This is a genomic window from Pseudodesulfovibrio sp. S3, from assembly GCF_004025585.1.
Classification (GTDB): Bacteria; Desulfobacterota; Desulfovibrionia; order Desulfovibrionales; family Desulfovibrionaceae; genus Pseudodesulfovibrio.
Genome location: NZ_QTZO01000016.1, coordinates 1 through 57,671, shown reverse-complemented (window position 1 = coordinate 57,671; position 57,671 = coordinate 1). Strand labels below are relative to the sequence as shown.

53 protein-coding genes, 1 pseudogene and 1 riboswitch (1 of these 55 running past the window's edge) are annotated in these 57,671 nt (G+C 57.8%); of the genes and pseudogenes, 20 read left to right on the top strand and 34 right to left on the bottom strand.

What is annotated here, in order from left to right; translation table 11 throughout:
- From DWB63_RS14280 to DWB63_RS14260, 5 genes are all read left to right on the top strand, one after another.
- Positions 1-555 carry the 3' portion of an adenosylcobinamide-GDP ribazoletransferase gene (locus DWB63_RS14280; RefSeq protein WP_128329525.1) on the top strand. 177 nt of this gene lie to the left of the window's left edge, so only the last 555 of its 732 coding nucleotides appear in the window; the start codon falls outside the window, past its left edge; its stop codon occupies positions 553-555.
- A gap of 50 nt (positions 556-605) precedes the next feature.
- Positions 606-1,559 (top strand): PhzF family isomerase, encoded by a 954-nt coding sequence (locus DWB63_RS14275; RefSeq protein ID WP_128329524.1) that lies wholly within the window; start codon positions 606-608, stop codon positions 1,557-1,559.
- Between the two features lie 252 nt (positions 1,560-1,811).
- A complete protein-coding gene (locus DWB63_RS14270) occupies positions 1,812-2,327 on the top strand; it encodes an EF-hand domain-containing protein (protein ID WP_164879902.1) in 516 nt (171 codons plus the stop codon).
- 231 nt (positions 2,328-2,558) lie between these two features.
- Complete coding sequence (gene sppA, locus DWB63_RS14265) at positions 2,559-3,536, top strand: signal peptide peptidase SppA (RefSeq protein WP_128329522.1); 978 nt, start codon at positions 2,559-2,561, stop codon at positions 3,534-3,536.
- 166 nt (positions 3,537-3,702) lie between these two features.
- Entirely contained in the window at positions 3,703-4,893 is a 1,191-nt protein-coding gene (locus DWB63_RS14260) for a pyridoxal phosphate-dependent aminotransferase (RefSeq protein WP_128329521.1), read from the top strand.
- Positions 4,894-4,987: 94 nt separating this feature from the next.
- Here DWB63_RS14260 and DWB63_RS14255 read toward each other — a convergent pair whose 3' ends face one another.
- Positions 4,988-6,883: a methyl-accepting chemotaxis protein gene (locus DWB63_RS14255; protein ID WP_128329520.1), complete on the bottom strand. Its 1,896-nt coding sequence runs from the start codon at positions 6,881-6,883 to the stop codon at positions 4,988-4,990.
- Positions 6,884-7,384: 501 nt separating this feature from the next.
- On the opposite strand from DWB63_RS14255, the gene DWB63_RS14250 reads away from it, so the two are divergent.
- Positions 7,385-8,137 carry an ABC transporter substrate-binding protein gene (locus DWB63_RS14250; RefSeq protein WP_164879901.1) on the top strand — a complete coding sequence of 251 codons (753 nt, stop codon included), beginning with the start codon at positions 7,385-7,387 and terminating at the stop codon, positions 8,135-8,137.
- Between the two features lie 76 nt (positions 8,138-8,213).
- Here the strand turns inward: DWB63_RS14250 and ilvD are convergent, their stop codons facing one another.
- Together ilvD and ribB are read right to left on the bottom strand one after the other, a co-directional pair.
- Complete coding sequence (gene ilvD, locus DWB63_RS14245; protein ID WP_128329518.1) at positions 8,214-9,875, bottom strand: dihydroxy-acid dehydratase; 1,662 nt, start codon at positions 9,873-9,875, stop codon at positions 8,214-8,216.
- Positions 9,876-10,088: 213 nt separating this feature from the next.
- On the bottom strand, positions 10,089-10,838 hold the full coding sequence (ribB, locus tag DWB63_RS14240; protein ID WP_128329534.1) for a 3,4-dihydroxy-2-butanone-4-phosphate synthase: 750 nt from the start codon (positions 10,836-10,838) through the stop codon (positions 10,089-10,091).
- 126 nt (positions 10,839-10,964) lie between these two features.
- Positions 10,965-11,112: riboswitch (FMN riboswitch) on the bottom strand.
- Positions 11,113-11,390: 278 nt separating this feature from the next.
- Here ribB and DWB63_RS14235 point away from each other — a divergent pair.
- The 7 genes from DWB63_RS14235 (at position 11,391) to DWB63_RS14205 (ending at position 16,700) form a co-directional block, all read left to right on the top strand.
- Entirely contained in the window at positions 11,391-11,747 is a 357-nt protein-coding gene (locus DWB63_RS14235; protein WP_241648862.1) for a hydrogenase maturation nickel metallochaperone HypA, read from the top strand.
- 16 nt (positions 11,748-11,763) lie between these two features.
- Positions 11,764-12,423 carry a hydrogenase nickel incorporation protein HypB gene (gene hypB / locus DWB63_RS14230; RefSeq protein ID WP_128329516.1) on the top strand — a complete coding sequence of 220 codons (660 nt, stop codon included), beginning with the start codon at positions 11,764-11,766 and terminating at the stop codon, positions 12,421-12,423.
- Between the two features lie 417 nt (positions 12,424-12,840).
- Positions 12,841-13,215 (top strand): hypothetical protein, encoded by a 375-nt coding sequence (locus tag DWB63_RS14225; protein ID WP_164879900.1) that lies wholly within the window; start codon positions 12,841-12,843, stop codon positions 13,213-13,215.
- A gap of 78 nt (positions 13,216-13,293) precedes the next feature.
- Positions 13,294-13,686 (top strand): hypothetical protein, encoded by a 393-nt coding sequence (locus tag DWB63_RS14220; protein ID WP_128329514.1) that lies wholly within the window; start codon positions 13,294-13,296, stop codon positions 13,684-13,686.
- Positions 13,687-13,880: 194 nt separating this feature from the next.
- Complete coding sequence (locus tag DWB63_RS14215) at positions 13,881-15,212, top strand: sigma 54-interacting transcriptional regulator (RefSeq protein WP_128329513.1); 1,332 nt, start codon at positions 13,881-13,883, stop codon at positions 15,210-15,212.
- Between the two features lie 306 nt (positions 15,213-15,518).
- On the top strand, positions 15,519-15,716 hold the full coding sequence (locus DWB63_RS17505; RefSeq protein WP_241648861.1) for a hypothetical protein: 198 nt from the start codon (positions 15,519-15,521) through the stop codon (positions 15,714-15,716).
- 111 nt (positions 15,717-15,827) lie between these two features.
- Positions 15,828-16,700, top strand: coding sequence for an Mrp/NBP35 family ATP-binding protein (locus tag DWB63_RS14205; protein ID WP_128329512.1), 873 nt, complete (start codon positions 15,828-15,830; stop codon positions 16,698-16,700).
- 100 nt (positions 16,701-16,800) lie between these two features.
- On the opposite strand, the gene DWB63_RS14200 is transcribed toward DWB63_RS14205, so the two are convergent.
- Positions 16,801-17,409 (bottom strand): HD-GYP domain-containing protein, encoded by a 609-nt coding sequence (locus DWB63_RS14200; RefSeq protein WP_347231977.1) that lies wholly within the window; start codon positions 17,407-17,409, stop codon positions 16,801-16,803.
- Between the two features lie 79 nt (positions 17,410-17,488).
- Positions 17,489-17,812, bottom strand: coding sequence for a tetratricopeptide repeat protein (locus DWB63_RS14195; protein WP_128329510.1), 324 nt, complete (start codon positions 17,810-17,812; stop codon positions 17,489-17,491).
- Positions 17,813-18,107: 295 nt separating this feature from the next.
- Here DWB63_RS14195 and DWB63_RS14190 point away from each other — a divergent pair, with 295 nt between their 5' ends.
- Complete coding sequence (locus tag DWB63_RS14190; protein ID WP_128329509.1) at positions 18,108-18,533, top strand: YbaY family lipoprotein; 426 nt, start codon at positions 18,108-18,110, stop codon at positions 18,531-18,533.
- Positions 18,534-18,760: 227 nt separating this feature from the next.
- Here the strand turns inward: DWB63_RS14190 and DWB63_RS14185 are convergent, their stop codons facing one another.
- From DWB63_RS14185 to rfaD, 8 genes are all read right to left on the bottom strand, one after another.
- Positions 18,761-19,435, bottom strand: coding sequence for a DUF47 family protein (locus DWB63_RS14185; protein WP_128329508.1), 675 nt, complete (start codon positions 19,433-19,435; stop codon positions 18,761-18,763).
- Between the two features lie 43 nt (positions 19,436-19,478).
- On the bottom strand, positions 19,479-20,717 hold the full coding sequence (locus DWB63_RS14180) for an inorganic phosphate transporter (protein ID WP_128329507.1): 1,239 nt from the start codon (positions 20,715-20,717) through the stop codon (positions 19,479-19,481).
- Between the two features lie 39 nt (positions 20,718-20,756).
- Positions 20,757-22,550 (bottom strand): ATP-binding protein, encoded by a 1,794-nt coding sequence (locus DWB63_RS14175; RefSeq protein WP_128329506.1) that lies wholly within the window; start codon positions 22,548-22,550, stop codon positions 20,757-20,759.
- A 369-nt stretch (positions 22,551-22,919) separates the two neighbouring features.
- Entirely contained in the window at positions 22,920-23,141 is a 222-nt protein-coding gene (locus tag DWB63_RS14170; protein WP_128329505.1) for a hypothetical protein, read from the bottom strand.
- Positions 23,142-23,152: 11 nt separating this feature from the next.
- On the bottom strand, positions 23,153-24,280 hold the full coding sequence (alr, locus tag DWB63_RS14165) for an alanine racemase (RefSeq protein ID WP_128329504.1): 1,128 nt from the start codon (positions 24,278-24,280) through the stop codon (positions 23,153-23,155).
- Entirely contained in the window at positions 24,280-26,094 is a 1,815-nt protein-coding gene (gene mutL, locus DWB63_RS14160) for a DNA mismatch repair endonuclease MutL (protein WP_128329503.1), read from the bottom strand. Before mutL ends, alr begins: the two co-directional genes overlap by 1 nt.
- A gap of 84 nt (positions 26,095-26,178) precedes the next feature.
- Positions 26,179-28,569: an LPS assembly protein LptD gene (gene lptD / locus DWB63_RS14155; RefSeq protein ID WP_128329502.1), complete on the bottom strand. Its 2,391-nt coding sequence runs from the start codon at positions 28,567-28,569 to the stop codon at positions 26,179-26,181.
- Positions 28,570-28,581: 12 nt separating this feature from the next.
- Positions 28,582-29,562, bottom strand: coding sequence for an ADP-glyceromanno-heptose 6-epimerase (rfaD, locus tag DWB63_RS14150; RefSeq protein WP_128329501.1), 981 nt, complete (start codon positions 29,560-29,562; stop codon positions 28,582-28,584).
- Between the two features lie 229 nt (positions 29,563-29,791).
- On the opposite strand from rfaD, the gene DWB63_RS14145 reads away from it, so the two are divergent.
- From DWB63_RS14145 to DWB63_RS14130, 4 genes are all read left to right on the top strand, one after another.
- Positions 29,792-30,850 carry an OmpA family protein gene (locus tag DWB63_RS14145; RefSeq protein WP_128329500.1) on the top strand — a complete coding sequence of 353 codons (1,059 nt, stop codon included), beginning with the start codon at positions 29,792-29,794 and terminating at the stop codon, positions 30,848-30,850.
- Between the two features lie 70 nt (positions 30,851-30,920).
- A complete protein-coding gene (locus DWB63_RS14140) occupies positions 30,921-31,439 on the top strand; it encodes a hypothetical protein (protein WP_128329499.1) in 519 nt (172 codons plus the stop codon).
- Positions 31,440-31,541: 102 nt separating this feature from the next.
- Positions 31,542-31,739 carry a YwbE family protein gene (locus DWB63_RS14135; RefSeq protein ID WP_128329498.1) on the top strand — a complete coding sequence of 66 codons (198 nt, stop codon included), beginning with the start codon at positions 31,542-31,544 and terminating at the stop codon, positions 31,737-31,739.
- 16 nt (positions 31,740-31,755) lie between these two features.
- Positions 31,756-32,220 (top strand): YaiI/YqxD family protein, encoded by a 465-nt coding sequence (locus tag DWB63_RS14130; RefSeq protein WP_128329532.1) that lies wholly within the window; start codon positions 31,756-31,758, stop codon positions 32,218-32,220.
- A 40-nt stretch (positions 32,221-32,260) separates the two neighbouring features.
- On the opposite strand, the gene DWB63_RS14125 is transcribed toward DWB63_RS14130, so the two are convergent.
- From DWB63_RS14125 to DWB63_RS14075, 12 genes and pseudogenes are all read right to left on the bottom strand, one after another.
- On the bottom strand, positions 32,261-33,460 hold the full coding sequence (locus DWB63_RS14125; RefSeq protein WP_128329497.1) for a flavodoxin domain-containing protein: 1,200 nt from the start codon (positions 33,458-33,460) through the stop codon (positions 32,261-32,263).
- Between the two features lie 95 nt (positions 33,461-33,555).
- Positions 33,556-33,717, bottom strand: coding sequence for a rubredoxin (gene rd, locus DWB63_RS17500; RefSeq protein ID WP_241648863.1), 162 nt, complete (start codon positions 33,715-33,717; stop codon positions 33,556-33,558).
- Between the two features lie 72 nt (positions 33,718-33,789).
- Positions 33,790-34,005 (bottom strand): annotated as a pseudogene (locus DWB63_RS17535) (rubredoxin); the annotation flags it as partial.
- 77 nt (positions 34,006-34,082) lie between these two features.
- Complete coding sequence (locus DWB63_RS14115; protein ID WP_128329495.1) at positions 34,083-34,469, bottom strand: desulfoferrodoxin; 387 nt, start codon at positions 34,467-34,469, stop codon at positions 34,083-34,085.
- Between the two features lie 27 nt (positions 34,470-34,496).
- Complete coding sequence (gene rbr, locus DWB63_RS14110) at positions 34,497-35,069, bottom strand: rubrerythrin (RefSeq protein WP_128329531.1); 573 nt, start codon at positions 35,067-35,069, stop codon at positions 34,497-34,499.
- Positions 35,070-35,336: 267 nt separating this feature from the next.
- Positions 35,337-35,735 (bottom strand): transcriptional repressor, encoded by a 399-nt coding sequence (locus tag DWB63_RS14105; protein WP_128329494.1) that lies wholly within the window; start codon positions 35,733-35,735, stop codon positions 35,337-35,339.
- A 241-nt stretch (positions 35,736-35,976) separates the two neighbouring features.
- On the bottom strand, positions 35,977-37,995 hold the full coding sequence (locus DWB63_RS14100) for a methyl-accepting chemotaxis protein (RefSeq protein ID WP_128329493.1): 2,019 nt from the start codon (positions 37,993-37,995) through the stop codon (positions 35,977-35,979).
- A gap of 9 nt (positions 37,996-38,004) precedes the next feature.
- Positions 38,005-38,490 carry a cytochrome c family protein gene (locus tag DWB63_RS14095; RefSeq protein WP_128329492.1) on the bottom strand — a complete coding sequence of 162 codons (486 nt, stop codon included), beginning with the start codon at positions 38,488-38,490 and terminating at the stop codon, positions 38,005-38,007.
- Between the two features lie 148 nt (positions 38,491-38,638).
- Positions 38,639-41,635: an AIR synthase-related protein gene (locus DWB63_RS14090; protein WP_128329491.1), complete on the bottom strand. Its 2,997-nt coding sequence runs from the start codon at positions 41,633-41,635 to the stop codon at positions 38,639-38,641.
- A gap of 68 nt (positions 41,636-41,703) precedes the next feature.
- On the bottom strand, positions 41,704-42,672 hold the full coding sequence (locus tag DWB63_RS14085; protein WP_128329490.1) for a polyprenyl synthetase family protein: 969 nt from the start codon (positions 42,670-42,672) through the stop codon (positions 41,704-41,706).
- Positions 42,673-42,718: 46 nt separating this feature from the next.
- Positions 42,719-43,408 (bottom strand): futalosine hydrolase, encoded by a 690-nt coding sequence (mqnB, locus tag DWB63_RS14080; protein WP_128329489.1) that lies wholly within the window; start codon positions 43,406-43,408, stop codon positions 42,719-42,721.
- Between the two features lie 9 nt (positions 43,409-43,417).
- A complete protein-coding gene (locus DWB63_RS14075) occupies positions 43,418-44,740 on the bottom strand; it encodes a nucleotide sugar dehydrogenase (protein WP_128329488.1) in 1,323 nt (440 codons plus the stop codon).
- A 63-nt stretch (positions 44,741-44,803) separates the two neighbouring features.
- Here DWB63_RS14075 and DWB63_RS14070 point away from each other — a divergent pair, with 63 nt between their 5' ends.
- Positions 44,804-45,010, top strand: coding sequence for a DUF2065 domain-containing protein (locus DWB63_RS14070; protein WP_128329487.1), 207 nt, complete (start codon positions 44,804-44,806; stop codon positions 45,008-45,010).
- Between the two features lie 111 nt (positions 45,011-45,121).
- Here DWB63_RS14070 and DWB63_RS14065 read toward each other — a convergent pair whose 3' ends face one another.
- The 3 genes from DWB63_RS14065 to DWB63_RS14055 form a co-directional block, all read right to left on the bottom strand.
- Positions 45,122-46,024, bottom strand: a complete 903-nt coding sequence (locus tag DWB63_RS14065) for a ubiquinone/menaquinone biosynthesis methyltransferase (protein WP_128329486.1) — start codon at positions 46,022-46,024, stop codon at positions 45,122-45,124.
- Positions 46,024-46,218 carry a hypothetical protein gene (locus DWB63_RS14060; RefSeq protein ID WP_128329485.1) on the bottom strand — a complete coding sequence of 65 codons (195 nt, stop codon included), beginning with the start codon at positions 46,216-46,218 and terminating at the stop codon, positions 46,024-46,026. Before DWB63_RS14060 ends, DWB63_RS14065 begins: the two co-directional genes overlap by 1 nt.
- A gap of 231 nt (positions 46,219-46,449) precedes the next feature.
- Complete coding sequence (locus DWB63_RS14055; protein ID WP_241648860.1) at positions 46,450-47,955, bottom strand: diguanylate cyclase; 1,506 nt, start codon at positions 47,953-47,955, stop codon at positions 46,450-46,452.
- 139 nt (positions 47,956-48,094) lie between these two features.
- Here DWB63_RS14055 and DWB63_RS14050 point away from each other — a divergent pair, with 139 nt between their 5' ends.
- The gene (locus tag DWB63_RS14050) at positions 48,095-48,541 is read left to right on the top strand and encodes a CreA family protein (RefSeq protein WP_347231978.1); all 447 of its coding nucleotides are present in this window, start codon (positions 48,095-48,097) and stop codon (positions 48,539-48,541) included.
- A gap of 69 nt (positions 48,542-48,610) precedes the next feature.
- Here the strand turns inward: DWB63_RS14050 and DWB63_RS14045 are convergent, their stop codons facing one another.
- From DWB63_RS14045 to DWB63_RS14020, 6 genes are all read right to left on the bottom strand, one after another.
- Positions 48,611-49,543: a hypothetical protein gene (locus DWB63_RS14045; protein WP_128329484.1), complete on the bottom strand. Its 933-nt coding sequence runs from the start codon at positions 49,541-49,543 to the stop codon at positions 48,611-48,613.
- A 133-nt stretch (positions 49,544-49,676) separates the two neighbouring features.
- Complete coding sequence (gene secA, locus DWB63_RS14040; protein WP_128329483.1) at positions 49,677-52,220, bottom strand: preprotein translocase subunit SecA; 2,544 nt, start codon at positions 52,218-52,220, stop codon at positions 49,677-49,679.
- Between the two features lie 196 nt (positions 52,221-52,416).
- Positions 52,417-53,265 (bottom strand): hypothetical protein, encoded by an 849-nt coding sequence (locus tag DWB63_RS14035; RefSeq protein WP_128329482.1) that lies wholly within the window; start codon positions 53,263-53,265, stop codon positions 52,417-52,419.
- Between the two features lie 11 nt (positions 53,266-53,276).
- Positions 53,277-54,080, bottom strand: coding sequence for a hypothetical protein (locus DWB63_RS14030; protein WP_128329481.1), 804 nt, complete (start codon positions 54,078-54,080; stop codon positions 53,277-53,279).
- Between the two features lie 6 nt (positions 54,081-54,086).
- A complete protein-coding gene (locus DWB63_RS14025; protein ID WP_128329480.1) occupies positions 54,087-55,211 on the bottom strand; it encodes a (Fe-S)-binding protein in 1,125 nt (374 codons plus the stop codon).
- Positions 55,212-55,295: 84 nt separating this feature from the next.
- Positions 55,296-56,681: an FAD-linked oxidase C-terminal domain-containing protein gene (locus tag DWB63_RS14020; protein WP_128329479.1), complete on the bottom strand. Its 1,386-nt coding sequence runs from the start codon at positions 56,679-56,681 to the stop codon at positions 55,296-55,298.
- Between the last annotated feature and the right edge of the window lie 990 nt (positions 56,682-57,671).

Below are 57,671 nucleotides of genomic sequence, written 5' to 3'. Positions count from 1 at the left end.
CAGGCATGGCTCATGGTCGCGATCAGCATTTTCATCACGCGAGGCCTGCACATGGACGGCCTGTCCGACGTCTGCGACGCGGTCACCACCCACACGGACCCGGAGCGGTTCTGGCAGGTCATCAAGGACAGCCGGTCCGGCGCGTTCGGCGTCCTGGGATTGATCATGGCCCTGACCGGACAGATCATTCTCTTCCATGAAATGGCCGACCAAAAGGCCTTCACCGCCATTGCCTGGGCCTTCATCCTGGGCAGGGCCGCCGCGGTCTGGCTCGGCTACCACGTCCGCCACCTGACACGGCCCGGACTGGGCAAGCTCTACATCGACGGCGCCTCCCTGGGCGTGGCCCTGGCCTCCACCCTGTTTACCTTCGTGGCCGGGTTGTTCATGGCGGGCGTCTTCCCCACCATCGCGGCCACGGCCATTGTCACCCTGACGCTGCTCGCCCTCTACCGGCTGGCCGCCAAGGTGCAGGGCGCCAACGGCGACTTCCTCGGCTGCGCCATCATCCTCGGGGAACTGGCCGCAGGTCTGGGATACGTCCTGTTTCAATAACGGAAGAGGTGCTTCTCACCCCTTGCATTGTAAGGATTGCCTTCGCGAACATGACAAAACAGATCACCGTTGCGCTGGTTGATGCGTTCACGACCATTCCGGGCAAGGGCAACAGGGCCGGAGTGGTGCTTGATGCCACAGGACTGTCCGCCGCCGAGATGCAGGCCATCGCCAAACTCGTCAATGTCTCGGAAACCGCGTTCATGATCCCCGCCCCGGAAAGCGAAGACCATGAACTGCATGTCCGGTATTTCACCCCGGCCACGGAAGTACCCATTTGCGGACACGCGACCATCGGAGCTCACTATGCCCGCGCCGTGTCCCTGGGACTGGGCGAAACCACGGTCGTCGCCAGAATAGGCACAGGCACACTGCCGGTGGACATCACCTCCGAAGACGGACGGCTGAAGATCGTCATGACCCAGGGCGACGTCATCTTCACGCCCCCCTACGACCAAGAAACCTCGGGCCGCATCCTGTCCGCCCTGGGCCTGTCCCCATTGGACACCGTGCCCGGCCTCCCGTTGCAGGAGGTGTCCACCGGGCATTCCAAGGTGATGGTCCCCATCGATTCGGTCGAAAAGCTGGACACCCTTTCCCCGGACATGACCGCCCTTGCCGCCATGAGCCAGGCTGTCGGCTGCAATGGTTTTTTCGTGTTCACCCTCAACAGCGAATTTGATTCCTGCCTGACCAGCGGCAGGATGTTCGCCCCGGCCATAGGCATCGACGAAGACCCCGTGACCGGCAACGGCAACGGCCCGTGCGGTGCGTATCTGGCAAGGTACGGACTGCTGCCGAATGGGCCGAAAACGGTCTACCGGGGCAGGCAGGGCGTCGCCATGGGCAAAGAGGGCGAGATGGAGATCACGGTGCACAGCGACCAGGGCCGACCGGTCAGGATTCAGGTGGCCGGGACCGCGGTGGAAGCGGGAACCATGAATATCGAGACGTATTCGGGGGAAAGCCACGAAGTCATTGCGCGGGAAGTTGAGACCGAATGACGCCCCCCCTTTCCCGGCCTGCTCCGGCTATGCCGTCACGACGACAATTTTCCCCATAAAAAAACAACCTCATGCACAACGCCACGGATGTGGCCACCTGCTGCCTCCGCTCTCTGCCTTGCGCTGAAATCAATATTTATATTTCTTAATGTTCCGCATCCGAATACTGGTCCGAGCCTTGCTGCAAACCGCCATTGAGTTGCCATGGGCAAATTTTGCCCCCTTATCAACCTCCAACACAAGGAGATCAGCATGAGCATCTCAGCATTGGGTGGTTCGGACATGTCCGTGGGATTGGCCGAAATGATGCAGGCGGCCAGGAAGAGTTCCCAACCAAGCTCGGACGACATTGCGCAGTCCATTGTCGAACAGGACGACGCCGATGGCGACGGGCTGTTGAGCCTTGAGGAAACGCCCCTGGACCAAGACCGGTTCAACAAAATCGATGCCGACGGCGACGGGTTCATTTCGGCAGAGGAACTGAGCGCCGACGCCAAACAGAACATGGCCGCCGCCAACATGCCCCCGCGGGGCGGCGGGGCCGGTGCATCGTCCGGTTCAGAGTCAAGCGAAAGCGAGGAAGAAGAGTACGACACGTACGACCTGAACGAAGACGGCGTGGTCACGCTGGACGAACTGCTCCAGGCGTTCAAGCAAGGCGACCAAAGCCTGAATTCCCTGTTCGAAAGCCTGGACAGCGGCACAGCCACAGCCACGACTCAACGCCTTGCCATGGAAGCATACCAGGCGCAGTCAGCAGGCGAGTAGCGGATTCGAGCACTCCGCGCCCAAACAGGGGTATGCTCAACGCCGAAGCGAATCCCGACCCTGCCACGGCCGGTCGGGATCGACGGCAACCGAGGGCTGACGGCATCTCTCTCAGGGACGAGAGGGATGCATACCCCATGTTTCCGGGAACCCGGCACCCTTTTCTCCCCCTTGGCAAGAGTCCTTCGAGCCTATAGGATCAGGCCATCAAACAGCCCCTGAGGAGGATTCATGCAATTTCGTCTTTTGCTCGTCCTGACGGCCCTGTGCCTCGTGCTTCCCGGCTGCGCGCCGAAAATCAACATGTTCGGTTCACAGGCCACGGAACCGCTCAAGGAGTTCGTGGTCGAAGGGGACGGCGACGGCAAGCTCGCCCTGATTCATCTCCGGGGATTCCTGACCGCCGAACCCAGCCAGGGCTTTTTGCGGTCCCGGCCAAGCCAGGTTCAGGAGCTGGTCAACGCACTGAAGCTTGCCGAAAAGGATGATGCCGTACAGGGCGTGGTCATCGCCATTGATTCCCCCGGCGGCACCACCACGGCCTCGGACATCCTCTATCACGAGATTACCGGATTCAAGGACCGCAGCGGCAAGAAGGTCGTGGCCGCCATGTTCGACGTGGCCGCATCCGGGGGCTATTACGCGGCCCTGCCCGCAGACTGGATCCTGGCCCACCCCACCACCATCACCGGGTCCGTAGGCGTGGTCTTCATGCGGCCCAAGTTGAACGGTCTCATGGACAAGGTCGGCGTGGACGTGGAGATATCCAAATCCGGCGTGGACAAAGACATGGGCTCGCCGTTTCGGCCAACCACCCCCGAAGAGGAGGCCCTCTTCCAGGCCATCATCGACGATTTCGCGGCCCGCTTCCACTCCCTGGTGGCCAAACACCGGAACCTGAGTCCGGCCGACATGGACACCGTCAAGACCGCCCGCGTGTTCACCGCGAACCAGGCCAAGGCCATCGGCCTGATAGATCAGGTCGGCTACGTGCAGGACGCCTTTGCCAAGGCCCGGTCCCTGTCCGGCCTGCCCACGGACTGCAAGGTTATCACGTATCGACGGGACATCTACCCCAACGACAATCCATACAACACCATGGATTCGGCCAACCCGGCGAAGTTGAACATGCTCGGCGTGGACGCCAGCTACCTGCTGCCGCCAAGGGCGGGGTTCTACTATGTCTGGCCCAATAGCGTGACGCAGTAGCATGGTCGAAACCGAGGCGATTCGGGACACCGGTCTCCCCATGCACGATTTTGCAGGCAGAAACCCAGCGCCGCAACCATAAGGCACCGACACCCTTCCCCTCCGTATTGCGCGGGAAATGGGTTTGCCGTAGTGTGTCGTTCCACTGATTATCAAGGAGATGAATATGCAACTGATCTCACCCCAGATAGCCGGGTATATGAAACGGTCCTCCTGGATCCGCAAAATGTTCGAAGAGGGCATCGCTCTCAAAAAGCAGTTCGGAGAAGACGCGGTCTGCGACTTCAGCCTGGGCAATCCCGACCTGCCGCCGCCCGCCACCATCAAGGCGGCCCTGATAGACATTGCCGAGCAGGCGGACAAGCCCTTCTTCATGGGGTACATGCCCAACTTCGGGTACCCGGACGTGCGCGAAAAACTGGCTGCGGAAGTCAGCAAAGAGCAGGGCGTGGACGTGCCTGCGGACTCCCTGGTCATCACCTGCGGCGCGGCGGGTGCGTTGAACTCCTTTTTCCGGGCCGTGCTGGAACCGGGTGACGAGGTCATGACCCCGGCTCCGTTTTTCGTCGAATACGGCTTCTACTGTGAAAACCATTCCGCAAAACTGGTGCCGGTCCCGGCCAAGCCCCTGACATTTGAACTGGATCTGGAAGCCATGGACAAGGCGATCACGGACAGGACGCGCGTGGTTTTGATCAACTCGCCCAACAACCCCACGGGCGCGATCTATACCCGCGAAGCCCTGGAAGGATTGGCCGCGCTTCTCCACAAACACAACCAGAAGCGCGAGCGGCCCATCTTCATCCTGGCCGACGAGCCATACCGCTTCCTGGCCTTTGACGGCGTGGAAGTGCCGAGCCTGCTCGACATCTACCCCTACACCGTGGTCTGCTCTTCATTTTCCAAAAACCTTTCCATGGCAGGCGAGCGCATCGGCTACGCGCTCATCAACCCGGCCATGGAGGACAAGGCCACCCTTGTGGGCGGCGTCATCCTGGCCAACCGCATCCTCGGCTTCGTCAATGCCCCGGCCCTGGCCCAGAAGCTGCTGGGCAAGGCGCTCGGCAGCTCCGTGGACATCGACATCTACGATCGCCGCCGCAAGGCCATGGCCTCGGTCCTGGACAACGCGGCCTACGAATACACCATGCCCAAGGGAGCGTTCTACTTCTTCCCCAAGGCCCCCGGCGGTAACGACGTACAGTTCTGCGCTTCCCTGCAGGAGGAAAAGATCCTGGCCGTACCCGGCACCGGCTTCGGCTGCCCCGGCTACTTCCGCCTGGCCTTCTGCGTGGGCGAAAACGTCATTCTGCGCGCCAAGGAAGGTTTTGCCAGCGCCATGAACAAATACAAATAGCAACCACACCGCCACCATGAAAAAGGGCTGCCATCGGGCAGCCCTTTTTTTATTGTTTTTTCATGGCACCGGACACACCGGGTGCCCGCAAATCTCAGTAACGGTCAAAGTCCCCGTCCTCGGCATATTTCTGAGAGGAGCCCAGAGCCGCCTTCCTGGTTTGGACTGTGACATGCTTTTTCTGCTTCACCGTCTGCCCACCCCGGCCTTCTTGCCGCAGGGTGAAATAGCCCACCACCTGTTGAAGCTGGACCGCCTGGCCGGACAGTTCTTCGGAAGTCGAGGACGTCTCCTCGGAAGCCGCCGCATTCTGCTGGACCACCCGATCCAACTCCTGGGTGGCCTTGTTGATGTCGGTCGCCCCGGCGTTCTGCTCCATGGCGGAGGCCGTGATTTCCTGAATCAGTTCCGCTGTCTTCTTAATGTCGGGAACCAGCTTTTGGAGCATTTTCCCGGCCTTGTCGGCCACGGCCATACTGGAACCGGACAGGTCGCTGATCTCGCTGGCAGCGACACCGGAACGTTCGGCCAGCTTGCGCACTTCGGCGGCCACAACGGCAAAGCCTTTGCCGTGCTCTCCCGCACGGGCCGCTTCAATGGCCGCATTGAGGGCGAGCAGGTTGGTCTGCCGGGCGATATCCTCGATAATGGATATTTTTTCAGCGATGGCACTCATGGCCCCCACGGCTTCGGCCACCGCTTCGCCGCCCTCCTGGGCATCCTTGGCGGCCTGGGCGGCCAGGATCTCGGTCTCCTTGGCGTTGGAGGCGGTGTTGTCGATGCTCGAACTGATCTGCTCAATGGCGCTCGACAGCCGTTCGACGCCGCTGGCCTGCTCGGTCGCGCCCTGGGCCAGGGCCTCTGCCGTGGCAGACAGCTCCTCGGAACCGGAGGCGACATTTTCGCTGCCGGATTGAATATTCTCCACCACTTCGTGAAGATTGTTGACCATGGATTCGAACGAGTCCCTCAACCGGGACAGCTCCCCGCTGAAATGGCCGGAGAAATCAAGAGACAGATCGCCTTGACTGACTTGTTCCGACTTCTCGACAATGATGCCGAGCGGCACGGTGACCAACCTGCGGATAATGAAAAACACCAGAGCAAGAATGAGGACAAGGGACACGACCCCGGCAATGATCAACCGATTCTGCAGACTATTGGCCTCCACCAGGAAATCGGACCTCTCCGCGGTCAGGGCAACAATCCAACCGGTCTTCTGGACTTGGCCGAATGCCATGTACTTGACGACGCCCTGCCAAAGGTACTCAATGAAGCCGTTCTTTTCACGCAGGCCCGTCTGGATAAAATCGTTGCTGCTCAGGTCCTTGAAAATCAAATCGTTATTGGGATGTGCCAGAATTTTACCGGTGTCATCATACATGTAACAGTAGCCGTTCTCGCCGACCTTGATGGGAGCAAGGTAGTTGGTGAACCCGTCCGCCAGAACAGACATGCCCACATAGCCGACAGACCTGCCGTTGACCTTGATCGCCTTGGCAAAGGCGATGCGCGGTTTTTGGCTGACCGGCGAAAGAGTCAGATCAGAAATATAATAATCCTGCCCGTCGGTCATTATGGCCTTATAATAGGCGTTGGAACTGTAGTTCTTTCCGCGTCCGCCGTCGTTGGTGGTGACAACGCTGTCGCCCCTGGCGTCATGCACGAAGAGAGACTCCAGCATGGGGTCACGTTCCTTGGCTTCCTTGAGCAGGGCCGTCGCCCTCTCCCAGTCGCCACCGCTTGCTGCCTCGACCACCGAATCCGCACTGGCGGCAAGGCCGAGGAAGAGCAACCTGTCTTCCAGCCATCCGTCCAGGGTGGCGGTCACACTCCGGGCATTCTGCTCAAGGGTTTTGCCCACAACGGACAAAGTCAAATCCTTGGTCCCGAACGATACGGAAACAAGGAAAAAAACGACCAAACCGGTCATGAGCAGAGCCAGCACAATGACCAATCTCTGCCCTATTCCCACTTCACTCAATTTCATAGCACGCTCCTTTTATCTTCAGCCTGGACACTTTCATACAACTTAATGATATAAAATCCATTATTATGTGTAATCTCAGTACGCGACAGGGTATTCTTTGGATAAAAGGGCCCCCGGAATCCCGGAGTGCCGCACCCGATTCAGGCTGCCCGGACGGTAAAAAATTTTGGCCGTCGCAACCTATTTTTCAGCGGTAGTTAAAATACTTGTACTTCTCCTCCCAAAGGACCCCCGCCTCCGCATCAGCAAAACAACACCACAAAGGTCTAAAATTACTTACTTTATTATTTTATTTATTTTTTATTAAACTTTGGCACGGCAAATGCTTAAAGAAAAGCATCTTCCTTTTTTGCACCGAGAAAACAACAGGCCTCCGCAAGGAGGCCTTTCTCGTTTCTGAAGCCGTATGCCGAAAGCGCAATTAATCAATGCCGCAACAACATTCCTGTGCTAATAGCGATAATCATGCACACCGTTAAACGCCCTTGGAAGCCTCTTTTGATGGTGATTTTGGCCCTGCTGCTCCACCTTGGAACAAGCAGCAAAGCCCTGTCCGTAGATTTCATGGTGCTCACCGAATTCAACACCCAATCAGCCATGGCCCCGAACAGCAACTTTGTAGGCCGGAACCTGGAGGTTGTACGGGAAATCATGCGCCGGGTAGGGAACACGCCGACAATAGAAACCCTGCCCTGGGCCAGGGCCTACGAAATCGCCCTGCATACGCCCAACGTCGCTCTGGTTTCGACCACCCGGACGCAAGAGCGCGACCCCCTGTTCCACTGGGTGGGGCCCGTACTTCGATTGCAATGGAATTTCGTGGCCAGAAAGGATTCCGATATCATCATCAATTCCCTGGATGATGCGCGCAAGGTCGGGGCCATCGGCACCTACCTCAACGACGCGCGAGACAAGTTCCTCATGGAACAGGGATTCACCAATCTGGACAGATGCATCGACAACAAGACCAATTACCGCAAACTTGTCTACGGACGGGTGGACCTGATCGTGGGCACCAACATCAATCAGGCCGAAGCGGCCGAACTGTCCGGGGTAAGCCCTGAAGACCTGAAGGTGGTCTATACCATCAAGGAAATGGATATTTATCTGGCCATCTCCAAGGGCAGTGATCCTGAAACCGTCAAGGCCTGGCAGGCGGCGTTCAAGGCCATGAAGGAAGACGGTACATTCGTGCGCATCTTCAAACGATGGTTCCCGGACCTTGAGCCGCCCATGGACATGCGCCGACCATGAATCGAAGACCGATAGCGCAAACGAGAAAAGCCGGTCAGGGACTTTCCTGACCGGCTTTTTCATTCGTAATCAAAGATTATTTTTCGTACACGGCCCCGCGAGAGGCAGAGGTCACCAGCTTGGCGTAGCGGCGCAGGAAGGGCGACTTGATCTCCTTGACCACCGGCTTGTGGGTCTTGCGACGCTCCTCAAGCTCGGCGTCATCCACCAGCAGATTGATCTTGCGGGCCGGAATATCGATCTCGATCAAATCATTTTCCCGGATCAGGCCGCACGGGCCGCCTGCCGCGGCTTCGGGCGAAATGTGGCCGATGGCCGCGCCGCGCGTGCCGCCCGAGAACCGGCCGTCGGTGACCAGGGCCACGGACCCGCCCAGTCCCATGCCGGAGATGGCCGAAGTGGGGGTGAGCATCTCGCGCATCCCGGGACCGCCCTTGGGGCCTTCGTACAGGACCACCACCACGTCGCCCGGCTTGATCCTGTTGCCCAGGATGGCCTCGACAGCCTCCTCCTCGCTGTTGAAGACCTTGGCCGTGCCGGTATTTTTCATCATTTCCGGGGCCACGGCAGACTGTTTCACGCAACAACCCTCGGGCGCGATGTTGCCGTAGAGGATGGCGATGCCGCCCTCTTGCGAGTACGGATTGTCGATGGGCCGGACGATTTCATAATTGGTCACCTTCGCATTCAGGTCCTTCAGATTCTCGCCCAGGGTCTTGCCGGTGACGGTCATGACGTCCAGGTTGAGCAGGTCCCGCTTGACCAGTTCGGACATGACGGCGGGAATGCCTCCGGCCTCTTCGAGGTCTTCCATGAAATGGGGGCCGGCCGGGGAAAGTTTGCACAGATTCGGGGTCTTGGCGCTGACCTCGTTGAACATCTCAAGGGACAGGTTCAGCTCGGCCTCTGCGAACAGGGCGGGCAGATGCAGCGTGGTGTTGGTGGAACAGCCGAGTGCCATGTCCATGGTCACGGCATTCTGCACGGACTTGGCCGTGACGATGTCGCGCGGTCGGATGTTTCTCTCAAGCATCTCCATGACCTGCATACCCGCCTTCTTGGCCAGCCGGATACGGGCGGACATGACCGCCGGGATGGTCCCGTTGCCGGGCAGGGCCAAACCGATGGACTCGGACAGGCAGTTCATGGAGTTGGCCGTGAACATGCCCGCACAGGACCCGCAGGTGGGGCAGGCGGACTGTTCGAATGTCTCCAGCTCCTCTTCGGTCATGGTGCCGGCCTTGACCTTGCCCACGCCCTCAAAGACGTTGATCAGGTCTGCGGTCTTCTTGCGCCCGGCCAGCATGGGACCGCCGGAGACCATGACCGCAGGGATGTTCAGCCGCAGTATGGCCATGAGCATACCGGGCACGATCTTGTCGCAGTTGGGAATGCAGACAATGGCGTCAAAGGGGTGCGCCGTGGCCATGATCTCCACCGAGTCGGCGATGATCTCACGGCTGGGCAGGGACATTCTCATGCCCTCGTGGTTCATGGCCAGCCCGTCGCATACGCCGATGGCCGGAAATTCCAGGGGCGTGCCGCCCGCCATGCGGATGCCGGCCTTCACAGCCTCGGCAATGGTATCCAGATGGACATGACCGGGGATAATCTCGTTCTGGGCGTTGCATACGCCGATCAGCGGCCTGTCCATCTCTTCCTTGGACATTCCGGCCGCATACAACAACGAGCGGTGCGGGGCCTTCTCCAATCCGGCAGTCATTTTCTTGCTTCGCATCTGGTTCTCCTAATCGTAATGAAATTCGGACGGCCAGTTCACACCGGAAGAGGGCGGGGTGTCAATGAATTTTGCCGGGCGAGGCCTCCGGCGGCTGGAAAAAGGGAGAGACCATTCCCTTCTCACGAGGCGCTGCCCTCTTGAATAAAAAGGCCCCGCCGGGCGAAACGGCGGGGCCTGTGGAGGAGTGGTTATGGATGTCGTGAAGGTCGGTTAACGCCCGGATGCGTAGACCGATCCGCCGACTGCACCCGTGGGGAAGCGCTTGGTCGGCTTCACCACAGCGGAGACGTCTTCGGGAACGACCATTTCGGCATCGGTGTCGCCGATATGCTCGCGGTAGGCGACGATGTCCTGAACCGTGCACATGGCCATCTGATTCTTGATGGCAAAACCCACGATCTCGTGAAGCTTGGCCATGGTGCCGTCGGGATTGGTCAACTCGCAGAGCACGCCGCACGGCATAAGTCCTGCCAGGCGGGTCAAATCCACCGTGGCCTCGGTATGGCCGCCGCGCTCAAGCACGCCGCCGGGACGGGCGCAGAGCGGGAAGACATGACCAGGACGGGCCAGGTCGGACGACTTGGCGTCAGCGGCAATGGCCGCCTTGACCGTTGCCACACGATCCTTGGCCGATACGCCGGTAGTGACGCCCTCGGCAGCCTCGATGGATACTGTAAAGGCTGTTTGGTACTGGCTGTTGTTTTTCTCCACCATCATGGGGAGGCCGAGGGACCTGATCTTTTCCTCGGTCAGACAGAGGCAGACGATGCCGCTGCATTCGCGGATGAGCATGGCCATCTGCTCGTTGGTCAAGGTCTGGGCCGCGAAGATGAGATCACCTTCGTTTTCCCGGTCCGCGTTGTCCGTAACCAGGACACCCTGCCCCTTGCGTAGGGAATTAAGTGCTTTTTCGACCCGCGAAATGGGGCCACCGAACTGCTTGAGGATTGGCTGATCCATCATGAATCTCCTTGAAAAGAGTATGAATGAATCAGGGCGCATAGACAGGCAGTCAGTGCGCAGAAAGCGCACAGCGCAAAAGCAGCCATCGTGAGCGCAAACCGCTCGACAGCCAATGCGGGACTGCCTTATTCTCTTCCTTCCGGACTCTTACCGTCGGCCCCGGAATCACACCGGGTCTGCTTGACCTCCCTCACATGAAGGAGCGCTCGCGGGCTTTCTGGTTGACCAGATCACCGCCGGTGGGGACTTCCACCCCGCCCTGAGAACAAGTTTCAAAAGCAGTAAATTGTCACCCCCCATCCCGTCAACATATTTCCCCCTTTTTTTTATCCGAATCCCAGCACCGCCTGCCCTCACCTTCCTCGCGTGAACAATCGGCGGTTGCAACGTGGCAACAGCGGGAATCAGGCTCAGCCCTCCATTTCTGTGACCTTGGATTCTGCACGGCCTGGAGACGCACCTGCAGTTCACGAAAAAATGTGAAACGGGCCGCTATCCCTGGCCGACGCCCCTTGCCCCCGTATAAAAATCGGTGTACTGCTCACAACCATGCATGAAATGTCTATCGTTGAATCCATTCTCGGCATCCTGCGCGAGGAGATGGTCAAATATGACGGCCAGAAGCTCAAGAAAGTGACTCTCAAGAACGGTCAGTTGGCCGGTGTGGTCACGGAATCCCTGAAATTCGCCTGGGAAGCGCTTATTCCCGGCGGGGAGTTCGACGGAGCCGAACTCCAAATCATCGAGATTCCGGTCAAAGTGGCTTGCGGCGAATGCGGCGAGGAGTTCCACCCGGACCACAACAGGTGCATGCCCTGCCCCAAATGCGAGGCCCTGTTGGGCCACACTGTCTTGCAAGGAAAGGAACTGTTGATCGATTCCATCGAAGTCGACGACCAGCAGTAAATATTTAGGAGTTATCATGTCGAAGGAAGTTACCATCGTCAGGAATGTGCTGGAGGCCAACGACCGGCTTGCCGAAGAACTGCAAAAGAAATTTAGGGTCAAGAATATCCTCTGCCTGAACCTCATGAGTTCCCCGGGCGCGGGCAAGACCACCCTGCTTGAACGCACCCTGACCGACCTCAAGGACGAGTTCAAGATGGCCGTCATCGAAGGCGACCTGCAGACCGACAACGATGCCCAGCGTGTGGCCGCCACCGGGGCCCAGGCCGTGCAGATCAACACCGAAGGCGGCTGCCACCTCGACTCCGGCATGGTCATGGAAGCACTCAAATCCATCGACACCGACGGCCTGGACATCCTGTTCGTGGAAAACGTGGGCAATCTGGTCTGTCCGGCCGAATTCAACGTGGGCGAAGACTACAAGGTCACGCTCCTGTCCGTGGCCGAAGGCGACGACAAACCCGAAAAATATCCCTTCATGTTCCATATTTCTTCCGTGATGCTGCTGAACAAGGTGGACCTGCTTCCCTACGTGGACTTTGACATGACCAAGGCCACGAACCACGCCAAGAAACTGAACAAGGACATTGAAGTCATGCCCATCTCCGCCCGCACCGGCGAGAACATGGAAGTCTGGTACAAATGGCTCCGCGCCAGACGCGCAGAAAAACTCTAAGGCCTCTCCGGAACAGCGAATCTGAACACGCTCCCTCACCTTACAATCCACTGAAAAAGCCGCCCTCTGGGCGGCTTTTTCAGTGTTGTCCGGTTTCAGTCTCTTGCTCCAGTTGCTTGACCCCCTGTCATCAGGCTCAATACAGCCCGCAGCCTGAATACCTCAAGGCTGCCAAACCCGACCTTGATGATCCCCGAAAGAAAAGAAGCACGACTTTCGGCACCCCCCTTCTGGTCAACACGGCAATCAACCACACGATATTACTCACTAATGTGCTTGTTTCACATGAATTCACATGGAATCAGATTGACCTGAATTCGACAATGCAGTGGAATTGAGTCGGGAAAAGGGACACGAATCCTCCGGAATGAAAACGATGTCCCGTAAAGGAAGGAGAAATGAATGCATTGCCCTGTCATGAGAACAACGACATCCATTGTGATCGCCCTGTTGCTTTTTATGGCTGTTCCGGCCTGTGCCGATGACGGACTTGCCTTGGAAATCGTCAACCAGAGCGGTACGGAGCTGAACGTGACGGTATATATCATGGACATGGCAACGGTCGCAATCGTCAACCGGAAGGCTTCCGCAGGGGCTACCGTTCGGATTTCCAATTCCGAGACCAAGCACCGGGAAGCCGTGGCCATGGCCAAGTGGAAAATCAAGATCGGCGATGAGTACGAATACCTGGTGCTTCCCAATGAAGGCGACTGCCAGGTGAGTTCCGAAAAATCAAGCAGGGCATCAATCGACCAACTGGGGATATGCAGCTATCGTTTCACCATTCAATAAAACCCGTAAAAGAAAACCTGTCGCAGCAGTGGCGATGAATAAAGAAAGAACCCGCAAGAACAGATCAAGGAGAGCATCATGAAAAAGCAGATAATTGCAATGGCGACGCTGGTACTGGTCCTGTCCGCATCCATGGCCTTTGGCCAAGACGCAGGAGAGGTATATGTTTTCAACAATACGAGCGCGATGTGCGAGATCATCCTGAAGGTTAAGGGGAACAAAATCGGAAGCGGATCAGTGGTAAACAGAAAGGTTGCCGCGGGTACAGACGAATATATCGAAGTCTTCCAGCAACCGAGTTGGGACGAGGACCAGGAGTGGTATTTCCAAATCCTGTCCGACAGCGGTAAAGGACTTTGCGACGGCTATCTGAAGCGATCCAAAAATGGATTCACTCCTGGTGTAATGGGCGACTGCGTGACATACAGCACCTTCAGCCCCTTTGAGATCAAGTTGTCGATCAACAAGTAACACCCCTGCATTCATTTACCGAAAACGTCCGGCCCCAGACCATCCCGGGGCCGGACGGCCTGCACACCTTGACCGCCCCTCCAAACGTCCTCCAGCGCCCTTTCTGCCGTCGGCAAAGGGGCCAATTCACCACAGGGCGAATTATTCGCCCCTTTTTTATTGGCATTCCCGAAGGACGCTTGTAGGGTGTCCCCATGCCCTTTCCAGCCAATCTCCCCCTTGAGGACGTGTTCGCGTCCATCGCCGACGGGCTGTTCACCGTTGATACGGAGTGGAACGTCACATACTTCAACGAAGCGGCCCAGCGCATCACCGGCATCTCCGCCAAGGAGGCCCTCGGCCGCAAGTGCTGGGACGTGTTCCGCTCCTCCCTGTGCGACGGCCAGTGCGCCATCGGCAATTGCATCGAGAAAGGGGGACTGATCGTCAACAAGTCCATCTTCATCGTTCGCTCCGACGGCTCCACCCTGCCCATCTCGATCTCGGCATCGCCCCTCAAGGACAAGGAAGGCAACGTCATCGGCGGCGTGGAGACCTTCCGCGATTTGACCGAAATCCATGCCGCCCGGCAACAGGCCAGGGACATCTACCGTTTCGAAAACATCGTGGGCCGGAGCCAGGGGTTGGAAAAAATCTTCCGCATCCTTCCGCAGATCAGTGATTCCGAAGCCACCACCCTGCTGCTCGGCGAGTCCGGCACGGGCAAGGAGTTGTTTGCCAAGGCCATCCACAACCTGAGTTCGCGCAAGCACGGCCCCTTTGTGGCGGTGAACTGCGGCGCCTTGCCCGACACCCTGCTGGAATCCGAGCTCTTCGGCTACAAGGCCGGGGCCTTCACCGATGCACGCGCTGACAAGCCGGGCAGGTTCGAACTGGCCGACGGAGGCACGGTCTTCCTGGACGAGATCGGCGACATCCCGTCCAACCTCCAGGTAAAACTGCTCCGCTTCCTCCAGGACAAGACCTTCGAACCCCTTGGAGGGGTCACCCCGGTCAAGGCGGACGTCCGCGTGGTGGCGGCCACCAACAAGAACCTCGAACAGGCCGTGGCCGAAGGCTCCTTCCGCCAGGACCTCTACTACCGCCTGAACGTGGTCACCCTGACCCTGCCCCCCCTCAGTCAGCGCCAGGAGGATCTGCCCCTGCTCATCGACCACTTCCTGGAAGAATTCAACGCCATCAGGGGCAAGGCCATAAAGGGCGTCAGTGAAGACGCCCTGCATGTGCTCATGCGCCACGACTTTCCCGGCAACGTCCGCGAACTGGAAAATATCCTGGAGTACGCATTCATCCTCTGCCCCAGCGGTTTCATCCAGGTGGAACACCTGCCGGAACACTTCCACCCCGGCAGGCAGGACGACAAGATCGTTCAATCCCTGTCCGGCACCATGGACGCCATCAAACGGCGCGCAGCCCGTCAGGCCGTGGAAAGAAACAACGGGAAAAAAATGGCCGCCTGCCGCGAACTCGGCATCACCAAGGACACCCTGCGCCGCCTGTTGACCGCCGCGACAAAAGGCGAATAAATCGCCCACCAGCTTTCGCCAAAGGCTAAAAATTATCCCAAACCCTTCTCTTCAAAATTGCAACATGTTGTTTTTACAGTGTTATTGTTTTGGCACGCCCTATGCTATCTTAGAGATAACCGGCTCGACTTCTGACGACCTTGGAGCGATATGATTATGACTGAATCCGCCAAGCTAATCTGCCTGGCGTGCTACCAGGACCGGCTGGCATCGGTGTGTGAGAACGCAGACGGTTACAAGCTTTTTGAAATACGTGACAACAAATTTTACCCCGCAGGCCTCCTATCCCTTCCCTCAAAGGACCCTATGGACAGGACATCCGCCATATTGGCCTGCGGGGTAACTGCTTTCCTGTGCGGTGCCATCTGCACAAAGACCAGACAAACTCTCGAAAGGGCGGGCATCACGGTCCTGCCCTGGCTCACCGGGTCCGAGAGCCAGGTGCTCGAAGGCTTCATACAAGACACCCTGTCCCAACTGGCCATGCCCGGCATCACGATTTGACTTTTCCCCGACTATGTTTATCTCTCTGACACCCGTCTGCGGCGAAGTCCCGCCGCATAATTTTACGGCACTTCAAGATCGGCTCCGGCCGTCATTTTTCAGGAGAACACTATGAGCGAATGTAATGGATGTGCGTCTGCCGCACCTGACGGAAGCTGTTCCAGTTCAACAGGCTGCGACAACCCGGATGCCAAACTGCAAAAAACCCTGGGCCGCATCAAGCACAAGATAGTGGTCATGTCCGGCAAGGGCGGCGTGGGCAAATCCACCATGGCCGCCAACATAGCCGTGGCTCTGTCCCTGGCCGGGAAAAAGGTCGGACTGCTGGACGTGGACGTACACGGCCCGAGCATACCGCGCCTGCTCGCCTTGAAGGGGCAACAGCCTCACATGGGCGACCAGATAATGGAACCGGTGCCCTGGAGCAAGAACCTGTCGGTCATGTCCCTGGGTTTCCTGTTGCAGGACGAGCGCCAGGCAGTCATTTGGCGCGGCCCGGTCAAGATGGGGCTGATCAAACAGTTTGTGGAAGACGTCATGTGGGGCGATCTGGATTTTCTCATCGTTGACTGCCCTCCGGGCACCGGTGACGAGCCTCTTTCCACCCTCCAGACCCTCGGAACCACGGCCATGGCCGTCATCGTCACCACGCCTCAGGGTGTGGCCATCGACGATGTGCGCCGGTCCGTCTCCTTCGTGGGCGAAGTGGGCAACCGCGTCTTCGGCATCGTTGAAAACATGTCCGGATTCGCCTGTCCCGACTGCGGGGCAGTGCACCAGATATTCAATTCCGGCGGCGGAGAAGCACTGGCCAAGGAAGCGGGCGTCCGATTCCTGGGTCGCATCCCCCTTGACCCGGAAGTGACCCACTCCGGCGACGAAGGATACCCCTTCCTGAAGGTACACCGCGACACCGCCACAGGCAAAGCCCTGGAAGCAGTCATCGCCCCCCTGCTCACCCTGCCGGATCCGCCCAAGGCGTAACGCATCCGCACTCAGGTTTGCATCCCCACAAAAACTTCACCCCGCCGTCAACTGACGGTGGGGTGATCTTTTTCCGACTCTTGAACCGGTCACGGGTGTGTCATTTTTTTCCCGGGGATGAAAGCAGCGACATTGTACTCAGAATCTTTCCCGCAGACTTTTCAAAGGCCGAAACCACTGAGGGGTCGAACTGTTTTCCCGAGCAGCGCACGATCTCCTCACAGGCTGCATCAAAACCCTTGGTCGCCCGGTACGGTCTGTCCTGCAACATGGCGGACAGACTGTCGGCAAGGGCGATGATGCGTGCGCCGATGGGGATTGCCGCCCCTTTGAGGCGGCTCGGATAGCCCGTGCCGTCGAACCGCTCATGATGATGCAGAACCATGCCCACGATGCCGAGGCTGCTCAACGCCGCCACAGGACGGAGGATGTCCGCTCCCACCAGAGGGTGCTTGCGGACGGCTTGCCACTCCCCTGCGTTCAGCGGCCCTTTTTTGATCAAGACCGAATCCGGAACACCGATCTTTCCGATGTCGTGCAAGTGGCCGGCCACATGGATGATATCCGCCTCTCTTGGACTCATTCCCATACTCAGGGCCAAAGTGTGTGAGACCTCGGCCACCTCCTCAGAATGACTGGAAGTGTATGGGTCCTTGGCATCAATGGCATTGCCCAGTGACTCCGCGAACTGATGCAATACTGCGGTCACGAACTTGGACGATTCCACTCCCACCCGATGTCCATCCGGGCGCGGTCGAGCCGCTGCACTATTCAACGAGGAGATCACGTTAGACGGCCTCTGCGCGAAGGGTTGTCTCAAGATTGACCAGATTGCGAACAATCACCTTGTGCAGTTGCGTGTCCTCACCCGCTCCCCTGACAGCCTGTTCCGCGGCCAGACGGAAACTGGTCAACGCCTCCATGGGGCTCCCGGCTCCCTGGTAGACCAACCCGATATTGTTGCGCACCTTGGCCTCATGCAATGGCGACCCGATGGTCCGCGCCAGCCTCTCGGCCTGGATGAGCTGAAAAAGTGCATCGTCATTTCTGCCGGAATTGAAGGACTTCATCCCCTCACGATTCAAAACGCCAAGTGCTCTCAAAGGACTCATGTGCTGTCTCCTGTTGATGGGGTTCATGCTTCCCGGCCAAACGGAAACCGCTGGCCGGCACATACATCGTCCGAGAACAGCTTCCCCGGACAGGCCCCCCGCCCCGCGAAACTTGCTGCAAGCGTCCCTGGATACTTCTGTTGCCCTGTTCATGCGGCCCACCATATTGATATTGATTGTCAATTTCAAGGACTTTTTTCATTTTCACTGAGTTAGGTGTGACCATGTGGAATAGCACCCTTTTTCTTGCCCATTCAGCCAGAATGCGTATGATAATCGCAATGAGGAGCATTCGATGAAAAGCACCATACTCGCCATGCTTGCACTGTGCGCCCTGTCCCTCATCTCTCTGAGCGGCTGCAAGGGCGACCCGGTGGCGGACAATCCCAATGCGATCGCATTGAAGACATCGGTCCATTACCAGGAGCTGCTCCTGCTGCCTCCGGGCTGTATGTTGACCGTCTCCCTGCAAAACATCTCGCAACTGAACTCCGCCACCAATACGGTGGCCAGCACCACCGTGACGGTCCAGGCTGCGCCACCCTATGAGGTGATCCTGAAATACGATGCCCAGCGCATCAGCGACCGGCTAAGCTATGCCCTGCATGCACGCATCGAATTGGACGGACAACTTCTGTTCACCAACAACACCCGAATCGATCCCTTTGCCGGACCGGCAGGGCAACCTATCAAGATCCTGGTGCAGAAGGTCAAACGCTAACCTCTCCACGACACAATGAAAAAGGCCCGATACATCCAATGCATCGGGCCTTTTTGAATTCGATCAGAATCATTCCACCCAGGCCGTCCCGCTCACTCTGCCCCAGAGAATTGCGAGCGAGGTGCAGGGGCGCTTTTTGGGATGCACCCCGGCCAGGAGGCATGCGCCCCGGTCGCCCCTGAAACCCGCCTCCACTCTCGTGAGAGGGAGAAAGAGCCGCCCAAAGCCTACCGAGCGATCATGCTCCGCAGTATTTCAGCGCAATTCTCCGTGTTGTGGCCCATGTCGTCGAGGCAGTCCACAAAGTGAATAAGTTGATAAATATCCTTGAAATCTATATCCTTGGCATAAATTTTCTTATGGAGTTCATTCTTGCGTTTGCGGACCTGATCGCGTTCGCGGCGAACCTTGCGGTAAGCCTCTTTGGTGCCCTCACGATCCAAGGACTGGCCATGAATCAGGGCGATCGTGGATTTGAGTGCCGGACCGAGCAGCACAGTGCACTTGGCCACGTCGTCGAGCAGGTAAATGATGTCCTTCTGGACATCCTCAGGAATGGTGACCTTGCGCATGGCCAGCCAGTGCAGAGCATCCTGGGCCGCATCGAGCACGTTGTCCTGACTCTTGGTGTAGTTCAGGAACAGCGGTTTTTCCACGGCCATGAACAGCCCCTTGGGCAGATGGTTGCGGATATTACGCTTGATGGAATCGGCGTGGTTCTCGATCTCGTCCACGGCCTTGGTCAACTCCTCGAACTCGCGGCACACGCCGCCGGACACGTAGCATTCCAGGGAATCATCAATGGCGGCAATGCACTCGGCGATCTTGTCATAGTGTTCAACAAGGCCGTCCATGGGAGAGCGGTTCCCGAGCAAGCCGAAAAAAGGAATCTTCAAAGACATATGTATGACCTCATGTGAAAAGGGTTGCTATTATCGATATAACCTAGCTGTAACACAACCATTTGAGCAGCACAAAAATTACTATGCTGGTCAAGGCGGCAATGGGGACCGTGGCCACCCAATAGGCCACAATCCGGAACAGAACCCGGAAATCCACTGCCGAGAAGCCACGGGCCAAACCAACCCCGACAACACCGCCCACAGCGGCATGGGTAGTGGAAACAGGAAGTCCCAGGTTGGAGGCGACCAACACGGTTGAGGCCGCACCGAAGTCCACGGCGAATCCGCGGGTATTGGTCAGGGTGGTGATCTTCTCGCCGACGGTAGACATGACCTTGTGGCCGAGAACGGCTATGCCCACAGCTATGCCGATGCCGCCGAGCACGAGCATGGGCCAGGGCACATCGGCCTTGGGAAGCAGCACGTGCTCCTTGGCGATAAGATAGATTGCCGCAACCGGGCCAACGGCGTTGGCAACGTCGTTGGCGCCTTGGGACAGGGCCACGTAGCAGGAGGTTCCCACCTGCATCTTGCGAAAAATCCGCTCCACGCCTTCGGCCCCCTCTTCCTCATTGATGACGATCTTGCCGACAAAATGACGCCCCGCCAACCAGGCCAACAGCGCCAGGACAACGGCAATGGACAGGGACGTGGCCCAATGGAGGTCCAGGGACTTCCCGACCGGCGTCTTGTACAGGAAGGAAAAGGAAATCATGGAGAGGGTGACGGCCACCCATATGGGTGCCCACTTCTTGGCCTGCTCGATGAAATGTCGTTTATACAGAATGTATTTCCGAATATGCGTAAAGATGAAATAAGCGATGGCGGCCGCAAAGAACGGAGATATGATCCAGGACAGGACAATGCCGCCCATCTTGAGCCAATTGACCACATCGGGACCGCCTGCCACCAGGCCGAAACCTGTTATGGCACCGACAATGGAGTGGGTCGATGAGACCGGTAGCGCCGTCAATGTGGCCACCAGAACCCACAGCCCCGCTGCCAGCAAGGCGGCAAACATGCCTATCATGATTATCTTCGGATCGGAAATGACTTCGGGGTTGATAATGCCCTTGCTGATGGTCGCAGTCACATGGGACCCCAAAAAGACCGCACCGACAAAGTTCAGGACACCCGCAATGAGCACTGCCTGCTTGACGGTTATGGCCCTGGCCCCCACGGCCGAAGCCATGGAGTTGGCCACATCGTTGGCCCCCAGGTTGAAGGCCATGAGGAACCCTGCCCCGATGGACAGGTACAGAAACAGATCGTATATATCCATTTTAACGCCCCTCTATCGAGGGAATTGGTTAAAGGTTTTCTACTGAATCGATTCCTTCGGCTTGTTCAGGCGAAAACAGAAACGCGCTCCGCGCACATCCTCACCGTAGCCGTCATGCCAGATGTCGCCACCGAGATTCTTGACGATACGACGGCAGATGGCCAATCCCAGCCCGGCACTGCCTGATCCGTCGATGGTGTTCTCGTCCACCCGGTAAAAACGCTCGAACACCTTGGTGGCGTGTTCCCGCGAAATTCCCGGCCCCTGATCCTCGATACAGAACACTATGGACTCGCCGTCATCCTCGGCACTGACCGTGATGACCCCGCCGTCGGGACTGTACTTGACGGCGTTGTTGAGCAAATTGTGAAAAACGTGCAGCAGACCGTCGGTCTCGCCCATGACCGTCATTTCGTCCTCGGGAGTTCTGGTCCTGAAGACAATGGAATGGTCCTCGGCCCAGGGAGTGAGATCGGCAATGGCCCTGAACAGATGTTCACGGCCGGAAAGCGGAACCTGTTTCAACTGCTTGCCCATCTGCTCGGACTTTGCCAGGGCCAGCATGCTGGAAATGACCTTGTCCATATGATCCGCGTTCTTGAGCACTATTTCAAGAAACTTTTTGCTGTCTTCAGGATCGGAAGGCGGCATGTCCAGCAACGTCTCGGCATACCCCTTGATGGAGGTGAGCGGCGTGCGGAGCTGATGCGAGGCATTGGCCACGAAATCCTTGAGTCCCTTCTCGGAACGCTTCATTTCCGTGATGTCGTAAAAAACCAGGATGACCTTGCGCACCCCGTTCTGGTCGAGGAACCGTTCGGCAGACACCTCCACGGTACGCGAATCCATGATGTCTATCTGAATGGAAGCCGTCTCGGACTCGGGATCGGCAATGACCCGGTCCACCATTTCCTGAATCTCACACCGGCGGGTCACCTCGATGGGCGTCCTCCCCACCGTGGACTCGGGGAGGTTGAACATCTCGTCAAGGGCGGCGTTGAAGGACTCGATGCGTCCCCTTGAATCCAAGGTCATGACTCCCTCGCGCATCCCCCCGAACACGGCCTCAAGCTGGCCCTTCTGGTCCCGAATGAGTTCGATATTACGCTCGATGGACTGGGCCATGGCGTTGACCGACTTGGCCAGGGGCATGAACTCGCCGCCGGGCAGGACGCGTAGCCGTTTGGAATAGTCACCTTCGCCGATGGACTGGGCCAGCTCGGAAAACGCCCGTATGTCCCGGCTCATGTTGCGGGACATGATCGCACTCAGCAACACGGCAACGCCGAATGTGAGGAGGAAAATCCAGGTCAGATTGCTGCGCAGCATGTCGAGACGCGCACTGACGTGGGAGAAGGGCACCGCCACCCGGAGCACGCCTGCCTCGATGCCGGGAACGCCCGACACCTGCTTGGCAACGTAGAGCATGTCCTTGCTCAGGGTATCCGAGTGCCGGACATTGACGCCCCACCCTGTCTCAATGGCGGCGACCACTTCGGGCCGGGTGCTGTGGTCGTCCAAATTTCGGGTCTCGGCATAGGGGATATCCGAATCTCCCACCACCCGACCGCCACATATGTAGGTAATGCGCGAGTCGAGCTTGAAACCCAGGGCGGCTATCCACTCGGTAAAATCCTTTTCGGATTCGAACAGGGGATGATCTTCGAGCAGCCATTGTATGGTCTCGACCTGCTTTCGAGTGCGAATCTCGGTTTCCGTGACCAATTCCTCACCCACGATGCTCGTGGAGTAGAAAAAGACCACGGCCATGACCATGAGCAGCAGGCCCCAAGTCCACAGGAGTATCCGCATTTGAAAAGAACGCAGTTTCATTCCATCATCCTCTGTTGCGCGTCGGCGGTTTTATGGTTGATCAACTGGATCAGATACCTCTTTCGCCGGACGCGTGCGCTCTGTAACACAATCGTAACCGAATTGTAACGGCATGGTTTGTTACGGTTGTGTTACAAAACCCCTCCGAAAACGCAAGGGGTTGATATTCCCGGCCGTTGCCGGTCTCTTGATGCAGCCAGCCGGGACGCCGGCACAAGAAGAAAAAAAGGCGAAAAAAAATCAGGATCGATACAGAGTAACCCTCCGTAAAGCCCTGACTTTTCCGGTACGCCTGGGGCATCCGTTGCAAACCAGACGGACGGTCCGCAATGCCGCGCAACAATCGCACATCTATTCGCTGACCCCGGTCTAGTAACCGCGCATGCACTCCATGAGATACACGGACACTTCAACGCGGCAAACATCGTTTTCCACGATGACGCGCACGTTGTTCTCCGGGATCAAGGCCATATCTTCGGCCACGTTCAGCCATTTGCCCTCAAGCCACTTGGGGCTGACATTGCTCTCTTCCATTTCATTAAGGTGATAGCTCTCGGCAACCACCCATTCATCAGCTTTCACTACAGGCATGTCGATCTCCTTTATATATACTCCCGCCGGTTCATCCCCAGCAGGCAAAAAACTTCGTAGGTGATGGTGCCCCACCATCCGGCAAGGTCTTCCGGTGTGATGGATTCCGGACCGGGACCGCCCAGGAGCCAGACCTCGTCCCCGGGGGCGACGCACCTTCCTTCACCCATAAGCTCGGTCACGTCAACCGCAGTCATCTGCATGCACACCCGGCCGCGAATGGGAACACGCTTGCCGTGAATGAGCATCTCGCCCGTATTGGACAGGGAACGGCTGTAGTTGTCCGCATAGCCCACGCCGACCACTGCCACGACAGAATCCCGCTCGGCAGTGTAGGTCCAGCCGTAACTGATGGACTCGCCCGCCTTCAGGGGGTGGACCTGCATGACCGGTGCCGTGACCTCCATGGCCGAAACCAGGTCCGGGTACATGTCCGCCTGATCGGTACCGTCGAACGGATTGCCTCCGTACAGGGCGATGCCCATGCGCAGGGAGTCCATACGGCACTGTTCAAAAGCGACAGCCCCGGCGGAATTGGCGAGGTTCGCCTCCACCTTGAATCCGGCACGGGCCAGCCCGTCAAGCACGCCCTGGAACCTGGCGGCCTGTCCCTCCACATGGGCACGGTGCTCGGGAACATCTGCCGACGCCAGGTGCGAAGTGGCCATGACCGGCCTGAGTTTCGAACTTTGCAGCACGGCCACCAGTTCGTCCAGCTCCTCGGGCAGGAATCCGAGCCGCCTCATACCGGTGTCGAATTTGAGGCCGATATCCAGCGGACCTTTTTTTTCGGCCATGGCCGCCACCCGGCGCAACTGGGCGAAATGGGAAATGGGCGTGAGGATGGCATGGTCCCACAGGGCATGGATGTCCTCATCCTCGATCGGACCGAGTAAGGCGAGGATGCGCTTGGTGCATCCCTCCTTCCTCAGCTTGACGGCCTCATGGACAAAACCCACGGCAAAGGTGTCCGCACCCTCGACTTCAAGGGCACGGCTGACCTCGGTCAGGCCATGGCCATAGGCATCCGACTTGATGACCGGGATGACCCGGTCGTGAATCTTGCGGAAAACCCTGTAATTGTGACACAGGTTTTTCAGATTGATCCGAACGCGCAATTTATTATAATCTATGGTCATTACTTTCTCTTGAACAGTTTTTCCAGATCATTCGAAGACCAACGCAGGACAACAGGTCTGCCGTGGGGGCAGTACTCCCGTTCCGGCGTGGCAAGCCATGTTTCCAACAGTGACAGGGCCTCGTCCACGGCCAGGGGCTGGTTGGCCTTGATGGCGGTCTTGCATGCCATCATGGTCCACAGGTCATCCAACCCGGTGGCCTTTTCGGCCAGGGCTTCCTTGAGATACTCCCGCGCCCTGCCCGTCTCCAGGGTCGGCGGAATGCCACGCACCAGAGCCTTTGCCGGTCCGTCCATCTCGATCACGAATCCCATGGAACGCAGGGCTTCGCGCAAATCCTGCAACACCTCCGCCTCGCTGGGGTGCAGCGGCAGTTCCAGGGCCAAAGCCAGGGGTTGCGAATCGCCCCTGGTACGTTGATCGCGCATGGCCGCCAGCAGGATGCGTTCATGGGCCGCGTGCTGGTCCACCAGCACCAGGTTCTCGCCCTCACGCAACACCAGATAGGTATCCGCGACCTGTCCCATATAGGTATACCCACTGCCCGCCAGGGGGGCAGGCCTGGTGGCGTCCGGTCCCGGCTCGCGAACCATGGATGCGGAAGGCGCCAAGGGCAGATCCAGATCCCGGGATGGTGCCTGATCGGCCCGGAAATCGCGGTAGGTGGTAAATTTCGGCCTGTCGGACGCGGAAATCTGATGTCGGGCCTGCATCGACGGGCTGCCGGACCAGGCACTTCCTGAATGAGACAGGGAGTCCTGATTCGGGGAAGACCGGGGGTACTCCCCGGTTGAAGCTCCGGTCATCATGTCCACGTCGGACCGGGACAGGGCCTGCATGATCCCGCTGCGAATGGCTGAAAAAACCCGACTCTCCTCAACGAAACGGACCTCCAGCTTGGCCGGGTGCACGTTTACGTCCACCTCGCCCCTGGGCACTTCCAGGAACAGGGCTATCTGCGGGTACTCCCGCGACAGCAGCATCCCCCTGTAGGCCTGACGCACGGCGGACAGCATGAGCTTGTCCTGAACCGGACGGCCATTGACGAAAAGCAGGATGCGGTCCCCTCTGCCCTGAGCCGTGTTCGGCGCACCTGCCACGCCGTGCACGCGGTAACCGTCGCGCTCATGATCGAAAGGTTTCAGCCCCTCGCATATGGCCGGTGGCCAGAACGTGGACAACCGTCCGGGCAAGGTCTGGTTCGCCGGCAGGCGGAAGGCTTCGCGGCCGCCCATGGTCAGGGAAAATCCGGTGGCAAGGTGGGCCAGGCTGACACGCATGAGCACGTCCTGGCAGCGGCGGTTTTCCGTGGCCTCGCTCTTGAGAAACTTGAGCCGGGCCGGAGTGCTCGAAAACAGGTCACGGACCTCTACGCGGGTGCCGGAAGCCAGAGCGCCGGGCCCCTCGCCCGCGACCTCACCCGCCCGCACCTCGATGAAGGCGGCATCCGCCGCACCGCTGGCGCAGGAAGTCATGGTAAAACGGGACACGGAAGCTATGCTGGGCAAAGCCTCACCACGAAACCCGAAGGAGCCGATGGAGGAAAGATCGCTGAAATCACGGATTTTACTGGTGGCATGACGGGTGACGGCCAGATTGAGTTGGGAGGCGGGTATGCCCGCGCCGTTGTCCTGAACGACAATGAGCGACCGACCGCCCTGCTCGATGGTCACGTCCACGCGGGTGGCTCCGGCATCAAGCGCGTTCTCCACCAATTCCTTGACCACGCTGGCAGGCCTTTCCACCACCTCGCCCGCCGCGATCTGGTTCTTCAGTCCGGGAGGCAGAACGCGAATTTCAAACCCTGTAGTCATGAATCCTCACAAAAAATGTCCGACACCGTGTGCCTCAATGCCGGAGTAAAAGGAGCACTGCACACGCATGGCAAAACCAACCGATTAGAAATTCAACAGGTCGAAACCGAAGACGAAACGGTTGTCGTTGGGCTTCTGGGTAAAGGCGAAGTACAGGGTGTAGCATTCCCCGGCCCAATTGAGCTTGATGGTGCGCTCCAGATCCCTTTCGGAATTGAAATCGTGTCGGTATTTGGCACCCAGCGTAAAGGCCTCGGAAAGCTCCAGGCTGCCCTCCAGGAAAACAATGGACATGGGATCATCCCGCGTGCGCAGATACTCGTCCACCGCTTCCAGATAATCATATCCCACGGAAAACTCACCCAACCCCTTCTTGTAGAGTCTGACCGACGTCTCGCTCTGGGTCATGTCGCCCAGATAGGGCGAAAACCAGTTCCTGGTCAGGACGTCTATATAATTGGTCGGCTTTATCTTCAGCTCGGCCATGAAGTCCGAGAACGGACGGCGCTCGTATTCACCGCGCTCGTCATTGCGGTTGGCTTCACGCAGGTCATAGGACTGCTCAAGACGGAAAAGGAGAAAATCGAGATAGTCCTTGGCAACCGAGGCCACGGGTTCCCCATCCTCGCCCGGAGAGAGAACCACGCTGTCGCGGCGGCGGTCCAGAACATTGGTCAGGGAGTAGGTCACCTTGTTCCTGCCCTCAAGGCGGTCCAGAGAGTCGAAATAGGGCAGCGAATCCTGGCCGGTGACATACGGACTGTAAGAGTATTCCACCCTTGGCGTGATGGAGTGCTTGAGCATGGCCCAACGGGAAGTCCCGGCCAGACTCGGCTCGGGCCTGGTCTCCCCGGTCAGGGCAAAGGTCCGGGACATTTCCGAAAAGGCCGTGAACCCGCCGGCCCAGGTGGTACGGCTCTGAAAGCCGTCCTTTATCTTGGACGTGTCGATGACATCCTCCCGTCCGCCTGTGCCGATAATGTCGATATCGCCGGTATCTTCATGTTGTGTCAAATTGTATGAAGTATGGTCCACGGACAGTGACGGAATTACGGTCAGGACATCGCTCTTCAGGGGAAGCTTCAGTTCGGGAGTGGCCCTGAACCGGTGGCCGGAGTTGCCGTACTCCCGGTGGAAATAATTGTATTTGGTCTCAAAGGAGGCTTCAAGCCCCGAACCGAACAGGGATTGCTGGAAGGCAAAGGCGTCCAGCTCGGGCAGGGTCTGGACCGTATCGTTCTCGCTGGATTTGCCGTTGCCGTTCATGAACTGCAGGTTTTCGTCGTACTGCGCCATGCCCACCACTCCGAAGCGGTCCCAACTGCGGCTGACGTAAGCGGTGCTGTAGCGGTTCAGGGAATCCTGATTCTCGATATCGCGGCCAAAGGCCTCCAGGAAGTTTTCCCGCGTCTTTTCAAACCCGTTCGGACCGTCCTGGAAATCGCGCAGGTAGTTCTGGTCGGACACCAAGTCCAAATCCAGTTTGATCTTCCACTCGGGGCTGCCCAGCCAACCATCGTACTTGCTCCGCAGCCACCAACGGGAACGATTGCTCCGGGTCAACCCGTCGTCGTTGTAGTCATCCCACTCGTCGGACTCAGAGGCGGCACGGCGGTTGTCGCTCATGATATCCACCTGCCACACCCCCTTTGAGGAGGCATCCTCGGTGTGGCGGAATTCGATACCCTGCATGTATCCGCGCTTGCTCATGAAGTTTTGATAAAAAGTGGCGTCCATCTCGTCGTTGATCACCCAGTAGTACGGCATGTTGATCTGCATACCGAGCTTCTTGGAACTCGACACGTAGGGCATGAGGAACCCGCTCTGACGTTCCATCTTGCCCGGCAGAACCATGTAGGGCCAATAAAAAACCGGGACATCCTTCACGCGAAATGCGGAGCGATAGAGGTGGACGCGCCCGTCCAGGGAAACGTCGCCCTCCTCGGAGGTTACGGACCAGGCGGGTTTGTCACCGGAACAGGAGGTGACCTTGGCATTCTTGAAGGTATACGAATCACCCACAGCCTTGCCCACTCGCTCCGCCTCCACATAGATGTGGGGCTTGGCCATGAACAGTTTCCCGTTCTTGAGCCACCCGGTCATGTTGTTGAGATCGAATTCGCCCTCGTCGGCCTGAAGAAAATCGCCGCCCCAATGGGCGCGAATGTTGCCCTTGAGAAACACCCAGCCCGTGGCCTGGTAATACCTCACGAAATCGGCCCGAAGTTGATCCTCGCCGAGGCTCAGGCTGCAATTGCCGAAGGCCTCCACATATTCGCTGGTATGATCGCCCACCACCCGGTCAGCCGAAAAGGTCCATTCATTCCCTTCAGGAGTCTTGACCGGCGCGTCCGGCACGTACTTCCTGACCGTATTCAGGTCGGGCGACTTGCCGATGAGCGTCCACGGCAGGCACAAAGACAGGACAAGGATTGCCCCCGCGGCCAGCAATATGCGCGTCAACTTGCGTTTCAAAAAAACCCCTTGCTACCTGGACTTGAGGAATCTGTCGTCTTTGTTCAGATAGTTCTGCACGTAATCTCTGGCTCCGTCCTCAAGGCTGGTCATTTTAACGTCGCAACCTACAGCCCTGAGCTTGCCCATGTCGGCCTGTGTAAAATACTGATATTTATCACGAATCGCTTCAGGCATCGGAATATATTCGATTTCAGACTCCTTGCCCAGAGCGGAAAAGACTGCGTTTGCCAAATCATTCCAAGTCCTTGCAGTTCCTGTGCCGATATTGAATATGCCGCCCGTGTCCGGGTTCTCAAGGAACCAGGCCATGATGTCAACGCAATCCTTGATGTAGACAAAGTCCCGTTTCTGGCCGCCATGGGGATATTCCTCGCGGTAGGACTTGAACAGCTTCAGCTTGCCGGTTTCCAGAATCTGACTGTGGGCCTTGCAGATAACCGACTTCATATCGTCCTTGTGGTACTCGTTGGGACCGAAGACATTGAAAAACTTGAGGGACACTATCTGGTCCAGAATGCCTGAGTCCCTGGCCCACAGGTCGAAGAGCTGCTTGGAATAACCATACATGTTCAAAGGTCGGAGCCGATCGATCCCCGCATGATCGTCGCTGAAGCCGAACTCGCCGTTGCCGTAGGTGGCTGCGGAAGAGGCATTGATGAATCTCGCACCGTGAGCCATGCAAAACCGGCAGACATACTGGGTATAACGATAGTTGTTTTCCATGAGGAAATCCGCATCCAGCTCCGTGGTGGAGGAACAGGCTCCCATGTGGATAACCGCCTGGGTCTCGAACGGGTCCTCGCCTTCCAGAATGAACTTGAGGAACTGGTCCCGATGCAGATAGTCCTGATACCGCAGTCCCACGAGGTTGTTCCACTTGTCGCTGGTAGAAAGATTGTCCACCACCAGAATGTCGTCAATGCCCATCTGATTGAGCTTCCAGACCATGGCGCTGCCGATGAACCCTGCGCCGCCGGTAACAATATACATAGTTTCTCCTTGCTGGCTCGATAACACCCACGGGGCGTAAACGATTTTTTATACTGTGTTCCAGATCGGGACGCAACCTGAAGAACCTCTATCTTTACGCTGAATATGTGTTATATTCTGAAACAATCCGCTCCCTTTCTATTGCGATTATCCTCTCGTGGGTATATATAATGGCGAATCCCCAACGATGGGATTACATTCAGAAACCAATCTCTAAAGGAGTGAAATTATGGTACAATCAAAGAAACTGTTACTCATCACGCTGGCTGCCATGTTGACATTTTCCTTTGCCTTTGCTGCCACGGCAAACGCAAAAATGGTCAAAAAAGTCGACAATTTCATCATTTTCCTGGACCAGTCCGGTTCCATGGCGATGAAGAACGCCGACGGAATGAAGAAAATTGAAAAGGCCGTGGATGACATCCAGGCCCTGAACAAGGTCATCCCGGCCCTGAACTACAATTCCGCCATGTACCTGTTCGCGCCCTTCGCCGAGCAGTGCGGTCCCAAACCGTACAACGCCACGACCCTTAACGCAGCAGCCGCAGCCGTGAACGAAAATTACGAGATCTTCAACCGCAAGACCCCCATGGGCGTCGGCCTTGCAGCCATCAACCCTGTTCTGGGCCAGATGTCCGGCAAGACCGCACTGATCATCTTCACCGACGGTGAGTCCAACATCGGCTCCGACCCTGTTGCCGTGGCTCAGGACATGCGCGGCAAATATGGCGACAAGCTGTGTGTCCACGTTGTCAGCTACGCCAGCTCCCCCGCAGGACAGACCGTCATCGACGGCATCCGCGCCGCCTTCCCTTGCTCCGTAGCTGCCGATGGCGCCACCTTTGCCAATGCTGCCGCTCTTCAGCAGTATGCCAAGGACGTCTTGTATGACGAAGTAGCCGACGCTCCGGCCCCGGCTCCTGCTCCGGCTCCGGCCGTAATGGCCCCTGCCAAGGAAGTTGTTTCCTTCAACCTGAACTTTGGTTTTGACAAGTACGCCATCACCGACGAGATGGTTCCCGTGCTGGAACAGGCCAAGATGATTCTGGAAGAAGATGCTTCCGCATCCTACGAGATTTCCGGTTACACCGACTCCACTGGTGCAGAAGAATACAACCAGGGACTGTCCGAGCGCCGCGCCAACTCCGTCATGAAATGGATGACCACCAACGGCATCGCGGCATCCCGCCTGGAAGCCGTGGGTTACGGCGAAACCAATCCGAAGTACGACAACGGCACCTCCGAAGGCCGCAAGCTCAATCGTAGGGTTGATATCCAGACCAAGTAAGGTTATGAGTAAAAAAAGGTTGGGCGGCACTGCCGCCCAACCACCTGCTCTGGTTAAAGGATTCAACGCCATGAAAAATTTCGCTATTACAGCCGCATTAGCCGTACTCCTGACCGGGGCTTTTTTTGTGCTCAACGGACAGGCCCAGGCCGGAGAGCCTTCCCCCTCGCAAGAAGTGGCCTCTGCCGGTCCCGGCAACGCCACCACTCCCGTCACAGCTAAAAACATGCCGACCTACCTGGACAAGGATCTGACCCTCAAGCACGTTGATTTCACCCAATTTGCCCAGACCAGGGTTCGCTCCCTGAACCGCAATCATTGCCTGGCCAAAAGCCGCATGAAAATCACCAAGCAGTCCGATGGCTCCTACGTGGCCCGGTACCACTCCATCGATTACGCCACCGTGCTCTGCAAGGTCAGCCGCTCTAAATCCAAGACCATTCCGTATGTCGCCGTCCTCCGCTACCACGAACTGGTCATGCAAGCCGTGGCCGAATCGCCCGATGCTTTCAGTCAAGCCGAATTCGTTGCCGTTTCAGTGATCCCGAACCGGCAGATTTTCAGCTACAAGAAAGGCTCCTGGCAATAAACAACACCCCGATTTTCTTTCCGCAGGCCTGAGGGCCGATCTTTGGTCGCGTCCGAGACTGTCGCACAATTGCAACGTCATCCCCACTGGCAGGAGATACGAATGGACGGAAGAAACCGCAAGGATGTCAAGCCCGGACAGCGGGTGAATATCGTCCTGAAACAGGACCAGCGCACCGGCAGACTCACCCAAGGCGTGGTAAGTCAACTGCTGACCAAATCCCCCACCCATCCCCATGGCATCAAGGTTCGACTTGAAGACGGTCAGGTGGGCAGGGTCAAGGAAATCCTGGCAACATAGGAACAAATAAATGGCTTTGCATATCTGGGTCGACGCCGACGCCTGCCCCAACGTCATCAAGGACATCCTGTTCAAGACCACCATGCGCCGGGAGATCGGCATGACACTGGTGGCCAACACCTCTATCCAGATCCCCTTGTCACCGCTCATCAACACCATAACGGTCGGTTCGGGCTTCAACGTGGCCGACAGCGAAATCATCCGGCTGGCCAATCCCGGCGACCTGGTCATCACCGCTGACATCCCCTTGGCCGATGCGATCGTGGACAAGGGAGCCACCGGCCTCAACCCACGGGGCGAGCTGTACACCAAAGACAACATCAAGGGATTGCTGCGCATGCGCAACCTGATGGAGGAACTGCGCAGCGGCGGCATGGCTCCGGGCGGCCCGCCTCCGCTCGGCCCCAGGGACAAACAGGAATTCACCAACCAGTTGGACCGGTTCCTGACCAGAAACGCAAAAAAGCCCGCCCTCAAATGAGGCCGGGCTTTCTTCATACAATATCTGCAACAAACAGAAGCTAGTCCATCTTGGCCTTGATGGCGGCAGCAATGGCCTTGCCCTGCTCGTAGCACTTGGCCAGGGCTTCATGATCGGGGATGAACTTGGTCTTGACCGGTTCGACGATCTCCATGTTCATGTCTTCAAGCCACTGGGTGAGCACCTTGACGCATTCGCCGGACCAGCCAAAGGAACCGATGGCCGAAGCGATCTTGTTCTGCGGACGCAGCCCCTTCATGTAGGTCAGCATGTCGGCCATGAGCGGCAGGATGCCGTTGTTGTGGGTCGGAGACCCGACGATGACGGCCGCAGCGTCGAACACTTCGGCCATGACATCGGAGTGGTGGTTGTTCTTCATGCACATCAACCTGACGGACACGCCTTCGTCGACAAGGCCGGTGGCCACGGCCTTGGCCATCTTCTCGGTGGAATGCCACATGGTGTCGTAGACGATGACCGCCTTGTTCTTGGGCTTCTGCTCGGCGTATTCCCGATATTTCCCCAGGGCCCAGGCGCAGTCTTCGTTACGGAACAGCAGCCCGTGATCCGGACAAATAGTATCGATCTCGAGATTCATCTCCTCAAGCGCATCCAAGGTCTTCAGGACCACCGGAGAGAACGGAAGCACGATATTGGCGTAGTAATTGGCCATCAGTTCTTCCAGCCGGTAGCGGTCCACTTCGTCGGCCCAGCGCTCGGACGTGGCCCAGTTCTGACCAAAGGCGTCGTTGGTGAACGCGATCTTGTCCTCCGGGCAGTAAGTCAGCATGGAATCGGGCCAGTGCAGCATACGGGTCTCGATAAAGCTGAGGTTCCGCTTGCCGATGTTGATCGTGGTGCCGGTGGGCACGACCTCCACGGGCCAATCCTTGTACCTGAAGTGGGCCATCATGGCCTTCTGCCCCATGGGGGAGGTGTATATCTTCTCAGGCTGATATTTTTCCACGGCCAGCGCAAGGCAGCCGGCATGGTCGGGCTCAAGGTGGTTGATCACGAAATAGTCGATCTTCCGATCCCCGAGTACCTGGGCGATATTGCACTGGAGGGTGCCCCAGAATTCTTCGGCCACGGTATCGATCAGGGTAACCTTCTCGTCCTTGATGAGGAAGTTGTTATAGGTCGTACCCAAGTGCGACTTGGAATACCCATGGAAGCTGCGACGGTTCCAGTCGACCGCACCTATCCAAAAAATTCCGTCTTTAATTTCAACAGGTTTCATTCTTCACTCCAAATTGAACAGCCAGTCAACTGTCCGGTAAAAAAAGGAGCGCGCCCCGAGGTTCGCGCTCCCTGCCCGTCAGGCCGGGCAACAAATTAGTCTTCGGGAACGAAATTGTCTTTGGGCGCACCGCAGACGGGACAAGTCCAATCGTCCGGAAGATCTTCGAACTTGGTGCCTGCCGGGATGTCTGAATCAGAATCACCCTCTGCCGGGTCATACACATAGCCACAAATCTCGCACACGTATTTCTGCATGGGGTCAGTCTCCTTTTGGTTAGATATAGTTGCAGCAGCCGCCGCCGCTGTCAACTTATCGGCATCGGTTTCAACGGGAAGTTCACAATCCGACTTGGTGGAACCAGGGCCCACGAGGGGCCGGAAGCATCGTTTGGTGCCGCCGCAAATCGGGCAACGCCAATCCTCCGGGAGATCCTCAAACCGAGTTCCTTTGGGTATCTTGCCTTTGCGATCCCCTTTGTCCGGGTTGTAAATATACCCGCAATTCACTGTCTGGCACTGGTACATTTCTTCGGGAAGCGCCATATCGTCTCCTCGATTCAAGGGATGAAAAGGGCAGGCCCTAAAGCCCGCCCCCATAAGACGCATTCTCGGCCTGGGCCCTATTTGGCGGCCCAGAGTCCATGAAGGTTGCAGTATTCCCGAGCCTGGAGGTCGCCGGAAAGTCCGCAGATGCAGAACTCAGCCTCAGGGGCCTCACCGGGCTTGAGCATCTTGGTAAGGACGACATCGCCCACCATGAGCTCGATCCACTCGATATAGTGCTTCTCCTCCATGGGATGGGGGACTCCACCAACCTTGACCGTGACCTTGTCGCCGTCCCGCTCGATCACAGGCACGTGCTTTTCCTTGGCGGCATCAACGGTGTTTTCCGTCATCAGGACCATGTCCTGCCCACAGCAAACCAGATCGCCGGCACCTTCGTGGATGGCAATGACGATATTTCCGCAGACATTACACTTGTAAACTTCACCCAGTTTGATTGCCATGTCGCATTCTCCTTGTTTGATTCGAGACTACCAGTTGGTGTCTTTAATTTCAAAATGAGCCTGGGGATGGTCGCAGGCCGGGCATTTGACGGGTGCCGTGGAACCATGGTGGTTGTAACCACAATTCTGGCAACGCCAGGTAATTTCGCTATCCTTTTTGAAAACCGTGCCGTTTTCGATGTTGGCGATCAGGGATTTATACCGTTCCTCGTGATACTGCTCGGCCACAGCGATATTCTCCATGACAGCAGCAATCTCGCTGAACCCTTCCGAACGTGCCACCTTGGCGAAATCAGGGTACATTTCGGAGTATTCTTCATGCTCGCCAGCGGCTGCGGCCTTGAGATTATCCAGAGTGGAGCCAATGACCCCGGCAGGAAAAGTCGCCGTAATTTCAGCCATGCCGCCTTCCAGAAATTTGAACAGGCGCTTGGCGTGCTCCTTCTCGTGATTGGCGGTTTCCTCAAATATCTTCGAGATCTGAACAAAGCCTTCCTTTTTGGCCACACTGGCAAAATAGGTATATTTATTGCGTGCCTGGGACTCCCCGATAAAAGCCGTAAGGATATTCTTTTCTGTTTGTGTTCCTTTGAGAGACATAGAGCTTCCTCCTGCGATTTTATCGCTTTTCATTAATATTTCCTGGCGTACCATTACACTAAAAGCAATCTGTTGTCGTATTATTTAGTGACAATATCAACTCACCATAAACAATATTGTTTATGCATACGACCAAATATAGGAATCATTCCTACTAGTATTTAAACCCGTTGTCAACCACATGACTCCAAGGTCATCGAATAAAACCATAAATAAAAACCGATTGCCAATACGGCAATCGGTTTCAAGCAAGAGTATATGGGAAAATTACTGTTGTGCTTCTTGGCAGCGGGGACAGATGCCCACGAACTCTACGTTTGTGGTCAGGATGGTATAGCCGCTGGTGCAGGATTCCGGGATGACAGGGATATCGATTTCGCATTCCACATCGGCAACAGCAGTGCAAACACCGCATCGGATATGCGGGTGGGGTTCGGGGTTGCCGTCAAACCGTTTCTGCTCGCCAGGAGCTCCCAACTTCAGGACCAATCCCCTGCTCGCAAGGAATTCAAGGTTCCTATACACAGTGCCAAGACTGATCCTGGGGATGATCTTGCGCACCATGTCGTAGACCTCGTCAGCCGTGGGGTGCGTTTTCACCTTAAGCAGTTCTTCCAATATGACTTTCCGTTGCTTGGAAAGCCTAAAGCCCATTTCTTGTGCCATGGGTCATCCTCCGTATTTAATAACAATTACTATTTGCTTCTGGTTATAAAGTCAAGAACTAACACATTCGAATCAAACCGGTCATTATACCAGAAACAATCATACTGCAAACGGCTTGAACCGGATATTCCAGGCAGGGCGCGGCCTTTCAGGCCAGTGACACGCATTCCGACCTGTTTGTCAGCCGTAAAGAACAAAAAAAGGCCCGGTGTAACACCGGGCCTTTTTTACTTATTACCTGTTAGTTTCTGAATTTGGACACCAATTCCGCCAGGTTCTGAGCCATTTCTGACACTTCCTGGATACCCAGGTTGGATTGGCGAATGCCGGCCAGAACTTCCTGGGAGAGATCGTTGATCTGCGTTACACGCGTATTGATCTCATCCGAAGTGGAGGACTGTTGCTCCGCCGCGGTGGCAATACCGTTGACCATGTCGGCGATGCTGTTGGAATGCTCGACGATTTGATCAAGCACACTGCCCGCTTCCTGGGCCATGCCGGAGGTGTTGATCACCCGCTTCTTGACAGTGTCCATCTCCTTGACCACATCCGAGGTGGACTGCTGGATGAGTGAAATGGCGCCCTCGACTTCCTTGGTGGCGTCCATGGTCTTTTCAGCCAGCTTCCTGACTTCGTCTGCGACCACCGCGAATCCGCGACCGGCTTCGCCCGCACGAGCGGCTTCAATGGCTGCGTTCAGGGCCAGAAGGTTGGTTTGGTCAGCGATATCATTGATGACCGCCATGACCTTGCCGATGTTTTCAGCACGGCTGGACAGGGACTCCAGGGCTTCGGCCAGATTCTCGGTAATGGCTGCCACGGAGTTGATCTCGTCCACGGTCTTGCCCACAATGGTGCCGCCGGAGGCCGCCACCTTATTGGCCTGATCAGAAGCCTCGGCCGTCTCGGAGGCGTTCTTGGCGACCTCCAGTACCGTGGCATTCATCTCTTCCATGGCCGTGGCCACCTGACTGGTCTGATCGGCCGTGGTATCCACGCCGCTGGCCAGTTGATCCATCTGCTCCGACAGGACGTTGGAAGCTTCGTTCAACTTGTTGGCCACTTCCGTGACCTCGTTGGCGACCACCAGCAGGTTCTGGCGTTGCAACTCGATATTCTTCTTGTCTTCTTCCTCACGGGTCAGGTCGATGAGCACGCAGATGACGCCCACGGTATCCCCTTCCGCATCCTTGAGCGGCGAAGCTTCAAAGAGCAGCGGGAAGACGGTTCCGTCGGGCCGGGTGTAGCTGAACCGCCCTGTAATGGGCTCGCCCAGACCAATGACTTCCCCGGCGTTGCAGGTCTTTGAGTCGCCGGATTCACAGGAGAACACTTCGGTCACGGAACGGCCCTTCACCTCGTCTTCGGCCAATCCCAGAATCTTTTGCAGGGGGGGATTGACGAATTGCAGACTCTGCTTGGCGTCGGTGACGAACAACGGAACCACAATGCCGTTGAGAACGGACTGGTTGTACTCGAGCTGGTCCTTGATCTGATCGACCATGGCCCCGAGATATCGGGACAGAGATCCAAGTTCATCGTCGCCGGCCACTGTGAACTGGGCTTGCAGGTTGCCACCCGCCACATCCTCGGCCGTGGAGGCTATGGACGTGATCCTGTTGACGATGGCCTTGCGCATGAAGATGATCAGCGCGGTCAGCAAGGCGATGACGCCAATTGCGGAAATACCGGCCGACTTGATTTGATTTTCCTTGAGGGCATTAAATTCACGGCTGACATCCACCGCCACGACCATGGCGCCAAGAATCTTCCGGGTCTTACCATGACAGTGATAGCAGAACGGATTGTTTTCAATGGATTTGATTTCAGTGAAATGAAGTTTGCCCTCGATTTCCTTGAGTTGGCCTTCGATCACTTTTTCCTTGAGTCCCCTCTGGATCAACTCGGGCAGTTCGCCCTCTTTACGCATGTCAAAAATATTCTTGCGCTTCGCTTCATCCACAGTGGAATAAGTGACTTCACCCTTGTAGTCAGTCAGGTAAACCTTGATATCGGGATACCTTTCGGCCATCTGGAGGAATTTGATTTCAGTGCCTTCGTTGTCCCCTTTGCTCATGGGATCTTCGATGGCGATGTAGAGCATATCGGCCACACGTTCGGCTGCGACCTCAACCTCATGCAGAGTGTGATTCCGGGTGGAAATGGAGCTGTACAGGAAGAGTCCCGTAAACGCCAGGATGGTCAATATGGATGAGAGCAGAATGAGTTTGACGCCCAGTGACCGTGAGATAAAATTCATACCGGCCTCCTAGTGAGCCCCGCCGTACAACAGCGGCTTGAAGTCAAACGCATCGACCCTTTCAGGATTGTGGCAGGTCTGGCAATCGTCCAGTTTCAGGTTGCCCTTGATCAGGTCGGGATCGCCGCCGGATTCGACATGGTCATATCCAGGCCCGTGACAGACTTCGCAACCTGCTTCGGCCAAACCGGGAGTTTCCTCGAAACTGACAAAACCGCCGGGCTTGCCGTAGCCGGTCATGTGACAGCCGTAACATTCCACGAGTTCTTCCTTGGTCAAATCTTCCATCATGATCCTGACGGACTCGCCCGAATGGGACTTTTTGGCGAATTTCTTGAAATGACTGAATTCTTCATCGTGGCATTCACCACACGCTTCAGAGCCCACATATCGGCCGGAATTGGTCCGGCCTGCGCCCGCCAAGGCCACTGTTACCACAAACGCTGCCAGCACGAGCATGAAACCGCCCCGGCACCAGACCGACCTTTTCAACATGAACCAACCCCCATAGCTATATCGAAATAAACGGTATCGTCAAAACCCGGCACCCCTAGCCGAACTTATTGAATATTTGCAAGTCACCTTAGAGAATAATTCAGTTTAGGTAAAGACGTCCATGCAATTGAACTCCCAAACCTCGCAGCTACCAGTCGAGTGTCCCCTTGAACGCCTCCGCAAGGGTCTCAACCTCCACATCCAATACAGCATTATCGTCAAAACGTACAATTAATTTAGAGGTATCTGCAACTCTGCCTATGCACCGGGCGATTTGCCCGGCGAACAGGGACTCGAAGGTTTCACTGTCAGTGGCGTCGACCGAGACCAGGAACCGGCTGGCTGATTCCGAATAGAGCACACCGGTCAGGTTCAGGTCGCCGCAGGTCGGCACCAGTGAAAGGTCTACCTCCGCACCCAAACGGCCACCGATGCACATCTCGGCAAGGGCCACGCCGAGTCCCCCGTCCGAACAATCGTGACAGGCGGTAATCAGTCCGGCCTGAGCAGCCGCGAACACGGCCTCGTATCGGGCCTTGGCGGACACAAGGTCCACCTGGGGTACGCGGGAATCCGAGAACCCGAGCTGCCGGGCGATTTCACTGCCGCCCATCTCCGGCTTGGTCAACCCGAGTGCATAGATGAGATCACCCGATTTCTTGAAGTCCGAGGTCAGGCACTTGTTCACGTCCGGAATGACGCCGATGACCGAGAAGAGCACGGTCGGTGGAATGGATATCTTCCGGCCGCCGCCCTTGTAGTCGTTCTTCATGGAATCTTTGCCGGACACGCAGGGAACGCCGAAGCCGAGGCAGTAATGAGCCAGGGCCTGGTTGGCGCGCACCAGCTGGGCCAGCTTGTAATGGCCGTCGGGGGTGGACTCGGACTGGACCGGGTCGCACCAGCAGAAGTTGTCGCAACCGGCCATGTAGCTGACGTCGCCGCCCACAGCCACGGCGTTGCGGATGGCTTCGTCAATGGCGTTGGCCATCATCCAGTAGGTGTCATAGTCTGAAAACTGCGGACAGATGCCATGGGAAACGACCAGGCCCCGATCCGATCCGTACTCGGGCCGGATCACGCCCGCATCGGAAGGGCCATCGCCGCACACGCCCACCATGGGCTTGATTGCGGATTTGCCCTGAACCTCGTGATCGTACTGCCGGACCACGTACTCCTTGGAACAGATGTTCAACCGCCCGAGCATGTCCTTGATCAGGCCGTTCTGATCGGCCGGGACCGGCACCTCGTCCTGGGCGAATTCGGGCCGTTTCCAGACCGCTTTCAGCTCCATCTGCGGCACGCCGTTGTGCAGGAATTCCATGTCCAGGCAGGTGACTATCTTGTCGCCGTAACGCACCAGATACTTGCCGGAATCCGTGAACACGCCCAACGCGGTGGACTCCACGCCCATCTCCTCGCTCAGGGCCATGAAACGGTCGAGCTTGTCCACGGGCACGGCCATGGTCATACGCTCCTGAGCCTCGGAGATGAGAATCTCCCAGGGACGCAGGCCATCGTATTTGAGCGGGGCCTTTTGCAGGTCCATGTCAAACCCGCCGGAATCCTCGGCCATCTCTCCCACGGAAGAGGAAAGACCGCCCGCGCCGTTGTCGGTGATGGCGTTGTACAGGCCCAGGTCACGGGCCCGCATGAGAAAATCGTACATCTTGCGCTGGGTGATGGGATCACCGATCTGGACCGCTGTGGCCGGGCTGCCCTCGTGCAGTTCCTCGGACGAGAACGTCGCGCCGTGGATGCCGTCCGCGCCGATGCGACCGCCGGACATGACGATGATGTCGCCGGACCTGGCGCACTTCTCATGCGAAGGCCGTCCTGCCACCGTCACCGGCATGGTGCCGATGGTGCCGCAATAGACCAGGGGCTTGCCCAGATACCGTTCGTCGAAAACGATGGACCCGTTCACGGTCGGAATGCCGGACTTGTTGCCGCCGTGCTCCACGCCTTCGCGCACGCCTTCGAACACCCGGCGCGGGTGCAGCAGCCTGGGCGGCAGCTCTCCTTCATGGAACGGGGAGGCAAAGCAGAACACGTCGGTGTTGCACAACAGGTTGGCCCCGATGCCGGTGCCCATGGGGTCGCGGTTCACGCCCACGATGCCGGTCAAGGCTCCGCCGTATGGGTCGAGCGCCGAAGGCGAGTTGTGGGTCTCCATCTTCACGCAAACATTGATGGTGTCGGAAAAACCGATGACGCCTGCGTTGTCCTTGAACACGGACAGGCAGTAGTCGCCGCCCTCACGGGTGGCCGCATTGCGCTCGCGAATCTGCCTGGTGGAACCCTGAATAAAGGTCTTGTACAGGCTGGACAGCTCAAGGGTCTTGCCCGTCTCCGGGTTCTCATAGGAAATTTTCGCGCTGAATATCTTGTGCTTGCAGTGCTCGGACCAGGTCTGGGCCAGGACTTCGATCTCGGCATCGGTGGGGTCGGCGGAAAGTCCGATTTTCTCCCGACCCGCACGGACCGCAGGGTCGGCGTAATAGGCCCGGATGTCGTGCATCTCGCGCAGGGACAGGGCCAGGGTGTTGGCCCGGGAAAAGTCCATCATCTCTTTGTCGGACATGGTGGACAGCGGGATAACGGCCACTTCATCGGAGGCCTGGCCCGTCACGCGGGCCGCCTTGGCCTCGAAGCCGGGATCAACCGCCCAGGTCCCGGCGGACTTGTACTCGAACCGCTGAATGAGTTCGTTGGCGAGCAGGTCCCTGGACACATGCTGGATACCGGCCTCGTCCATGTCCGCCTGGATGAGATACTGTTTGGAGGTGTAGACCTTGACCGCCTCCTGCTCCGCCTTGGACAGGCCGAGTACCACGCCGAGGGTCTCCTTGGCGGTGCGGCCCTCGTTGTCGGTCACGCCGGGCCTGAACCCGACCTCGATGATCCAGTCGAAATCACGGGCCAGGGGTTCGAGCGCCACCTCGTGCAACACCGGGTCATGCAGGGCGGCCCGTTCAAGCACCAGCTCCACCTGCTCCGGCGACACCCCTTCCAGGGTAAAAACGTTGACAATGCGGACGCCGTTCACGTCCATGCCGAGTTCGCTCTTGATCTTGCGGGCGATCTTCTCACCCAGCACGTCACGGACGCCTTCCTTCAGTCCAACGATCACACGACAAAGCATATCTGGTCACTCCTCTGGATATATAAAAGCGGAAGGCCAGCCTCCCCTTTCGGGTGACCGGCCTGAAATCACTTGGTTCTGGTCAATACGAAATCAGCAGCCTGCTTGAGCACAATCACTTCGGCACCCGGCTCGAAACCGCTCAGACACGCCTTGGCCTTCTCCACGTAGAAAGCGGCTTCCTCGCGTGTCTTTTCCGAATACCGCCCCTCCCGCACCTGATCCAGGATGTCCCTGCACTGAGTTTCGGTCAGGGATTTGTCCTTGAGCGCTTCGAGCAACGCGTCGTTTCCGGCCTCGTCAGCCTCTTCCATGAGAAGAATGAGCGGTAGGGTCACCTTGCCCTCTTTGAGATCACCGCCTTCGGGCTTGCCCGTCTCCGAGGTAGGCGAGGCATAATCCAGGGCGTCGTCCACCAACTGGAAGGCGATGCCCAGATTCAATCCGAATTCTCCGGCGGCATCCTCCTGCTCCGGGGTTCCCCCGGCCAGGGCTGCCCCGCAACGGCAGGCGCACTCGATAAGCCGTGCGGTCTTGCCGATAATGATCCGCATATAAGTTTCACGGTCCAGAGAAGGATCCTTGGAAAACTCAATTTCCTCGATCTCGCCCACTGCCGTCTCCATGGTACCCTTGGCCAGCAGCCAGGAAAGACGAGGTATGCCGTAGCGCGCCCCCATCTCGTTGGCCAGGGCGAGCAGCGCGTCACCGGCCAGGATGGTCTCGGTCCGGCCAAAGACCAGGTGTGCCGCGTCCCGGCCGCGCCGGAGTTCGGCGTCGTCCAGATAATCGTCATGCAGCAGCGTGGCCGAATGCAACAACTCCAGGGAACACGCTATGGCATGATAGTCATCCTTGCGGTACCCCAAGGCACGGGCAAAAAGCAGCGTGAGCAAAGGCCGGATGCGCTTGCCGCCCGACCCGATGATATGCTTGGCGACGTCCCGGACCAGCCCGTTAAGCTGATCGGCTTCTCTTTCAAGAAACTCATTTATTTCGGGAAGTTCCCTTTGAAAATATTTTACTAATTCGTCCATATCCCTACCACTATGTCAGGTTGCCGTTTGCGGGGCAAGCCCCGTTTTAGCCGGTGAAAAGTTCGGCTGTTGCGCTCGAAAGCGCCTTGAGAGCGCCCTTCAAATCCCAGTCTTCGGCCGCACGGGAGCCGACCAGATTGGAAATGACCCTCACCTCCAGGAAAGGCACCCCCTTCTGCATGACGGGATAGGCCAAACCAAACCCCTCCATGTTCTCCATGTTGGCGTTGCAGGAGAGTTTGAGCCAGCCCGCACGATCCGGTGTGCCGGTCACCCCGGATACGGTCACGCTGGAAGCGCGCAGCCACTTGGCCCCCAGACTCAAACCCATTTTCCGGGCATCGTTGACCGGATTCAGCTTGACCCGGTTCCAGACCGGCTGGCCACCGACCTCGCCCAGGGCAAAACCGATGGCCTTGGGATCAACGCTCCCTTCCTCGTCCAGCAGCCCGTATTCGGGCCAGGTTTCCTGCCAGGCGTAACAGACCGAAGTCATGGGAGTTTCATCAAGATCATATCCCCCGGCAATGCCGAGGTTGACCACGCCCGCCAGGTCGGTCCGTTCCAGAAGTCTTCCTGCGGTCAACGCCGTGTTGACCAACCCCACGCCGGATACGGCCAGGAGCAGGGAGCGGTTCTTGAACGCATACTCCGCAGTCTCGCCCTGTTCCACCTTGGGAGCGTTTGGAAAAGCGGCCTTCATCTCATTGGCCGTTGCGGCCATGACTAATATCATTCAGTGTCCTTACAGCCGCCAGTAGGCGACCTTTTCCGTTTCAAGGTCGTCACGATCGAAAAATCCTTTCACGTCCACCACCAGGGCCTTGGCCGGATCGACAAACCAGCTCTTGATCTGACGGACCGCAAGAGACTTGTAGGCTGCATGGGGCACGGCCAGGATCAAGGCATCGAGATTGCGCAGGTCGTCCAGGCTGCACAGATCGACACCCAGCTCTTCACGGGCCTCCTCGCGATCCGCCTCGGCATCATGCACCAGCACCTCCACGCCGTAGTCTTCCAGCTCCGCGAGGATATCCACCACCCGGGTATTGCGCAGGTCCGGCACATTTTCCTTGAAGGTCAGGCCGAGTACGCCCACACGCGCTCCCTTGATCTTGCAATCGTTGCGGATAAGCCGCTTGATGGTCGATTCGGCAATGAACTTGCCCATGTTGTCGTTGATCTCGCGACCAGCCAGGATGACATGAGGGTGGAGGCCCAGAGCCTGGGCCTTGAAAGTCAGGTAATACGGGTCCACGCCGATGCAGTGGCCGCCCACCAGGCCGGGTTTGAAAGGCAGGAAATTCCATTTGGTGCCCGATGCTTCGAGCACGTCGAGGGTGTCTATGCCCATGGTGTCGAAGATGAGCGCCAACTCGTTCATGAGCGCGATATTCAGATCGCGCTGGGTGTTCTCGATGACCTTGGCCGCCTCGGCCGTGCGGATGTCCGGGGCCAGATGCGTCCCGGCCTCCACCACGGTGCCGTACACGTCCTGCAACAGCCTGCCCGAAGGTTCGTCCTGACCGGCCACCACCTTGACGATGGTCTCCAGCCGGTGAATCTTGTCACCGGGATTGATGCGCTCGGGCGAATAGCCCACCCAGAAGTCGCGCCCGCACTTGAGCCCGGATTCGGCCTCAAGAATGGGCACGCAGACCTCCTCGGTCAGGCCGGGGTAGACCGTGGATTCGTAGACCACCACGGAGCCGGGCTGCAGATGCCTGCCCACCGAAGCGCTTGCGCCCTTGACAGGCCGCAGGTCCGGGGACCGGAACTCGTCTATGGGGGTGGGCACGGCCACCAGAATAAGCCGGGTCTTGGCCAATGCAGCCAGATCGGCTGTGAATGTCAGATCCACATCGTCGCCCACGGTGGCGAAATCCACTTCATTGGTGCGGTCGATGCGCCGGTTCAATTCGCTGACACGTTTTTCGGACAGGTCCACGCCCAGCACCCGGAAATGACGGCCCAGAGCCACTGCCAGGGGCAGCCCCACATAGCCCAACCCGACCACACCGATGGAATCGGCCTTGTTCTGCAACTGTTCGAAGGTAATCATATTCATATATTTTCTCCGGTCACCCTGTCCGGGTGGACACAATTTCCGTTCTGTGGCTTACTAGGCGCCATGAACATCGATTGGTCGCTTCTTATCTCTGCCGTGGGGTTGGCCCTGATATTCGAAGGCATCCCCTATTTCCTGTTCGCCGAACGCATGCCCCTGCTGCTCCTGCGAATGGCCCAGCAGCCCGCCAAGTTTCTGCGTTTCATAGGGCTGTCGGCCATCATCCTCGGCCTGCTGGTCATCTCGTTCGCTCGCTCTCTAGTCCTTTAGAGGCCGGGTTGTCCAGAAAGCCCCTTGCCCCTTCGGGGAGCCGAAGACCCTTTTGAAAAAGGCTCTTCGGAATCTTCAAGACTTTATGTCGCCCGCTTCGCGGAAAGGGCATCACTTCTTCTTTGTGCCTTTCTTGGGGGCGGATTTCTTCTTGGACACGCTCTTTTTCGGGGCAGCCTTCGCCTTGGGCGCACTTTTTTTCGGAGCGGCCCTTGTCTTGGACGCAACCTCCTCCGGAGCGACTGAAGCAGCAGAAGCCTTGGGTTGTGCCATGGGCTTTTCAGCCACATGCAAATACACGATCCCGGACATCATGGGCACGTTGTATACCCGCTCGAACCCGGCGTTGAGCAGTTCATTACCCAGGGCGCGCTCGTCCGGGAAGCTCTTGATGGTTTCGGCCAGATAGCGGTACGCGCCCGGATCGCCGGAAATACGGTCGCCGATGAACGGCAACAGGGTATCCAGATAAAAATTGTACAGCCCCTTCCAGACCCGTTTCGAACCGGTGCCGAACTCCAGGATGCACAACCGCGTCCCGGGCTTGAGCACCCGGAAGAACTCGGCGTAGGCCTCCTCGCGGGGCAGGATGTTGCGGATGCCGAAGGCAATGGTGGCCGCGGACATGCATTCGTCCGGCAAAGGCAGGAGACGTCCGTCGGCCTGGACCGGAAAGATGCGCTCTTCGCGCCCCTCCTTCAGCTTCTTAGCCTTGCCTGTTTCCAGCATGGGCAGGGCAAAATCCAGCGCCGCCACCCGGCAATCCGGGTATTGACGCAGAAGCTCCATGGACACGTCCATGGTGCCTGCGGCCAGGTCGAGCACCGTGCCGCCCGGTTCGGGCCTGGCCGCCTTGGCCAGCCGGTAGCGCCAGTAGATATCCTGACCAAGGGAGAGGGCGTGATTGAGAAAGTCGTACCAACCGGCAATACGGCCGAACATGTCGGCCACCCTTTTGCCGTGCTCGGCATGGGTGCTGGCCCCGGTGTGGGATTCACATTCGGGTCCGGTCATTACTCGGTCTCTTCCGGCTCTTCGATGCAGCGCGATCCGTCTCCGGCAGTCTCTCCGGTGATGGTGCGCATGATGTCCTTGTAGATGACGTCAAAGTTCTGACCGAAGTTGGCAGGGGAAATTCGCCCCACCTCAATGAATTTGATGACCACTTCCTTGGCCACCTGAAGCGCCTGCTTGTCGTACTTGTCCATAACATTCTCCCGTTTTTCAAAGGAAAAACCGCCCGGTGGGAAATGGCCTTGACCAACATAGTCAGGGTAGCCGGGCGGGAAAAAGAAAGAAACCTGAAAGCCCCCTTCTTTTTTCGGGGTCAGTAGCATGGTCGGGGCGGGTTCGTCGAGGAGTTTAGGGGAGGCTTTCAGCGGGTCGGCAATGACAAAATCCGACCTTGATTCCGTCAAGCCGATCAAAGTCGAAGCGGGCTATATTGAGGTTTGGCAACAGGAGGCGACAGCCAGACGGTTCCGACCATCGTGCTTGGCCCTGTAGAGAGCGAAATCCGCACTCTCGACGATACGCGCCGGGGTGGTCAATGCGCCGTCATGGACATACAAGCCGATGCTGGTGGTCACCGTGAGCCGCTGTCCCAACACCGCGAAAGGCGACGCCCCGACACTATGCAGGATTCGCTCTCCTACGGCCCGGGCAGAGGCACCCCCTTCGCCGGGCAAAAGGATCACGAACTCGTCTCCTCCGAGCCGGGCCACTACGTCCTGACCGCGCACGGCCCCGACGCACCGCTCGGTGAACTGGCGAAGCACGCCGTCACCCACGGCATGCCCATGGGTGTCGTTCAGGATCTTGAAATGGTCGATATCAAGGATAAGCACGGCAAACGAATCCCCCTGATCAATGGCACCGTCCACATGCTTTTGCAGCTCTCGCCAAAACATCCTGCGATTCAGGACCCCGGTCAACGGGTCGGTGACCGCTTCCTCGCGCAACCGATCCTCCTCCTGCTTACGGGCTCGGATATCCACGGCAATGCCCGCGAACTGCTCGGGCTGTCCCCGATCATTCCGCCTCAGGTTGCCGATCAACTCCACCCATCGGAGGTCGCCGCAGTCCGTGAACACTCTCAGGTCATGACGGAAAACATTCTTTCTCGAAGCCATGTAGTCACGGATTTCCCGAAACAAAGGACCACGGTCGACGGGATGAACGAGCCGAATGGCGGAGCGCAAGGAGAGGTTGTAATTTTCCATGGGCATGGGCACGGTGTGGATCAACTCGGCAGCACACCACACCTGCCCTGTCTTGAAATCATAGGCCCAGGCACTGCTGTCCGTGATCTGTCGCAAGATGCCGAACTGCTTACGCTTGGCGCTCAAGCGGTCGCGCAACACAGCGTTGGAGATAAGATAACCGGCAGTCCTGAGCAGGGCTATCTCCACGTCGTTCCAATCATATTCCCGCTCACAGTCGTCAAACCCGAGGGTGCCCCACCATTCGTCATCCACCATGATCGGGATGGTCAGCATGGACTTGATCTTCTGCGTGCTCAGATTTTCGTGCAAATACCCGCGCTCAAGCTGGCTCACTATCACCTTCTGCCACTCGCCGCGCTGGCGACTCTCGATCAAGCTCCGGTATTCGGGCTGGTCAATGGTTACGGTGAACATGCTGAACATGGACATGCCGATCTGCACGTACTTCGGATCGGACGCCCACTCGAAAGTGTAATTTTGCGTGATATGGGCGGGAGAAACCTCCACAGTCTGGAATATCCAAACACGGCTGACCCCGGTGACACGGCCCAGGGCCGCCAACAAATCGTTGACCCCGTCAGGCCACCCTTTCCCCGATGTCAACTCCTCGGCGCTCCGTGCGATGGCGGACAACAGGGCCGCATTGCTGCCTTCCTCGTAAGAAACGCCGAGATTGTCGAATTTCCCTGTCTGCATGGGCATACCGTTACAGTCAACCATATCAAAGACAAGGTCAAGAAAAGGCAAAGGGATATCCAACTTGCATTACACCCAAACCATGGGTACAATTTCGACGATGTACTCTTTCAACTACCTCAAGAAGAAACGATGTTCCTCCTTCGGTTGGATTCCCTGCGTAATGCTCGCCCTCTTGTTCTGCGCCGTTGCCCCTTCCCCTGTCGCCTCGGAGGTCATCGGGACCGTGGACACGGTGTTTCATATGTTTTCGCGGGATGACGACATCGTGGTGGAATCCTTTGATGACCCTGACATACCGGGCGTGACCTGTTACCTGAGCCGGGCACGCAAGGGCGGGATCAAGGGCATGGTCGGCGTGGCCGAAGATACCTCGGACGCCTCCATCGAATGTCTCTGCACCGATGACATCACCGTGCCGGAACGTATCAAGAGCGGGAAAGAAAACGGCGCAAAGATATTCAAGAAAAACACCTCCCTCATCTTCAAATCCATGCAGGTGGTCCGTTTCTATGACCAGAAACGGGACGTGATCGTGTACATGGTCTACAGCGACAAGGTCGTGGAAGGCTCGCCGAAAAACAGCATCACCTGCGTCAAGGTGAAATGATGCTCAGGGCCAGGGACGTGAGAGGGGATACCTTTCGCCTCTGCTGAAAGCGGTCATTTACGACACGGATCAGAATTTCCAGAGAATACGCGCGTACCCACCCAGGGCATTGTCCAGTTTGTACGAGGACTTGTAACTGCCTGCCTTGTTGTAGAGCCTGTACTCGCGCCCGTAATGGTATTCCGGGCCGATGCTCAAAGTCAGATTGTCGCTGGGCAAATAGTCCACGTAGACACCGACCTTGGAGCGGACCAGGCCAAGATACCCGTTCCCGTATACCGGGTTGTCCGCTGCCAGGCGATAGGTCTTCTCCGCCCTTGATATGGCAAAATTCAGTCCGATCTTGTCCGATCCTTCTTTGGCGTTCTCGAACAATCCGATTGATTTCATGGCCTCACGCAGGGTCTTTTGCGACACGGCCACGGCCAGACCAAACTCGACCTCGCCGAAAAGATCCTGGCTCAGGGCGGACACGGCAAGTGTCCGGGCAGTGATGCCAAGCATCCAGCCGTTCCAGAAATCATAAGCAACGCCGCCGTCAAAACCCACGCCCACGGCCCCTGGAAGCGACTCCTCGAACGAGGAATTAACCGCGCCGTTGAGCCAATACCGCCATTTATCCGCGAATTTGTTGTTGAGCAACCGCGCCTGGAGGGTGATATCGTGGAGGTTGTGCCAGGGGGCAACAGAGCGATCCGTATTGAAATTGCGCGCCACATCGGCCTTGGAGCCCCAGAAAAAATGGGACAATTCATAGGAGAGATGGAAAATGGCGTAGTCGGCGGACAGGGAGGAGCGGGACACGCTCACGCTGCCCAGGCCGTTGGTGAAATCCGCGTCGCTGATGTAGCCGAAGTCCGCCTGCAATTGCAGATCACTGCTCACGTTGGTGGGCGAAGCGAGCAAAAAATCCGGCTCGGCACCAAGTTGAAAACCGGTGTCGGCCAGAACCGGGGGCACGCAGCACAGCAACGCCAGAACGAATGCAAAGAGGCGAATCATACCGGGAACAGCTATCCTGTTGTCCGATTTTAGGCAATAGGCCGGCACCCCGAAAGGCTACCGTAAAAAACAAAAAAACGCCCGGTCCGGCCAGTGCCGGACCGGGCGTTCCCGTTGATCTCATGAGAACGGCCTAACTGCCGCAGCACTTCTTGTATTTCTTGCCGGAGCCGCAGGGGCAGTCGGCATTTCTGGATATCTTGGGAGCCTTCTTGACCGTCTCGACCTTTTTGGACTGTGCGGATTCGTGGTCGGTATACTCCAGGTTGTCGGAACCTTCGTGCTTGAATTCCTCGTCCTTGACCTCGGCCTCGATGCGCAGGTGGGAAAAGGCGCGCAGGGCGTTCTCCTTGATGGTGTAGACCAACTCGGAAAAGAGGGCGAAGCCTTCGCGTTTGTATTCCTGCTTGGGGTCCTTCTGGCCATAGCCGCGCAGGCCGATGCCGTCACGCAGGTGGTCCATGTTGAGCAGGTGTTCCTTCCAGTTGCGATCCAGCGAATCGAGCATGAAGTATCGCAGGACTTCCTGATAATGATCATTGGTGGAGGCGCGCAGGTAGGAAAAGATCTCGTCCACCCACTCGCGGGCCTGCTCCATGCTCGGCAGCTTGGCGGCATGCCATGTCTCGAAACGCTCGAAGTTGAAGACCTCTTCCAGACGGGCACGCACGGAATCAATGGTATCCTGATCCGGGTCCTTCATATCCAGGGCCGGTTCAAGGATTTCTTCCAGAAGGTCCATGGCGTATTCCAGGGCAATGCCCTCCACCTCGGAGGTCTTCATCAGGTCGTGCCGGAGGCCGTAGATGGCCCCGCGCTGCTGGTTCATGACGTCGTCATATTCCAAGAGCTGCTTGCGGATTTCGTAATGATGCCCTTCCACACGGGTCTGGGATTTTTCGATGGCGCCCGAAACCATCCGGTTTTCGATGGCCATGCCGTCTTCCAGTCCGAGCTTCTCCATGATGCCCTTGAGCCGGTCGGAACCGAACAGGCGCATCAGGTCGTCGTCCAGGGCCAGGTAGAAACGGGAGGAGCCGGGGTCGCCCTGACGGCCCGCACGGCCGCGCAACTGGTTGTCGATGCGCCGGGATTCGTGGCGCTCGGTGCCGATGATGTGCAACCCGCCCAGTTCGCGCACGCCCTCGCCGAGCTTGATGTCCGTGCCGCGGCCCGCCATGTTGGTGGCGATGGTGACCTTCTTCTTCTGGCCCGCTTCGAGCACGATCTCGGCTTCCCGCTCATGCTGCTTGGCGTTGAGCACGTTGTGGGGAACCTTGCGTTTCTTGAGCAGATCGGAAAGCAGTTCGGACTTCTCGATGGAGACCGTGCCGACCAGGGTGGGCTGGCCGCGCCGATAGCAGTCCTCGATGTCCTCGGCAATGGCCGCGTATTTCTGTTCCTGGGACTTGTAGATGGCGTCCGGGTTGTCGATGCGGATCATGTTCTGGTTGGTGGGGATGACCACCACATCAAGGCCGTAGATCTGGCCGAATTCCACGGCCTCGGTGTCGGCCGTGCCGGTCATGCCCGCCAGTTTCTCGTACATGCGGAAATAGTTCTGGAAGGTGATGGAGGCCAGGGTCTGGTTCTCGGCCTCGACCTTGACGTTCTCCTTGGCCTCGATGGCCTGGTGCAGCCCGTCGGACAGGCGGCGGCCCGGCATGAGGCGGCCCGTGAATTCGTCAACCAGCACCACCTGATCGTCCTTGACGATGTACTCCACGTCCTTGAGGAAGCAGTGGTGCGCCTTGAGCGCCTGAAGCACGTGGTGCTGGAGCGAGATATGCTGCGGGTCGAACAGGTTGTCCACTCCGAGCAGCCCCTCGATCTTTTCCACGCCCGCATCGGTCAGGGTGATGGCCTTGGTCTTCTCGTCGAGCACGAAATCGCCGTCGGGAATGGCGTCCTTGTCCTCCGGGTCGGTGGGATTGGACTTGACCAGCTTGGGCACGATGGCGTCGATGCGGCGGTACAGGCCGGAGGATTTCTCGCCCGGACCGGAAATGATCAGCGGAGTCCGCGCCTCGTCGATGAGGATGGAGTCCACTTCGTCGACAATGGCGAAATTGAGCGGCCGCTGGACCAGCTGCTCCTTGTAGAATTTCATGTTGTCGCGCAGGTAGTCGAAACCGAACTCGTTGTTGGTGCCGTAAGTGATGTCCGCGGCATAGGCTTCCTGGCGCTGCTGGTCGGTCAGCCCGTGCACGATGACGCCCACGGTCAGACCGAGGAAACCATAGAGCTGGCCCATCCACTCGGCATCACGCGCGGCCAGGTAGTCGTTGACCGTGACCACGTGCACGCCCTTGCCGGACAGGGCGTTCAGGACCACGGCCAGGGTGGCGACGAGCGTCTTGCCCTCACCGGTCTTCATCTCGGCGATCTTGCCCTGATGCAGGACATATCCGCCGATAAGCTGCACGTCGAAATGGCGCATGGGTGGATCGAACGCGCGTTTGCCCGCCTCGCGCACCAGTGCGAAGCACTGTGGCAAAAGGTCGTCCAGGGTCATTTCCCCGGCGGACACCTGCCCCTTCCACATGGCGACCTTGGCCGGAAAATCGGCATCGGACAGGGCTTGCATCTCGGGTTCGAGCGCATTGATCTGCTCGATGACGGGCTTGAGTTTCTTGAGATATCGGTCGTTTTTGGAACCGAAGATCATTTTAAGCATTCTGTTGGGTCTCCTGGAAATCTTTGGCGGCCTTGGGCGCGGCCGCGAACGCTGTTGTGCATGATATAGTCGGAAACGGGAAAGTCAACGCGACAATGCTGTGACAAACGGATTTTCCCGGCGTTCAATCGGATATCACAAAGAAGACCGCCCGTAAAAGGGGCGGCCTTGATGGTTTCGACAGAGATGATCCGGATCATTCGACAGGCACATCCGCATACGGCCCCACACCCGGCGCATCGGCAGGTTCGGGCTGCACTGTCCCGCCTTCATACCGCAGCCGGAGTTTTTCGTACCAGACCGCGTTCATGACCAGCATGACGATTTCCAAAAGGACACAGACAGTAAATATGGCTACCATAGACAGGATGGACACCAAGCCGAGGGAACCGTCCGTCCAGGTCGTGAACGCACATATCTCCAAGACCAGGACCAGGACAAAAACCGGAACCATAAGGATGAACATTGCCCAGAACATGCGCCAGGCATGGCCCCTGGTCACGGCGAAAGCCTCCCTCACACCCACGACATGCCCCACTGCCGCGCCGGGGATCATAACAGAGAGGCGCAGTATCAGACCCCACATGACAACATTGCCGATAATCCCGACAGGGATAATCAACAGCATCCACACCCAGCTCATTTCACCGCCGTCCTGAGGCATGAGGAAATACATGCCCACGCCCACTGGTACTGCGAGCATGAGCATACTTCCCATCAGGACCAACCACATGACGAGTACCCGCAGGAAAACCCGGCCCATGGCAGCGGGCAGCCTCTCCGGGAGAACCACCCCCGCGCCCCGTTGCATGGTCACGGCCAGATGGTTGACCGTGGTGAGCAAGAAAATTACGGCCAGCACATGGAGGATGAACCCCAGGAAGAAAAACACACCGGACAGTGACGGTACCAGGATAGACGACCCCATCAACATTAAAAACGGCAAACTGCTGACGAGCAGCAATCCCAGAAACGTCCACTTCCTCGCCCAACCTATGCTGAAGGCTTCCTTGACCACTGCAAAAGGAGAAATCTTATCCGACATCACATTGCCTCTCATGCTTCCTGGTTCTGAACGAAGTCTGCATCCGTGGACGGCAGCACCGTTGCTCCCTCTTCCTCTTGGACAGTTGTTTTCCGAACAACCTCATACCGCTCCCTGAGCCGGACGTACCAGGCCGAATACATCATCAGGGTAAACACGGACAACGCCCCGGTCACCACGGACATGCTGAACCAGAGAGGATCAAACACGCTGGGAGCGGAACCGTCACCTGAAAGGAGAAAAAAGCCCGAGCAAACAAAAGCCAACAGAAGCGGTAATGCCGTCAGAATCATTCGGAGCGTGTGCCCTTTACCCAAACGCCATGCCAGCGAGTAATCATAGTGGTCGTCGACGGCAATCGCCGTCAGAACGAATCCGTATCGAAGCAGTACGATTACGCCGATCGGCTCGCTGACTAGCATTAAAATCATCTCCACATGTTCTGCGCCAAAAAGCACCCCAAGTCCCACACTGGGAAGGAAGCCCCCAACGAACGCCAGAAATTTGGTCAATATTTTTACGGCTATCAACCCCAGGACAAACTTCCAAAGCTTCCCTACGGGTTCCTCTTTCCCCCTCAGGGTTTGGATGGTGCAATGGATGATCCGGCGATACAGCCATGGCGTGACACAGATGGCGAGCAAGATAACCACAAGGCCGTCATGGGAAGCTTCTTCAGGAAGAACGGAAACCCAGGCGATCCCATAGTCAACGAGAACGGCCATGGAGATGAGAAGAAGATACCCAGTCGGATTGTGCCTGAACGTACCCACCGCTTCTTTCACAATCGCCACCGGAGAAATCTTGTCCGACATGTGCACCTACCCTATTATTTCCAACCAATGCCCCACTTCCACGCCCTCATCCGCTGTTGCCGAGAGCTGGGCCAGACAGGCGGAACAGCCAGACAGGACCATGTCCGCTCCCTTGAGCGCATCCCAGCATTTCCGGTTGACCGGCTCGGTCAATCCTGGCGCGGCCAGACGCATGACGCCGCCGAAGCCGCAGCACTGTTTGTCCGTGGCCGCGATCAACCGGCCGCCGAGCACGGCCTTGAGCCACACCCCGTCCCGGTCCGCCCCATTGGCGTGACAGGGACGATGATAGCCCAACCTTTCCGGCACGTTGGCTGATACCATAAAAGCAATACCCTGCATAGCACTCGATAACGGGAAAAGAGATTCCTTCCACGTTTTCCCTTCTTCCTCGGACTCGAAGCACCCCTCATAGGCGGCCAGTCCGGCCAGACAGGTGGCGCAAAACACGGCCATTCTCGGTTGTCCGGCCTTGCGCCAGACCGCGACATTCTTCCGGGCCATGGCCTGGGATTGGTCGGCGAATCCGGCACCCTTGAGACCCGAGCCGCAACAGGTGAAATCACCGGGCAGGACCTCCACGCCCAGACCGTCGAGCAGACGCAATGCGGTCATGAGCCAGCGGCCCTGCACGTAATTGGCGGTGCAGCCTGCGAACAGGAGCATCTTCTCGCCGCGCCAGGTGTCGGGGAAGGATTCGGGCATCAGAAAGGGAGTCAGGCCAGGACCGCCGGACAGCCCGGCCAGCATCTTGAGCATGGGGCCGAGTTTTTCGGATTGGAATTGTTTGGGAATGAGTTTGGCTGCCTTGGAGCCGGGGGACCAGAGCTGTTTTGCCAGGATCAGCCAGGTCTTCCACAGCCATGACTTGAAATTCGGATGGGCCGTCCGCAACCCGGCCACCAGCGCAGGCACGTCCATGCCCTGGGAGCAGACCGCCTTGCATCGCCCGCAGCCAAGGCACAGCCCTGCCAATTGGGCCGCGTCCTCCCCGGACAGCCGATCGGGATTTTCGGTCAGCACACGACACAGGTCCGCCTTGGCCCGTGGGCCGAGCTCCTCGCGCCCGGTGGCGTTCAGCAGCGGACAGACCTCCAGGCACTTGCCGCACAAAATGCATTGGTTGGACATAATGCTCTGGTCCTACCCGCCTTCACGGGCCTTGGCAATATTCAAGAATGGGACCGGGACATGACCAGAGATTTCGCAGGGCGGCTACCACCCCTTGCCGGGGTTCATGATTTCATGGGGATCAAAGGCTCGCCTGACGTCCGTCATGATCCGCAGTTCCTCTGCAGAGAGCTGCTCGGCCACAAAGGAAGCCTTGGTCAGGCCGGTGCCATGCTCGCCCGAGATGGTGCCGCCGAGTTCCACAGCGGCCCGGAACAGCAGTTCCTTGACCTTATGGGCAGTCTCCACCTCGGCCGCAACGGCTGCGTCGTGCATGAGATTGGTGTGGATGTTGCCGTCACCCAGGTGACCGTAACAGAGCACGGGTAGGCCGAAATCACGGCCCGCGGCCTGGGCTGTCTCCACCAACCGGGCGACTTTGCTGCGCGGCACAGAAATGTCTTCGGAAATCTTGCTCGGTTTCAAACGGTAGGATGCCGGGGATATATCGCGGCGAACCGCCCACAGGGCCTCTTCATCTGCTCCGCTGCCCGTGACCACCGAGACCGGACGCACCAGCTTCAACGCGGCATTCAACCGCCGAACCTCGGCGGCCACACCTTCGGTCGTGCCGTCCAGCTTGAACAGCAACGCGGCTTCGGCATCATCGGCCAGAGGAATGTCACTGCCCATGCGCACGGCCTTGAGGGTCATGACATCCATGAACTCGCAGGCGCTCGGCAGCAGCCCGGCTTGGAACACGGCCATGGCCCCGTCCATGGCGGAAGCCAGATCCGAAAACCCGGCCAACACCGAGGTCGAGGATTCGGGCAATGGAACGAGCTTGACCGTGATCCCGGTGATCAGCCCGAGTTTGCCGTTGGCCCCGACAAAAAGCCGTTTCAGGTCCAGACCGACGACATCCTTGTGGGAACGTCCGCCCATGGTCAGGACCTTGCCCCCGGGCAGCACGGCCTCCAGGCCGAGCACCCAGTCGCGGGTCACGCCGTATTTCACGGCCCGCAACCCCCCGGCGCAGGTGGAGATGTTTCCGCCCACAGTGGAGGTCTTCACGCTGGCCGGGTCCGGCGGATAGAAAAGCTTCTTTTTGGCGCAGGCGGCCTGCAATTCCGCCGTGACCACGCCCGGTTCAAGCTCGGCCACGAAGTCTTGGTCGTCGATGGTGATGATCCGGTTCATGCGCAACATGGAAACCACCACGCCGCCAAGGACCGGCACCGCGTTGCCCACCTGCCCGGTGCCGCGCGACCGCCCATAGATGGGCATACGCTCAGCATCCGCCCACCGGAGCAGTTCGACGATCTGTTCACGGTTCTCAGGCCGGACCACGGACCACGGCACGGCCCGCTCCCGGCTGGCATCCGTGGCAAAGGCGTTCAAGGCCTCGGGCGCGAGCACGCACCCGTCACCGGGAAAAAGATCGGTCAAAAAGGCCGCATGGGCCGATGTCAGGGATTGGGCGTATGGCATGGGGCGAAAGTACGAGGGGTCCGCCCCACTGTCAACAAGGGGGAAGACGTTGGGCGGTGCCAACGTCGAAATCGAGGCATTTGGATGATTATACGGAGCGCATCCGCGGTGATCCTTTGTTCGTCATCCCAATAATGGGTTATGCCTCTTTGTTGATGACGTAGCGCATTCGCGGTGGGAGTTAGGCTCTATATCCTTTTGAAGTGTTGCGCTCTTACAGCGCCCTACTTTTGTTCAAGGCGACAAAAGTAGGCAAAAACACCTTTTTTTGGGCTGTGATCCTGGACCCGAAGCCAAGAGCCTGTAGGCGGCTTTCGCTGCCCGAAACGACTGTCCACCCTGTGGACTCAATCGGGCTGCGCTTCGCCGCCCGAGACAGGCTCTAAGCTTCGGTTCCAATTGTCGGTCGTTGTAAGGGGCAATGGGGATGGTGTTTTTTTGTTGGATTAGGTTCTTCGGTTTTTCGGGACGGCAGGCTTCAGCATAGGTTTTGGGCGAGTGTTTTGTTCGGAGCGCATCCGCGGTGGTGATGAGCGCGTTCTCCGTACGAGGTGTCGTTGTTTGTTTGATACGTAGCGCATTCGCGGTGAGGGTTAGGCTCTATATCCTTTTGAAGTGTTGCGCTCTTACAGCGCCCTACTTTTGTTCAAGGCGACAAAAGTAGGCAAAAACGCCTTTTTTGGGCTGTGATCCTGGAATCGGGACCAAGAGCCTGTAGCGCGGCTCCACTGCCCGGGAAAGAAAGTTCGTAAACGAACGCTTTCCGGGCCACGCTCCGCCGCGCATCACAGGCTCTAAGCCCCGCTTCCAATTGCCCATCGCTGTAGGATGCTTCAAAAACGGCGTGGCGAGTTCGGACAAAGAAAAAGCGGATTGCCTTTCGCATCCAGTGGAGCGCCTTGGATGCCAACGGCATCCAACAGCGGCTCTCGTCCCCGACCCCCTCCCGCGCAGACCTTCCCCTACGGCAGCAAGCCCTCCCACCAACGC

Excerpts from the sequence above, each read along its gene's own strand:
- DWB63_RS14145 (WP_128329500.1), top strand. The coding sequence starts at position 29,792 with ATGGTACAATCAAAGAAACTGTTACTCATCACGCTGGCTGCCATGTTG.
- DWB63_RS14030 (WP_128329481.1), bottom strand. The coding sequence starts at position 54,080 with ATGTCGGACAAGATTTCTCCGGTGGCGATTGTGAAAGAAGCGGTGGGT.
- DWB63_RS17505 (WP_241648861.1), top strand. The coding sequence starts at position 15,519 with ATGGACAGGACATCCGCCATATTGGCCTGCGGGGTAACTGCTTTCCTG.
- DWB63_RS14175 (WP_128329506.1), bottom strand. The coding sequence starts at position 22,550 with ATGAAACTGCGTTCTTTTCAAATGCGGATACTCCTGTGGACTTGGGGC.
- DWB63_RS14140 (WP_128329499.1), top strand. The coding sequence starts at position 30,921 with ATGAAAAATTTCGCTATTACAGCCGCATTAGCCGTACTCCTGACCGGG.
- secA (WP_128329483.1), bottom strand. The coding sequence starts at position 52,220 with ATGCTTAAAATGATCTTCGGTTCCAAAAACGACCGATATCTCAAGAAA.
- rbr (WP_128329531.1), bottom strand. The coding sequence starts at position 35,069 with ATGTCTCTCAAAGGAACACAAACAGAAAAGAATATCCTTACGGCTTTT.
- sppA (WP_128329522.1), top strand. The coding sequence starts at position 2,559 with ATGCAATTTCGTCTTTTGCTCGTCCTGACGGCCCTGTGCCTCGTGCTT.
- DWB63_RS14135 (WP_128329498.1), top strand. The coding sequence starts at position 31,542 with ATGGACGGAAGAAACCGCAAGGATGTCAAGCCCGGACAGCGGGTGAAT.
- DWB63_RS14055 (WP_241648860.1), bottom strand. The coding sequence starts at position 47,955 with ATGGTTGACTGTAACGGTATGCCCATGCAGACAGGGAAATTCGACAAT.
- DWB63_RS14025 (WP_128329480.1), bottom strand. The coding sequence starts at position 55,211 with ATGTCCAACCAATGCATTTTGTGCGGCAAGTGCCTGGAGGTCTGTCCG.
- DWB63_RS14270 (WP_164879902.1), top strand. The coding sequence starts at position 1,812 with ATGAGCATCTCAGCATTGGGTGGTTCGGACATGTCCGTGGGATTGGCC.
- DWB63_RS14255 (WP_128329520.1), bottom strand. The coding sequence starts at position 6,883 with ATGAAATTGAGTGAAGTGGGAATAGGGCAGAGATTGGTCATTGTGCTG.
- DWB63_RS14085 (WP_128329490.1), bottom strand. The coding sequence starts at position 42,672 with ATGGACGAATTAGTAAAATATTTTCAAAGGGAACTTCCCGAAATAAAT.
- DWB63_RS14170 (WP_128329505.1), bottom strand. The coding sequence starts at position 23,141 with ATGCCTGTAGTGAAAGCTGATGAATGGGTGGTTGCCGAGAGCTATCAC.
- DWB63_RS14020 (WP_128329479.1), bottom strand. The coding sequence starts at position 56,681 with ATGCCATACGCCCAATCCCTGACATCGGCCCATGCGGCCTTTTTGACC.
- rd (WP_241648863.1), bottom strand. The coding sequence starts at position 33,717 with ATGCAGAAATACGTGTGCGAGATTTGTGGCTATGTGTATGACCCGGCA.
- DWB63_RS14035 (WP_128329482.1), bottom strand. The coding sequence starts at position 53,265 with ATGTCGGATAAGATTTCTCCTTTTGCAGTGGTCAAGGAAGCCTTCAGC.
- DWB63_RS14275 (WP_128329524.1), top strand. The coding sequence starts at position 606 with ATGACAAAACAGATCACCGTTGCGCTGGTTGATGCGTTCACGACCATT.
- hypB (WP_128329516.1), top strand. The coding sequence starts at position 11,764 with ATGTCGAAGGAAGTTACCATCGTCAGGAATGTGCTGGAGGCCAACGAC.
- rfaD (WP_128329501.1), bottom strand. The coding sequence starts at position 29,562 with ATGTATATTGTTACCGGCGGCGCAGGGTTCATCGGCAGCGCCATGGTC.
- ribB (WP_128329534.1), bottom strand. The coding sequence starts at position 10,838 with ATGGATCAGCCAATCCTCAAGCAGTTCGGTGGCCCCATTTCGCGGGTC.
- alr (WP_128329504.1), bottom strand. The coding sequence starts at position 24,280 with ATGACCATAGATTATAATAAATTGCGCGTTCGGATCAATCTGAAAAAC.
- DWB63_RS14095 (WP_128329492.1), bottom strand. The coding sequence starts at position 38,490 with ATGTTGAAAAGGTCGGTCTGGTGCCGGGGCGGTTTCATGCTCGTGCTG.
- DWB63_RS14060 (WP_128329485.1), bottom strand. The coding sequence starts at position 46,218 with ATGGACAAGTACGACAAGCAGGCGCTTCAGGTGGCCAAGGAAGTGGTC.
- DWB63_RS14115 (WP_128329495.1), bottom strand. The coding sequence starts at position 34,469 with ATGGCAATCAAACTGGGTGAAGTTTACAAGTGTAATGTCTGCGGAAAT.
- DWB63_RS14105 (WP_128329494.1), bottom strand. The coding sequence starts at position 35,735 with ATGGCACAAGAAATGGGCTTTAGGCTTTCCAAGCAACGGAAAGTCATA.
- DWB63_RS14260 (WP_128329521.1), top strand. The coding sequence starts at position 3,703 with ATGCAACTGATCTCACCCCAGATAGCCGGGTATATGAAACGGTCCTCC.
- DWB63_RS14235 (WP_241648862.1), top strand. The coding sequence starts at position 11,391 with ATGCATGAAATGTCTATCGTTGAATCCATTCTCGGCATCCTGCGCGAG.
- DWB63_RS14100 (WP_128329493.1), bottom strand. The coding sequence starts at position 37,995 with ATGAATTTTATCTCACGGTCACTGGGCGTCAAACTCATTCTGCTCTCA.
- DWB63_RS14205 (WP_128329512.1), top strand. The coding sequence starts at position 15,828 with ATGAGCGAATGTAATGGATGTGCGTCTGCCGCACCTGACGGAAGCTGT.
- DWB63_RS14070 (WP_128329487.1), top strand. The coding sequence starts at position 44,804 with ATGAACATCGATTGGTCGCTTCTTATCTCTGCCGTGGGGTTGGCCCTG.
- mqnB (WP_128329489.1), bottom strand. The coding sequence starts at position 43,408 with ATGATATTAGTCATGGCCGCAACGGCCAATGAGATGAAGGCCGCTTTT.
- DWB63_RS14220 (WP_128329514.1), top strand. The coding sequence starts at position 13,294 with ATGAAAAAGCAGATAATTGCAATGGCGACGCTGGTACTGGTCCTGTCC.
- DWB63_RS14090 (WP_128329491.1), bottom strand. The coding sequence starts at position 41,635 with ATGCTTTGTCGTGTGATCGTTGGACTGAAGGAAGGCGTCCGTGACGTG.
- DWB63_RS14045 (WP_128329484.1), bottom strand. The coding sequence starts at position 49,543 with ATGATTCGCCTCTTTGCATTCGTTCTGGCGTTGCTGTGCTGCGTGCCC.
- DWB63_RS14075 (WP_128329488.1), bottom strand. The coding sequence starts at position 44,740 with ATGAATATGATTACCTTCGAACAGTTGCAGAACAAGGCCGATTCCATC.
- DWB63_RS14065 (WP_128329486.1), bottom strand. The coding sequence starts at position 46,024 with ATGACCGGACCCGAATGTGAATCCCACACCGGGGCCAGCACCCATGCC.
- DWB63_RS14195 (WP_128329510.1), bottom strand. The coding sequence starts at position 17,812 with ATGAGTCCTTTGAGAGCACTTGGCGTTTTGAATCGTGAGGGGATGAAG.
- DWB63_RS14215 (WP_128329513.1), top strand. The coding sequence starts at position 13,881 with ATGCCCTTTCCAGCCAATCTCCCCCTTGAGGACGTGTTCGCGTCCATC.
- DWB63_RS14180 (WP_128329507.1), bottom strand. The coding sequence starts at position 20,717 with ATGGATATATACGATCTGTTTCTGTACCTGTCCATCGGGGCAGGGTTC.
- DWB63_RS14190 (WP_128329509.1), top strand. The coding sequence starts at position 18,108 with ATGAAAAGCACCATACTCGCCATGCTTGCACTGTGCGCCCTGTCCCTC.
- DWB63_RS14125 (WP_128329497.1), bottom strand. The coding sequence starts at position 33,460 with ATGAAACCTGTTGAAATTAAAGACGGAATTTTTTGGATAGGTGCGGTC.
- mutL (WP_128329503.1), bottom strand. The coding sequence starts at position 26,094 with ATGACTACAGGGTTTGAAATTCGCGTTCTGCCTCCCGGACTGAAGAAC.
- DWB63_RS14050 (WP_347231978.1), top strand. The coding sequence starts at position 48,095 with ATGCTCGCCCTCTTGTTCTGCGCCGTTGCCCCTTCCCCTGTCGCCTCG.
- DWB63_RS14185 (WP_128329508.1), bottom strand. The coding sequence starts at position 19,435 with ATGTCTTTGAAGATTCCTTTTTTCGGCTTGCTCGGGAACCGCTCTCCC.
- ilvD (WP_128329518.1), bottom strand. The coding sequence starts at position 9,875 with ATGCGAAGCAAGAAAATGACTGCCGGATTGGAGAAGGCCCCGCACCGC.
- DWB63_RS14250 (WP_164879901.1), top strand. The coding sequence starts at position 7,385 with ATGGTGATTTTGGCCCTGCTGCTCCACCTTGGAACAAGCAGCAAAGCC.
- DWB63_RS14225 (WP_164879900.1), top strand. The coding sequence starts at position 12,841 with ATGAGAACAACGACATCCATTGTGATCGCCCTGTTGCTTTTTATGGCT.